This is a genomic window from Pedobacter vanadiisoli (assembly GCF_042684385.1).
Classification (GTDB): domain Bacteria; phylum Bacteroidota; class Bacteroidia; order Sphingobacteriales; family Sphingobacteriaceae; genus Pedobacter; species Pedobacter vanadiisoli.
This window is the reverse complement of sequence record NZ_JBHULL010000011.1, coordinates 57,672-115,342: the sequence shown is the minus strand read 5'-3', so window position 1 is coordinate 115,342 and position 57,671 is coordinate 57,672. Positions and strand designations below refer to the sequence as shown.

General features: G+C 40.0%; 53 protein-coding genes (2 of these 53 cut by a window edge). 27 read left to right on the top strand and 26 right to left on the bottom strand.

What is annotated here, in order from left to right:
* From ACFSR6_RS14925 to ACFSR6_RS14915, 3 genes are all read left to right on the top strand, one after another.
* Positions 1 to 406 carry the 3' portion of a glutathione peroxidase gene (locus ACFSR6_RS14925; protein WP_379080224.1) on the top strand. Its footprint begins 107 nt before the window's first position, so 406 of the gene's 513 nt are visible here — the last part of the coding sequence; its start codon lies beyond the left edge, outside the window; it ends in the stop codon at positions 404 to 406.
* Between the two features lie 7 nt (positions 407 to 413).
* Positions 414 to 1,130: a bacillithiol biosynthesis deacetylase BshB1 gene (bshB1, locus tag ACFSR6_RS14920; protein WP_379080222.1), complete on the top strand. Its 717-nt coding sequence runs from the start codon at positions 414 to 416 to the stop codon at positions 1,128 to 1,130.
* A gap of 196 nt (positions 1,131 to 1,326) precedes the next feature.
* The gene (locus tag ACFSR6_RS14915; protein WP_379080220.1) at positions 1,327 to 2,688 is read left to right on the top strand and encodes an acyl-CoA dehydrogenase family protein; all 1,362 of its coding nucleotides are present in this window, start codon (positions 1,327 to 1,329) and stop codon (positions 2,686 to 2,688) included.
* A gap of 400 nt (positions 2,689 to 3,088) precedes the next feature.
* Here the strand turns inward: ACFSR6_RS14915 and ACFSR6_RS14910 are convergent, their stop codons facing one another.
* Positions 3,089 to 3,490 carry a hypothetical protein gene (locus ACFSR6_RS14910; RefSeq protein ID WP_379080218.1) on the bottom strand — a complete coding sequence of 134 codons (402 nt, stop codon included), beginning with the start codon at positions 3,488 to 3,490 and terminating at the stop codon, positions 3,089 to 3,091.
* Positions 3,491 to 3,492: 2 nt separating this feature from the next.
* A complete protein-coding gene (gene lat, locus ACFSR6_RS14905; RefSeq protein ID WP_379080216.1) occupies positions 3,493 to 4,824 on the bottom strand; it encodes an L-lysine 6-transaminase in 1,332 nt (443 codons plus the stop codon).
* Positions 4,825 to 5,020: 196 nt separating this feature from the next.
* On the opposite strand from lat, the gene ACFSR6_RS14900 reads away from it, so the two are divergent.
* Entirely contained in the window at positions 5,021 to 5,212 is a 192-nt protein-coding gene (locus ACFSR6_RS14900) for a hypothetical protein (protein ID WP_379080214.1), read from the top strand.
* Here ACFSR6_RS14900 and ACFSR6_RS14895 read toward each other — a convergent pair.
* On the bottom strand, positions 5,199 to 6,281 hold the full coding sequence (locus ACFSR6_RS14895) for an alkene reductase (protein WP_379080212.1): 1,083 nt from the start codon (positions 6,279 to 6,281) through the stop codon (positions 5,199 to 5,201). The two genes, ACFSR6_RS14900 and ACFSR6_RS14895, sit on opposite strands and share 14 nt — an antisense overlap.
* 81 nt (positions 6,282 to 6,362) lie before the next feature.
* Here ACFSR6_RS14895 and ACFSR6_RS14890 point away from each other — a divergent pair, with 81 nt between their 5' ends.
* Together ACFSR6_RS14890 and ACFSR6_RS14885 are read left to right on the top strand one after the other, a co-directional pair.
* Positions 6,363 to 7,247 (top strand): AraC family transcriptional regulator, encoded by an 885-nt coding sequence (locus tag ACFSR6_RS14890; protein ID WP_379080210.1) that lies wholly within the window; start codon positions 6,363 to 6,365, stop codon positions 7,245 to 7,247.
* A gap of 174 nt (positions 7,248 to 7,421) precedes the next feature.
* The gene (locus tag ACFSR6_RS14885; protein WP_379080208.1) at positions 7,422 to 7,787 is read left to right on the top strand and encodes a chorismate mutase; all 366 of its coding nucleotides are present in this window, start codon (positions 7,422 to 7,424) and stop codon (positions 7,785 to 7,787) included.
* Between the two features lie 199 nt (positions 7,788 to 7,986).
* Here the strand turns inward: ACFSR6_RS14885 and ACFSR6_RS14880 are convergent, their stop codons facing one another.
* Positions 7,987 to 9,063: an RICIN domain-containing protein gene (locus ACFSR6_RS14880; protein ID WP_379080206.1), complete on the bottom strand. Its 1,077-nt coding sequence runs from the start codon at positions 9,061 to 9,063 to the stop codon at positions 7,987 to 7,989.
* Between the two features lie 780 nt (positions 9,064 to 9,843).
* Positions 9,844 to 10,596: an SDR family NAD(P)-dependent oxidoreductase gene (locus ACFSR6_RS14875; RefSeq protein WP_379080204.1), complete on the bottom strand. Its 753-nt coding sequence runs from the start codon at positions 10,594 to 10,596 to the stop codon at positions 9,844 to 9,846.
* 98 nt (positions 10,597 to 10,694) lie between these two features.
* Here ACFSR6_RS14875 and ACFSR6_RS14870 point away from each other — a divergent pair, with 98 nt between their 5' ends.
* The 3 genes from ACFSR6_RS14870 (at position 10,695) to ACFSR6_RS14860 (ending at position 13,044) form a co-directional block, all read left to right on the top strand.
* Complete coding sequence (locus ACFSR6_RS14870; protein ID WP_379080202.1) at positions 10,695 to 11,060, top strand: winged helix-turn-helix transcriptional regulator; 366 nt, start codon at positions 10,695 to 10,697, stop codon at positions 11,058 to 11,060.
* A gap of 125 nt (positions 11,061 to 11,185) precedes the next feature.
* Positions 11,186 to 11,491 (top strand): GNAT family N-acetyltransferase, encoded by a 306-nt coding sequence (locus ACFSR6_RS14865; protein WP_379080200.1) that lies wholly within the window; start codon positions 11,186 to 11,188, stop codon positions 11,489 to 11,491.
* 137 nt (positions 11,492 to 11,628) lie between these two features.
* Positions 11,629 to 13,044, top strand: coding sequence for an alpha-L-fucosidase (locus tag ACFSR6_RS14860; RefSeq protein ID WP_379080198.1), 1,416 nt, complete (start codon positions 11,629 to 11,631; stop codon positions 13,042 to 13,044).
* 142 nt (positions 13,045 to 13,186) lie between these two features.
* Here ACFSR6_RS14860 and ACFSR6_RS14855 read toward each other — a convergent pair whose 3' ends face one another.
* The 3 genes from ACFSR6_RS14855 to ACFSR6_RS14845 form a co-directional block, all read right to left on the bottom strand.
* Positions 13,187 to 14,032: an SGNH/GDSL hydrolase family protein gene (locus ACFSR6_RS14855; protein WP_379080196.1), complete on the bottom strand. Its 846-nt coding sequence runs from the start codon at positions 14,030 to 14,032 to the stop codon at positions 13,187 to 13,189.
* A gap of 245 nt (positions 14,033 to 14,277) precedes the next feature.
* Positions 14,278 to 15,147 carry a 1-aminocyclopropane-1-carboxylate deaminase/D-cysteine desulfhydrase gene (locus tag ACFSR6_RS14850; protein WP_379080194.1) on the bottom strand — a complete coding sequence of 290 codons (870 nt, stop codon included), beginning with the start codon at positions 15,145 to 15,147 and terminating at the stop codon, positions 14,278 to 14,280.
* A 172-nt stretch (positions 15,148 to 15,319) separates the two neighbouring features.
* A complete protein-coding gene (locus tag ACFSR6_RS14845) occupies positions 15,320 to 16,345 on the bottom strand; it encodes a DUF6588 family protein (RefSeq protein WP_379080192.1) in 1,026 nt (341 codons plus the stop codon).
* Positions 16,346 to 16,447: 102 nt separating this feature from the next.
* Between ACFSR6_RS14845 and ACFSR6_RS14840 the strand changes: the two genes are divergently transcribed.
* Positions 16,448 to 17,476: an RluA family pseudouridine synthase gene (locus ACFSR6_RS14840; RefSeq protein WP_379080317.1), complete on the top strand. Its 1,029-nt coding sequence runs from the start codon at positions 16,448 to 16,450 to the stop codon at positions 17,474 to 17,476.
* A 3-nt stretch (positions 17,477 to 17,479) separates the two neighbouring features.
* Positions 17,480 to 18,319 (top strand): aminotransferase class IV, encoded by an 840-nt coding sequence (locus ACFSR6_RS14835; RefSeq protein WP_379080190.1) that lies wholly within the window; start codon positions 17,480 to 17,482, stop codon positions 18,317 to 18,319.
* Between the two features lie 472 nt (positions 18,320 to 18,791).
* Here ACFSR6_RS14835 and fmt read toward each other — a convergent pair whose 3' ends face one another.
* Positions 18,792 to 19,700, bottom strand: coding sequence for a methionyl-tRNA formyltransferase (gene fmt / locus ACFSR6_RS14830; RefSeq protein WP_379080188.1), 909 nt, complete (start codon positions 19,698 to 19,700; stop codon positions 18,792 to 18,794).
* A gap of 92 nt (positions 19,701 to 19,792) precedes the next feature.
* Between fmt and ACFSR6_RS14825 the strand changes: the two genes are divergently transcribed.
* Both ACFSR6_RS14825 and ACFSR6_RS14820 read left to right on the top strand, forming a co-directional pair.
* Positions 19,793 to 20,836 carry a DNA topoisomerase IB gene (locus ACFSR6_RS14825; RefSeq protein ID WP_379080186.1) on the top strand — a complete coding sequence of 348 codons (1,044 nt, stop codon included), beginning with the start codon at positions 19,793 to 19,795 and terminating at the stop codon, positions 20,834 to 20,836.
* Positions 20,837 to 20,867: 31 nt separating this feature from the next.
* Positions 20,868 to 22,727, top strand: coding sequence for a PAS domain-containing sensor histidine kinase (locus ACFSR6_RS14820; protein ID WP_379080184.1), 1,860 nt, complete (start codon positions 20,868 to 20,870; stop codon positions 22,725 to 22,727).
* A gap of 27 nt (positions 22,728 to 22,754) precedes the next feature.
* Here the strand turns inward: ACFSR6_RS14820 and ACFSR6_RS14815 are convergent, their stop codons facing one another.
* Together ACFSR6_RS14815 and ACFSR6_RS14810 are read right to left on the bottom strand one after the other, a co-directional pair.
* Positions 22,755 to 22,961, bottom strand: a complete 207-nt coding sequence (locus tag ACFSR6_RS14815) for a hypothetical protein (RefSeq protein WP_379080182.1) — start codon at positions 22,959 to 22,961, stop codon at positions 22,755 to 22,757.
* 133 nt (positions 22,962 to 23,094) lie between these two features.
* Complete coding sequence (locus tag ACFSR6_RS14810; RefSeq protein WP_379080180.1) at positions 23,095 to 24,363, bottom strand: exo-beta-N-acetylmuramidase NamZ family protein; 1,269 nt, start codon at positions 24,361 to 24,363, stop codon at positions 23,095 to 23,097.
* Positions 24,364 to 24,510: 147 nt separating this feature from the next.
* On the opposite strand from ACFSR6_RS14810, the gene ACFSR6_RS14805 reads away from it, so the two are divergent.
* Positions 24,511 to 25,764 (top strand): ABC transporter permease, encoded by a 1,254-nt coding sequence (locus ACFSR6_RS14805; RefSeq protein WP_379080178.1) that lies wholly within the window; start codon positions 24,511 to 24,513, stop codon positions 25,762 to 25,764.
* A gap of 55 nt (positions 25,765 to 25,819) precedes the next feature.
* Here the strand turns inward: ACFSR6_RS14805 and ACFSR6_RS14800 are convergent, their stop codons facing one another.
* The 3 genes from ACFSR6_RS14800 to ACFSR6_RS14790 are packed head-to-tail and all read right to left on the bottom strand — an operon-like array spanning position 25,820 to position 27,506.
* Entirely contained in the window at positions 25,820 to 26,221 is a 402-nt protein-coding gene (locus ACFSR6_RS14800; protein WP_379080177.1) for a hypothetical protein, read from the bottom strand.
* 10 nt (positions 26,222 to 26,231) lie between these two features.
* Entirely contained in the window at positions 26,232 to 26,669 is a 438-nt protein-coding gene (locus ACFSR6_RS14795) for a hypothetical protein (protein ID WP_379080175.1), read from the bottom strand.
* Between the two features lie 36 nt (positions 26,670 to 26,705).
* Positions 26,706 to 27,506: a tRNA pseudouridine synthase A gene (locus ACFSR6_RS14790; RefSeq protein WP_379080173.1), complete on the bottom strand. Its 801-nt coding sequence runs from the start codon at positions 27,504 to 27,506 to the stop codon at positions 26,706 to 26,708.
* Positions 27,507 to 27,581: 75 nt separating this feature from the next.
* On the opposite strand from ACFSR6_RS14790, the gene ACFSR6_RS14785 reads away from it, so the two are divergent.
* On the top strand, positions 27,582 to 27,968 hold the full coding sequence (locus tag ACFSR6_RS14785; protein ID WP_379080171.1) for a YchJ family protein: 387 nt from the start codon (positions 27,582 to 27,584) through the stop codon (positions 27,966 to 27,968).
* On the opposite strand, the gene ACFSR6_RS14780 is transcribed toward ACFSR6_RS14785, so the two are convergent.
* From ACFSR6_RS14780 to mnmD, 7 genes are all read right to left on the bottom strand, one after another.
* Positions 27,960 to 29,084, bottom strand: a complete 1,125-nt coding sequence (locus ACFSR6_RS14780) for an ATP-binding protein (RefSeq protein ID WP_379080169.1) — start codon at positions 29,082 to 29,084, stop codon at positions 27,960 to 27,962. The genes ACFSR6_RS14785 and ACFSR6_RS14780 overlap by 9 nt on opposite strands.
* A gap of 75 nt (positions 29,085 to 29,159) precedes the next feature.
* Positions 29,160 to 29,966 carry a nucleoside triphosphate pyrophosphohydrolase gene (mazG, locus tag ACFSR6_RS14775; RefSeq protein ID WP_183759423.1) on the bottom strand — a complete coding sequence of 269 codons (807 nt, stop codon included), beginning with the start codon at positions 29,964 to 29,966 and terminating at the stop codon, positions 29,160 to 29,162.
* A gap of 19 nt (positions 29,967 to 29,985) precedes the next feature.
* The gene (locus ACFSR6_RS14770) at positions 29,986 to 30,435 is read right to left on the bottom strand and encodes a DoxX family protein (RefSeq protein ID WP_379080167.1); all 450 of its coding nucleotides are present in this window, start codon (positions 30,433 to 30,435) and stop codon (positions 29,986 to 29,988) included.
* Between the two features lie 4 nt (positions 30,436 to 30,439).
* Positions 30,440 to 30,736: a hypothetical protein gene (locus ACFSR6_RS14765; protein ID WP_379080165.1), complete on the bottom strand. Its 297-nt coding sequence runs from the start codon at positions 30,734 to 30,736 to the stop codon at positions 30,440 to 30,442.
* 1 nt (position 30,737) lies between these two features.
* Complete coding sequence (locus ACFSR6_RS14760; RefSeq protein WP_379080163.1) at positions 30,738 to 31,847, bottom strand: AI-2E family transporter; 1,110 nt, start codon at positions 31,845 to 31,847, stop codon at positions 30,738 to 30,740.
* A gap of 81 nt (positions 31,848 to 31,928) precedes the next feature.
* Positions 31,929 to 32,876, bottom strand: a complete 948-nt coding sequence (locus ACFSR6_RS14755) for an aldo/keto reductase (protein ID WP_379080161.1) — start codon at positions 32,874 to 32,876, stop codon at positions 31,929 to 31,931.
* Positions 32,877 to 33,127: 251 nt separating this feature from the next.
* On the bottom strand, positions 33,128 to 33,796 hold the full coding sequence (gene mnmD / locus ACFSR6_RS14750; RefSeq protein ID WP_379080159.1) for a tRNA (5-methylaminomethyl-2-thiouridine)(34)-methyltransferase MnmD: 669 nt from the start codon (positions 33,794 to 33,796) through the stop codon (positions 33,128 to 33,130).
* Between the two features lie 130 nt (positions 33,797 to 33,926).
* On the opposite strand from mnmD, the gene ACFSR6_RS14745 reads away from it, so the two are divergent.
* Complete coding sequence (locus ACFSR6_RS14745; RefSeq protein ID WP_379080157.1) at positions 33,927 to 34,265, top strand: MmcQ/YjbR family DNA-binding protein; 339 nt, start codon at positions 33,927 to 33,929, stop codon at positions 34,263 to 34,265.
* A 10-nt stretch (positions 34,266 to 34,275) separates the two neighbouring features.
* On the opposite strand, the gene ACFSR6_RS14740 is transcribed toward ACFSR6_RS14745, so the two are convergent.
* The 3 genes from ACFSR6_RS14740 to ACFSR6_RS14730 form a co-directional block, all read right to left on the bottom strand.
* Positions 34,276 to 34,740 carry a DinB family protein gene (locus tag ACFSR6_RS14740; protein WP_379080155.1) on the bottom strand — a complete coding sequence of 155 codons (465 nt, stop codon included), beginning with the start codon at positions 34,738 to 34,740 and terminating at the stop codon, positions 34,276 to 34,278.
* A gap of 5 nt (positions 34,741 to 34,745) precedes the next feature.
* Positions 34,746 to 35,552, bottom strand: a complete 807-nt coding sequence (locus ACFSR6_RS14735; RefSeq protein WP_379080153.1) for a DUF2625 domain-containing protein — start codon at positions 35,550 to 35,552, stop codon at positions 34,746 to 34,748.
* 269 nt (positions 35,553 to 35,821) lie between these two features.
* Positions 35,822 to 37,855 (bottom strand): M13 family metallopeptidase, encoded by a 2,034-nt coding sequence (locus tag ACFSR6_RS14730; RefSeq protein ID WP_379080152.1) that lies wholly within the window; start codon positions 37,853 to 37,855, stop codon positions 35,822 to 35,824.
* A gap of 362 nt (positions 37,856 to 38,217) precedes the next feature.
* Here ACFSR6_RS14730 and ACFSR6_RS14725 point away from each other — a divergent pair, with 362 nt between their 5' ends.
* The gene (locus ACFSR6_RS14725) at positions 38,218 to 40,206 is read left to right on the top strand and encodes a heavy metal translocating P-type ATPase (RefSeq protein WP_379080150.1); all 1,989 of its coding nucleotides are present in this window, start codon (positions 38,218 to 38,220) and stop codon (positions 40,204 to 40,206) included.
* A 139-nt stretch (positions 40,207 to 40,345) separates the two neighbouring features.
* Positions 40,346 to 40,981: a Uma2 family endonuclease gene (locus ACFSR6_RS14720; protein ID WP_379080148.1), complete on the top strand. Its 636-nt coding sequence runs from the start codon at positions 40,346 to 40,348 to the stop codon at positions 40,979 to 40,981.
* On the opposite strand, the gene ACFSR6_RS14715 is transcribed toward ACFSR6_RS14720, so the two are convergent.
* Positions 40,982 to 41,389, bottom strand: a complete 408-nt coding sequence (locus ACFSR6_RS14715) for a DoxX family protein (RefSeq protein ID WP_379080146.1) — start codon at positions 41,387 to 41,389, stop codon at positions 40,982 to 40,984. It lies immediately after the preceding gene.
* Positions 41,390 to 41,606: 217 nt separating this feature from the next.
* On the opposite strand from ACFSR6_RS14715, the gene ACFSR6_RS14710 reads away from it, so the two are divergent.
* From ACFSR6_RS14710 to ACFSR6_RS14695, 4 genes are all read left to right on the top strand, one after another.
* Positions 41,607 to 44,273, top strand: coding sequence for a valine--tRNA ligase (locus ACFSR6_RS14710; protein WP_379080144.1), 2,667 nt, complete (start codon positions 41,607 to 41,609; stop codon positions 44,271 to 44,273).
* A gap of 642 nt (positions 44,274 to 44,915) precedes the next feature.
* On the top strand, positions 44,916 to 46,271 hold the full coding sequence (locus ACFSR6_RS14705; protein ID WP_379080142.1) for a Gfo/Idh/MocA family protein: 1,356 nt from the start codon (positions 44,916 to 44,918) through the stop codon (positions 46,269 to 46,271).
* A gap of 93 nt (positions 46,272 to 46,364) precedes the next feature.
* Positions 46,365 to 47,729, top strand: a complete 1,365-nt coding sequence (locus ACFSR6_RS14700) for a 3-keto-disaccharide hydrolase (RefSeq protein WP_379080140.1) — start codon at positions 46,365 to 46,367, stop codon at positions 47,727 to 47,729.
* A gap of 321 nt (positions 47,730 to 48,050) precedes the next feature.
* Positions 48,051 to 49,244: a Gfo/Idh/MocA family protein gene (locus ACFSR6_RS14695; RefSeq protein ID WP_379080138.1), complete on the top strand. Its 1,194-nt coding sequence runs from the start codon at positions 48,051 to 48,053 to the stop codon at positions 49,242 to 49,244.
* Positions 49,245 to 49,840: 596 nt separating this feature from the next.
* Here the strand turns inward: ACFSR6_RS14695 and ACFSR6_RS14690 are convergent.
* Entirely contained in the window at positions 49,841 to 50,299 is a 459-nt protein-coding gene (locus ACFSR6_RS14690) for a type I restriction enzyme HsdR N-terminal domain-containing protein (RefSeq protein ID WP_379080136.1), read from the bottom strand.
* A 225-nt stretch (positions 50,300 to 50,524) separates the two neighbouring features.
* Here ACFSR6_RS14690 and holA point away from each other — a divergent pair, with 225 nt between their 5' ends.
* From holA to ACFSR6_RS14665, 5 genes are all read left to right on the top strand, one after another.
* Positions 50,525 to 51,544, top strand: coding sequence for a DNA polymerase III subunit delta (holA, locus tag ACFSR6_RS14685; protein ID WP_379080134.1), 1,020 nt, complete (start codon positions 50,525 to 50,527; stop codon positions 51,542 to 51,544).
* Between the two features lie 138 nt (positions 51,545 to 51,682).
* Positions 51,683 to 53,941: a glycosyl hydrolase family 95 catalytic domain-containing protein gene (locus ACFSR6_RS14680; RefSeq protein ID WP_379080132.1), complete on the top strand. Its 2,259-nt coding sequence runs from the start codon at positions 51,683 to 51,685 to the stop codon at positions 53,939 to 53,941.
* Between the two features lie 517 nt (positions 53,942 to 54,458).
* Complete coding sequence (locus ACFSR6_RS14675; RefSeq protein WP_379080130.1) at positions 54,459 to 55,193, top strand: hypothetical protein; 735 nt, start codon at positions 54,459 to 54,461, stop codon at positions 55,191 to 55,193.
* 7 nt (positions 55,194 to 55,200) lie between these two features.
* Positions 55,201 to 57,234 (top strand): plastocyanin/azurin family copper-binding protein, encoded by a 2,034-nt coding sequence (locus ACFSR6_RS14670; RefSeq protein ID WP_379080128.1) that lies wholly within the window; start codon positions 55,201 to 55,203, stop codon positions 57,232 to 57,234.
* 241 nt (positions 57,235 to 57,475) lie between these two features.
* Positions 57,476 to 57,671 carry the 5' end (the start) of an RNA polymerase sigma factor gene (locus tag ACFSR6_RS14665; RefSeq protein WP_379080126.1) on the top strand. 365 nt of this gene lie beyond the right edge of the window, so the window shows 196 of its 561 coding nt (coding positions 1-196); it begins with the start codon at positions 57,476 to 57,478; its stop codon lies off the right edge, out of view.

The window sequence follows — 57,671 nt, the reverse complement described above, 5'->3', positions numbered from 1 at the left end:
TGCATCAGAATGCGGTTTTACGCCACAGTTAAAAGAATTACAGCAACTTAAAGACGAAATCGACAGCCCAGATTTTGAAATCCTGGGTTTTCCAACCAACGATTTCGGCAAGCAGGAACCTTTAAATGGCTCTGATATTGCATCGTTTTGCGAGATCAACCATGGAGTAAAATTTCCTGTTTTTGATAAGATCATGGTACGGGGACCACAGGCCCATCCGTTATATCAGTTTCTGAGCGATAAGAAACAAAACTCAAAATTGAGTTCCAAACCCCGTTGGAACTTTCATAAATACCTGGTGAACAAAAATGGCGAACTGGTAGATTATTTTTTGCCCTTCACCAAACCATTGAGTTCAAAAATCAAAAAGAAAATTCAGCAATTGCTGAATCAAAATGCCCAATAATTACACAATGAAATTAGATATTTTAGTCATAGCCGTGCATCCTGATGATGCCGAGCTTTGCTGTTCAGGTACCATTTTAAAACATATTGCCCTCGGTAAAAAAGTTGGAATTGTAGATTTAACCCGTGGCGAACTGGGTACACGCGGCACTGCAGAAACCAGGGATGAGGAGGCTGCAGATTCTGCAAGAATTTTGGGCCTGCATGCCCGCGAAAATTTGGGGATGCGCGATGGTTTTTTCCAGAATGATGAATTTCACCGTTTGGAAGTAATTAAAGTGATCAGGAAATATCAGCCAGAAATTATTTTAAGTAACGCCCTGGAAGACCGCCATCCTGACCACGGCAGGGCAGGTGACCTGGTTTACGATTCGGTATTTTTATCCGGTCTGCCAAAAATCGAAACATTGGTTGAGGGCATTAAACAGGAAGCACACCGCCCGAGGTTATTGCTGCAATATATCCAGGACCGGTACTTAAAACCCGATATTATTGTGGATATCACTGAACATATGGATAAAAAAATCGAATCCATTAAAGCGTTTAAAACACAGTTTTACAATCCCGATGTAGAAGGATTACAGACCTATATTTCTTCGCCCGAATTTTTCGAAAGTATGATTGGCCGTGCAAGAGAATTTGGTAAGAGCATTAGTGCAACATTTGGCGAAGGTTTTACTTCGAGGAAGCTGCTGGGGGTTGACAATCTATTTGATTTGAGGTAGGAAAAAACGGTCATTCTGAGCGCAGCGAAGAATCTTTGAGTAGAAAAAAGTAAGCCTGTCATAAAATAATTTTTAGAGCGTTCCGGTATTTCCGTTATACGTTCGATAGGTTGTGGATGCTTCACTACGCTCAGAAATGACATAGTTCGCAGCCAACAAAACCGCCGTTTAATTGTTATGCTCAAAACGAATAATAATGGCGAATATATTTTCATCTCTCAAAAACGCTTACAATCTTTTTAAACATATCGATTTCAATAAGCTGGAAGCTTTATCGAAAAAAGTCGACTTACCTAAAATGGTCGAAACCATCTCAAACCTGGATGATAAACAGATCCAGGGGATGATGAAAATGATGGGCGGATCGCATAAAAAGAAAGAGCTACCCCCAATAGAAGGCGATTTTTACCATTTGGGTGATGAAGCACTTAAAGATGAAGACCGCGAACTTCAGTTAAAAGTACGTGCTTTTTTAGAAAAAGAAGTGAAACCTATTGTAAACCACTATTGGAACAAGGCTGAATTTCCTTTCGAAATTATCCCAAAACTTGCCGAACTCAACATTTGTGGCTTAACCTACAAAGGATATGGTTGCCCCGGAAAATCAAATTTAATGGAAGGTATTTTAGCGATGGAAATGGCCAGGATTGACACTTCCATTTCTACTTTTTTTGGTGTGCAGAGTGGTTTAGCCATGGGATCGATCTATTTATGCGGATCAGAAGAACAAAAACAACAGTGGTTACCGCTGATGCAGCAATTTAAAATTATTGGTGCATTTGGTTTAACTGAGCCTGAAGTAGGCTCGGCTGCTGCCGGAGGGCTAACTACTACCTGCAAAAAAATAAATGGTAAGTGGGTATTAAACGGTCAGAAAAAATGGATCGGTAACGCCACTTTTGCAGATATATTAATTATTTGGGCGCGTGACGAAGATAGCGGCGATGTTAAAGGTTTTATTGTGAAAAAAGATAATCCGGGTTTTGCGGTAGAAAAAATGCAGGATAAAATGGCTTTGCGGATCGTGCAGAACGGGATTATTACTTTAACCAATTGTGAGGTTGATGAAGCCGATCGGTTACAAAATGCAAATTCATTTAAAGATACCGCCAAAGTGTTGCAGATGACGAGGGCCGGGGTAGCCTGGCAAGCAGTAGGTTGTGCCCGCGGAGCATATGAAAATGCGTTAGACTATACACGAAACAGAAAACAGTTTGGTAAACCCATTGCTTCCTTTCAGTTGATCCAAAACCATTTGGTTGAAATGTTGTCGAATTTAACGGCTATGCAAACACTATGCTTTAGATTGTCGCAATTGCAGGATCAGGGACTGTTGAAAGATGAACATGCTTCGTTGGCCAAGGTATTCTGTTCGCTACGTACCCGTGATGTAGTGAGCAAGGCGCGTGAAGTAATGGGTGGGAATGGTATTTTGCTGGAGTACAACGTGGCCCGTTTTGTGGCCGATGCAGAGGCAATTTATTCGTACGAAGGAACAAAAGAAATTAACACACTTATTGTAGGCAGGGCCATAACGGGTTTTTCTGCTTTTGTTTAAGGGGAACTCATAAAGCTTGAACGGGTAGGTGCAATTCGGGAAACTTCGTTAGTTTTGAGCTGGGTAATCAGTAACCTGAGCATAGCTAAAGGCTTAAGTAGTTTGATCATTACTTTTTCTTTCTGTGCGGATACAGACCGGTGCTAGAGTTACTTGTCAGTCTGAGCGTAGTCGAAGACTCCCGCGTTTAATAAGAATTTTTAGGGTTAGGAAACGAATGTCAGTATTTTATAGGAAGCTGCAGTCCTGCCATTTTCTTTTTTTTATTCCTGTTATGCTGTGAGGTGCAAAGCATCTTTTTCATAGGTTACAGGTGTTTCGTGCCTCAGCATAACAAAACATCCAAGGGCATTGCAAGCAAACTCCGATCATAACGGATGCCTTCCTATTTTATCCTCCGTTAATACGGATGTTTATTAAATGCCACCTGGCTCATGGCGCTTTTTTCGTATAAGGCGATACAATCTTTGTTAAAAACCGGATCAAAATTTACTTCACCCGGCTGTAGGTTTTGCGGAACATTTGCATTTTGCATAAAGAAATATACCTTGGTATTGCCATATTTGGTATGGGGCATTAAATTGCCATAATCTTCCATTTCTTTCCACACCGAATCTTTAACCGTTACCACATAAATCCGCTGCACCGGCCCGGTGTTATTGGCATTCCTGTATTTGATAATTTCTTTAAAACCAGCCTTCATATCTTCAACGCCAGGTTGGTTAAAAGTATCTTTAACCATAAAGAAAACCAGAATTAAAACAATTGCCGTAATGGTATAAATAAAAGATTTTCTGCTCATGCCTACAATAAAGGCAATATTTTTTCCATAACCGTCAAGCCTTCGTCAATATGTTTTTGTTCGATGCAAAGCGCCGGACGGAAGCGTATCGTTTTTTCGCCACAGCCTAAAAACATCACATTGTTTTCCAGCCCTTTACTGATAAAGGCATTACGCATATCTTTATTGGGAAAATCGAATGAACATAACAAGCCTCTGCCGCGTACATTACTCATTTTATCGAACCGGTGTGACAGGTTTTCTAAATTATCTTTTAAATAGGCTCCAACTTTGGTTGCGTTGTCGCAAAGCCGATCTTCTTCTACAATCTGTAAAATCTGCGTAGAGCGTATCATATCAACCAGGTTACCACCCCAGGTAGAGTTGATCCGGCTCGGCACTTTAAATACATTGGTTTCGATTTCATCTACTTTGTTTCCAACCAGGATGCCGCATACCTGCATTTTTTTACCAAAAGCAATGATATCTGGTCGGGCTTTTTCACTAAAATGCTGGTGGCACCAGAATTTGCCGGTTAAACCCACGCCTGTTTGTACTTCATCGTAAATTAAAAAAGCTTCATTTTCATCTGCTAAAGCCTTAAGTTGGATCAAAAACTCTTCGCGCAGGTGGTTATCTCCACCTTCTGATTGGATGGGTTCTACAATTATGGCGCAGATATCATCTTTATTTTCTGTAAAAGCTTTTTTAATCTGTGCCAGCGAAGCTTCTTCGGTTGCAATGGCCCGACTTAAATTATCTCCTGAAAGTGGGAATTTAACCTCCGGAACCGGCACCCTTGGCCAATCGAACTTGGCAAACCATTTTGTTTTATCGGGTAGGGTATTGGTTAAGCTTAAAGTATAACCGGTTCTGCCATGAAAAGCCCGCTCGAAGTGTAAAACCTTATAACCTTTTTCGGAGGTATAACCTTTGGCAAAGTTTTTTTGAACTTTCCAGTCCATGGCTACTTTAATAGCATTTTCAACTGCTAAGGCGCCTCCGGCGATAAAAAAGGCATGCGGCAGGTAAGAGGGGATACCAACCCTAGAAAATGTTTCTACAAACTGTGCGTATTGTTGGGTATAAACATCGGAATTGGAAGGATTAGCCAAAGCAGCCAGGAAAAGATTTTTTTTAAAGGCTTCATCATTGATCATTTTAGGATGATTATAGCCTAAAGGAACGGAAGCAAAACAGGTGAAAAAATCAAGTAGGTTCCGGTTATATTTGGAATCGTAGATATAGGCACCATTACTTTTTTCCATATCGTAGGTAAGGTCGAAACCGTCGGCCAAAATGTGTTTCCTTAATGATTCGTTAACGCGATCTGCAGGTACTGTTAATTGGTACATAAAACTGGATTTGGTATATTTCAAATTTAGTTAAATGTGCCTAAAATCAAAATTTAAGCACTTTTTGTACTCCTGCAACAAAAAATAGGTTTAAACTGTTTAAAGTATGATTATGGACAAAATCGGGTTTCGGACTTCACAGATGTGGAAAACTTTTTTGCTTGAATTTCTTTTTAAAACGTCTTAATTAAATCCGATGAGCCTGCTGAAAGCCCCCTTTTCCACTCACTACCCAACGGCTTTGTTGCCTATTTCCATTGCCTATTCCAGGGTGGATCATAAAACGACTTCTTCTTCCGTTCATCGTGCACTGCTTTTTTTATTTCTAAGAGGTATTTATGGAGTAACCAACCTGATTAACCAGGTGTTGCGCTTTAAAGTAATTTAATATAATCTATATAACCCTGGTCTCCACCATGATAAAAAGTAGATTCATCCCAACTTGCTAATGGTAGGCCATGATATATCCGTTCTGCCAGATCAGGATTTGAAATAAATAACCTGCCGAAAGCTACCAAATCCACAAGTTCAGTTTGTAATATTTCTTCAGCGGTTTTTACTGTGAAACCACCTGCCATTATAATCAGGTTTTTGAACCGCCTGCGGGCATCCTGCAAAAAATCCAAGGGAATGGATTGTGCTCCATTAATGACTTCGCTGGAAAAATGAACATAAAGAATATTTATTTTCTGCAATTCGTCCAGAATATATTGGTGTGTTGCAAGTTCTTCGGGATATGGCTTCAAATCATACAAGGCACGAAATGGTGAAAGCCTGACCCCAGTTTTATCTTTACCAATTGCATGAGCAACGCCATGGACAACCTCCAATAAAAATCTGCTTCTGTTTTCAATACTTCCGCCGTACTGGTCTGTCCTGAGGTTGCTATGCGGATTAATAAACTGGTCGATCAGAAAGCCATGTGCGCCATGTATCTCTACTCCATCGAAACCCGCATTTATGGCATTTATTGCAGCTTGTTTAAAAATGTTAACCCAATCAGGTATTTCAGTTGTTTTAATGGCAATCGGTATGGCCATGGGTTGGTATGTGCCATCTGGCAGATGGATAGTCTCTTTCACGCCTATTGCCGAAGGAGCAATCAAAGATTCTTCATTTTGAATAGATGGATGGCCTACGCGCCCGCCGTGAACCAACTGCACAAAAATTTTTCCACCTTTGGCATGAACGGCATCAGTAATTTTTTTCCAGGCTTGTATCTGCTTGTCATTGTAAATAGCAGGCGTATTTAATACTTCGCCTCCGTTGGATGCAACCAGGGTATTATCTGTAATCAATAAGCCGGCACTAGCCCTCTGTGCATAATAGGTGATCATGGATTCTCCGGGTATACCGTCAAGACTTGCCCTCCGCCTGTTCATCGGTGCCATTATTATTCTGTTGCGGAGCGAGAGCGATTGATGAAGAAATGGGGTTAATAATTTTTTCTGTTTCATTATTTTTTATTACAAATCTAAATCCAGGTACACCTTCTCAACAGGAATAAAAGTTGGTTTTCTTTGTATATTTGGAGGTTAATGAAAAGCAAGTATTTATACCGACCTTTTGAATTGCACGTTTCGGATATGGAGCATTGGCAAGAGCGCCCGCTAGTTTATCAATTCTTTGAAATCGTCCAAATCATCGAAGGCGAAGGCACGCGCATTGTCAATGAAAACAAATTTTCGTACCATAAGGGTAGTATCTTTTTATTCACGCCTTTAGATTGCAGGGGTTTTGAAAGTCGTACCCCAACACGGTTTTGTTCGATCCGCTTTTCGGAAGTTTTCCTTGAAAAATATAAAAACAAACAGGAAAAAGAGCAAATTGTAAAATGGCTGAAACAGCTTGAAAATATTTTTACACATCATAACCGTTTTAAGGCATTGTTGATCAGAGATGACGAAGATTGTGATATGGTTTCTATGTTAATTAAAAACATGACTGAAGAATACCATAAGAAGCCTTCTTATTACGAAGAAAACCTGCAACATTTCGTTACACTCATTTTAAATATTTTATCGCGAAATGTACTTCCCGAACCGTCCATAACCAGCCATATAAAGTTTGAAGAACCACTAATTAACAAAATGCTGGTGCATATTCATCAACACATTCACTGCCCGCAAAAACTAAAAATAAAACACCTGGCAGAGCAGTTTCACCTGTCTGCAAGCTACATCGGCGAATATTTTAAGAAAATCACCGGCGACAGCCTGCATTGTTATATTATGCAATACAAAATGAATTTGATTGAGCAACGATTAATTCATAGCGAACATACCATTGAACAAATAGCAGATGAGCTGGGGTTTTCGGATACGAGCCATTTAAGCCGGCAATTTAAAAAAGAAAAAGGAATGACGCCTGCAGGTTTTAGAAAAAGAAATATTGTTGGGGGCATCAGCTTGATTAAAAGTTAAACTATGCCTGTTATCCCTGGTGGTTTGGTAGGCAGTTCAAATTCTGATTTTTCAGCAAAAGTGATTATTCATTTTTTGTAGCGATAAAAACACTCACAGCTGTACTATGCCAATTTCATTACCAGCAATAATGCTCAAACATGTCCGTTTTTATAAATTGAAACCCTTTTAGCTATGAAAAAAAATACTATTTTAATGCTGATCATGACCGTTGCTGCATGTGGCTCAGCTGGAGCACAAGCAGTAGCTGCTAAGCCTCTTACGGTCTTAGAGATCAACAGAAAGATGATTGACTCCCTGGATAGTAAAATTATTGAAACGATAGCACTTAGAGAAAAACTCGTTAAGGAGATCGGAGAATACAAGGCCAAGAATAAAATACCTGCGTTACAAACCGCTCGCTTTCAGGAGGTATTGAATAATGCTGTTAAGGGTGGAATGCAGCAGGGTTTATCTGAGGAATTTGTTACCGAGCTCATGAATGCGATACACCGTGAAAGTCTTAGGATCGAAAGCAAAGCCGCAAATCATTCAAATTAATTTTTCAAATCAAAAATTCAGTTAAAAAAGCCACATCTAAACATATTTTAAATGTGGCTTTTTGTCGGTTTCGAACAAACTGTTTAAAAGAACCTTATTCTAAGGCATCTGTATTAGTGGCGTTAACTGTTCAAAAAACCTTCCCGATATTTAAAATCAAATACCGGGAAAGCCTTATCAAATAGTATCTGTTGCTGCTTTACATCCCGTCTGATCGCATAGCAAAAACTAATTTTACATGTCTGAAGGCATTTGCTTCGCTCCATTCATTATCATAGTTTAAGCCATAAGGCCAAAAATGACCGCCCCCTGTATGTATTGCCGCACTTTGACCATCAAAAATTTTAATGAGTGCAGCGGTATTGGCTCCCAAAAAGTCGCCTGTAGAGGTATTTGATGACCATCCACCGCTTATGCCAACTCCATAGGTATGCGCAATTTCGTGCATTGCCGTACGTACATTCTGGTAACTGGTATTAGCACCAAAACGGATATTGCCATTTGTGCTGCCATCAGCTGTAGGTACACCGGTATTGTATTCTACTGTGAGCGTGCGCGATGGCCAGTTAGCTCCTGCGTTATACCTCGCACAGGCATCATTCATGGCATTGGTAATGCGTGTAACCACATCTGCAGGTACGCCTGTGCTATTAAGTACCCAGCCCAATTGACCATTGGCGTTAACGGTTAGTAAAGACCATTGCTGGCTTTCTGTACCCGAGTAACTCCATTGTTCAACATTGGCGCCATTATCAATTGATTGGTTGGCTACATTAAGGTCTTTACCGCTGTTTCTGTTTACAATACGATAATAACCGTTGCCAAGTGAGGTAAATTGCCACTGCTGATTGGTTGCTCCACTGTAGGTGGATATATTTACGTTAGCTCCATCGGCTGTACCTGCCTGGTCTACCTGAAGCGCTTTGGAGCTATGTACACCAATAATCGAATAGTAGCCACCAGAAAGCAGCGTTAAGTTCCATCTCTGATTGGTTCCACCATTGCTGGCATATTGGGAAACATTTGAACCATCTGCAGTCTGAAATCCGCCAACATCAAGAATTTTCCCGCTTTTGCGGTTCACGATGTAGAAAGTACCGTTTCCTACAGATAAAGGAGTTTCGTTTGGAGGTATCGCACTCAGTTTTCCCTTTATGGAAAGGTCTTTGGTTGGGTCTGGATCCGGGAGGTCGCTTTTTCTGCAGCTGCCGGCAAGTAAAATCAGTCCGAGCATAAAGATGCTGATCAGGCCTGAAGTAAAGGATTTTGTTTTCATAAAGATTAGGTTAAGATGAATGAACACGCATATGTAAATGTTCGTTTGGTTATTTAAAGAGGACATATGCTACCCGTTTATACGGGCCACTCTTTTTTAGTTTGACATGTATTTGTTAAAGTGGTTTTAAATTGTTTTAAAGATCAGGTTTACAGCGATATAAGGCCGATAAGCCTGTTCCGGTGGTTAGGCAGTTTCTGAAGTTTTGTTATGAAGAGACTGAAGTAACAATTTGGCGTTTAGCGGGCTGTAATCAGATCGCTAAACTTGATTGAATGGTTAAATAGAATATGGCTCTTGGCAAAGCCTGATATTCTGTTGATCTTCAATTGGAGAAGAATTTCTAATTGCGAGGGTGATTTGGCGTTTTGCAGCATAATTTAGTTTTCATGATCGGTTAAACGGTTTTTTATCTCGGAGAACTGGTTATCGCATTTTATGCTTATAACCATCAACTATCCTTATGGTGAATAAAGGATAATCAGGATCTATCATATTTTATACTCGGTTAAAACAAATTAAGCACTAAAAAAGTGCTTGTAGTGAGGGGTAATCTAATAAAAATGAGGGGGTAAACTCTTTTTATTTTTGCGATGATGGCCATATTTTAAGTTTTTCATGCCAACCATAATTCTTCTAAATGTCTTTTTTTAAGTTTATTTTTTTCTTCAGTAAATAAACGGCAAAGAAAGGAGGAGTGATTTATAACATTTTTGACCTTAATCTCTCCTCCATCATTCGATATGTTGACCGATTAATTTTTTCTGCCTGTTTTAAGTATCAGAATGCTGAGCGTCTTGCTCCGCCATCTACCACCGAAACCGTTCCTGTTACATATTTGGCACGTGGTGAAACCAGGAAGACAGCCATATTGGCCATATCCTGTACCTCGCCAAAATCTTGCAAAGGTATTTCGCTTTCTGCATATTTCCGACGCTCATCGCCAGGAAAATAGGGGCGGATGTTTTCGGTATCGATAAGTCCGGGTTGCAAGCAGTTTACCCTGATTCCATATTTACCCAACTCACCGGCAAGCTGTTTAGACCACATGGCCACAGCGGCCTTGGCAACAGCCGAAACATTGAGCGAGCGTAACTCGTATGTACTGGTCAAATTGAGTATCACACCCTGCTTCCGGCTTATAAAATGTGGTAACAACGCTTGCGTGAGTAGCCTGGGGCGCTCAAAATCTAAGGCCATAGATCTGGTCCAGGGTTCTTCCGGCCCTGTTGCCTCTACTGGCTGACTTTGCCCCGCATTGTTAATGAGGATGTCGATATGACCAAGTGCCGCTAAAGCTGCGGTGGCAATTTTTTGTGGCGCATCAGGTGTTAGTAAATCCTGTACAAAAACAACAGGCGTAGGGCTTCCTTCTTCAACGATTTCACTGAGCAGGCTATCTAATGCTTGTTGGTTGCGGCCGGTGATCAAAACTTTTACACCTTCTTTTGCCAGTTCTTTTGCTATTGCTCTACCAATTCCTTTAGAGGCTCCGGTTATTAATGCTGTTTTTCCGGTTAAATATAAGTCCATATTTTCTTGTAATTAAAATGACCTTGCAATAATAACCCGCACCATGTATTTTTATAGCATGCACTACCACTTGTATGGTACAAACAAATTTGTAAGTAATGACGGCACGAAAAGAAAATTCGACTTATACCCTCAACGAAAAATTTATAATCGATTGCGATCTGACTTATGCGGCCAATAAAATAGGAGGGAGATGGAAAATTGTCATATTGGATAAACTTGGAACCCGAAAATTGAGGTTCAGCGAACTGAAAAAAGAATTCCCCTATATATCAGAAAGGATGCTGACCTTACAATTGCGTGCATTAGAGCAGGATGAACTGGTTAAAAGAACCGTTTATGCAGAGGTACCGCCGAGGGTAGAATATGAGCTAACTCCCATAGCACTGGAATTTCTTCCCATTTTTTGCCAGTTAAGTGCCTGGGGCAGGAAGAATAAAATGTTAAAGAACAATAGGGCATAAAACTTTAAAATATGATGATTGATGCAAAAAAATCTGCAGATATTAGTTACCTTTAATCGATTTAGCAGGCATTAAATGTTAAAATCAGTTGATACATATTTTAAGATTATATTGGGTTAAGTATTATGGCAGAAGTTAAGTTAAATATCCAAAAGGAAGGACCTAGCGCATTCGAACTTTATGATGAAGGTGAAAAATACGGAGAAATGGTTTTTGATATTCAGGGAGAAAATCTAACCGTTTATCATACCGAAATTGATCCTGAAAAAGAAGGTAAAGGTTATGCAAAACTATTACTTGATGCAATGGTAGATTATGTGCGCACCCATAAACTAAAGGTAATTCCACTCTGTCCATATGTGCATTTGCAATTCAGACGCCACGAAGAACTTTACGGAGATATCTGGAACAAAGTACGTGAAAACGATTAATCAGGAATAATTATTAAACCGAGTTGGGAAAGTTAAAATGATCAGGTATTTTGATCAGCATATGCTGTGCCATATCGTCAAAGAAGATTAACTTTACCGAAAACCTTTCAAATTCTTAAAACTATATTACGTACAAAATGAAACTCGTAACCATTCAGAAAAACGTTTTAGTAATTGTTTTTATGTTGTTTTCATTCGGAGCTTTTGCACAAAGCATGAATGCTGACGCATCAAAGAAACTAAATGCACTTCAACAGCAATTCGTTGATCTGCGCTTTGGCATGTTTATCCATTATAACATCCCAACTTACGCAAATGCAGATTGGCCTGATCCCGAAGCTTCTCCGAAATTGTTTAACCCCAAAAAGCTCGATGCAAACCAATGGGCTAAAGCGGCAAAATCGGCCAACATGAGCTACGGCTGTTTAACCACTAAACACCACAGCGGATTTTGTATATGGGATACCAAAAGCACCGATTATAATGTGATGAATAGTCCTTACGGAAAAGATGTGGTAAAGCAATTTACCGATGCTTTCCGGGCAAATGGATTAAAAGTAATGCTTTACTATTCTATTTTAGATACACATCATAAATTGAGACCCAACCAGATTACGCCGAAACATATCGATATGATTAAGCAGCAATTAACTGAGCTGTTAACCAAATATGGCAAAATTGAAGCCTTAATTATTGATGGTTGGGATGCACCATGGTCGAGAATCTCTTATGATGATGTGCCTTTCGAAGATATTTACACCTTAATTAAAACGTTGCAGCCCGATTGTTTGGTAATGGATTTAAACGGTGCAAAATACCCGTCAGAAGGGCTTTATTATACTGATATTAAAACTTACGAAATGGGTGCGGGCCAACGAATGCCCAAAGAAAGTAAAGTAATGCCAACGTTAGCCTGTTTGCCCATTAACACCTCTTGGTTTTGGAAAACCGATTTTCCAACCGTTCCGGTAAGAAAGCCTCACGAAATTGTAGATGGCTTAATTAAACCTTTAAATGCTGCAAGCTGTAATTTCATTCTAAATGTAGCACCAAACAGAGATGGTTTAATTGATGATAATGCACTGGCTGCCTTAAAAGAAGTGGGCCAATTATGGAAGAACGAAGGGCCAACCAAAGCACTCCCACCATTGGGTTTGCCGATTATTTCCAGTAACCTAGCCAAAAACCAGGCAAGCAATTCGAGCTGGAGCAACGATATGAACATTATGGATTTTGCAAATGATGATAGCTACAGGACATCCTGGGAATCGAACAGCGCCGTAACAAATCCCTGGTATGAAGTTGATTTTAAGAATGAAAAAGCTATTAATATGATTGTTGTAGCAGAACAAAAAGAAAACATCGACACCTATGCACTTGAATATTGGAATGGTGTGGAATGGAAAAAAGTTTTTGATGGGAAAAATGAAGACCGCATTAAAATTCATCGCTTCGATCGCGTTTGGGCCAGTAAAGTTCGCATCCGTATTACACATGCCAAAGAAACCCCATCAATTGCCGAATTTCAGGTTTTTAATGAACGTAGACCATAAAAGGAGACGATACCTTTGTAATAAGGATTAAATCAACAGAGAACGATTCAGAAAATCTTATTAGGAGGTCCTTCAGCGATGAGGGACCTTATTTATTCATGATCAGTGGTATTAACCTGGTTTACAATATGTTGCTTGGTGCTTACAAAACAGGATAATTTTTCTTAAAAAGCCTTACCAGGTTTTCTGCAATTACCTTATTGCCCTGATCAGAAGGATGCAAACCATCATAAGTCATTTTCACTGCATCTGAGGGATAAGGATAATCATCTTTTTTTGGATTATAGGGAATGGAAGCAGATTCCGGATATTTATAGTTTTGGTATGCTCCTGTTGAAGGGTTTTTCAGTCTTTTAAATTTAACTGCTTTTTCAAGTTTGAGTCTTCGGTTATGATACAAGTCAACCACAGGGAAATTTTCATGTTTGGCTATTTCGATAATGGCATTGGCAAACATTTCTAAAGTCTGCCCGTTTTTTGCCTTATAAGACCCAAACGCATTATTGTTGGCATCGGCTATATATACAAAATCATTGCGCTGTATAGGTGTAATCACTACAATTTTAGCATTCGGGTTTAAACTCCTGATTTTATCGATAATGACGCGATAAGCACCACAGGTAGTGCCTGTTCCGGTGTTGTTAATATAATCGTTTAATGAACCTACCGGAATGCCGGCCCACCAATCGTTTGTGCCCAGAAAAACCGAATATAGGTCTGATTGAACAATGCCCAGCTTGTTGATCTCTTTCGCAATGCCAACCGTTGTCCAGCCATTATGGCCCTGGTTAATATAGCTGATGTTAGGCAAACGGTCTTTAACCCGGTCGAGATAGCCTTTTTTTACGCGGTTACGCGTTTCATTTAAATGATTGTTAAGGTAGGTAATGGAATCGCCTATGGCCGTCCATTTAATTTCTTTTGCAGGGGTAAACGAAAAATTAATAATCAGGATGAATAAAAGTGATTTAAAGGTTTTTTTGTTCATGTCGCGTTAAAAATCATAGTTAATCCACAGGTGAAGATCAGCTATGAATTTAGTAGAAAATTTTAAATTTTTGAAGCAATTGGTCTTTTTAAAACAGATACATGGATTTAGCCTCAAACATCTATTTTTTTGAGGTACTGGTCGATTTTTATCTAAACTTACAGGGTAGTCTTGTATATTTATATGAATTCAGCAATTATTAAAGGTTAAATAATTTAAAGGGAGCAGAAATGCCCCCTTTTTATTTAAAATTTATCTTTCATCCCAAAAAGCCCCATTAATCCTCCGGTATGAATGGCGAGGACCTTTTCATCCTTATCGATAACTCCCTGTTTCTGTAAATCGATAATGGCATAAAACATTTTTGCGGTATAAACAGGATCTGAAAGTAAGCCGGTTTGTGCGGTAAAGTTTTTAATAAAACCGACGAGTTCGGGGGTAGTTTTGGCGTAACCGCCGAAATGATAATCCTGATGTAGTTTCAACTGATCGGAAAATGGGGTGTATTGCTCTATTTCATCTTTAATAAACGAGCCGCCTTTTAACACAGGAATAACATGCAGCTGGGTATTTAATCCTTGTTGCCGAATTCCTTTTAACAATCCTGCAGCAGTTGTACCGGTTCCGGCAGCACAGAAAATATGATCGTATGTTTCGGTTAATTCTTCTATAATTTCTGCACAGCCAATTATTGCTTCCTCTGAAGCTCCACCTTCATCAATAAAATAAGCATAGGTATCATTGGCAAAATGTTGCTCAAACAACCTGTGTTTATCGCGGTAACTTTCACGGTCGGTAAAAATGAGCCTCATCCCAAATAAACTGCATAGCAGTAACATCTCGTTTTTTACTTCTTCACCGCGTACAAAAGCTGTTGATTTTAATCCCGATCGTGATGCCGCGGCAGCAGTAGCCACAAGGTGATTGGAATAAGCGCCACCAAAAGTAACCAGGTGTGTTTTGTGATCTGCTTTGGCCTTCGCTAAAATATATTTGAGCTTGCGCCATTTATTGCCAGAAATATAAGGATCAATAAGATCATCCCTTTTAACAAATAAATTGCTGAAAGGGGTAAACACTATTTTTTGTACCGGACTATATATTTCTTCGAACACGACGTGTAAAAATAAAAAGAGTTTGTATCATAAATTGTAATTCAATTGAATTTGTCATGTTGAGCTTGTCGAAACACCTTGTAAGGCATTTAAAACAGGTCCTTCGACAAGCTCAGGATGACAATCGGTATTAATGATACAACCTCTTAAGCATCAATATATTCGAAAATTATTATTTACCTATGCCGAAGCCAAAGCCTGCATTAACCATACTGTATTTGGCCTGGGTGTACGAACCATAAAATTTAAAAAAGCCAAATTTCAGCTGAAAACCTAAACTTCCCCTTATCCCATCAATATCGGTTTGTTTCACCGAGATCGGATCAACATAGGTTGCATTGCTTCCGCCATCTTCGAATTTATAAGTGCCGAGAGCTTTTAAGTTGGTGTTCGACGTTTGGTAACCAATACTGGCAAAAGGGGTAAAAAACACGATTTTCTTAGAAATGATGGCATCAAAATTTACCCCGTTGAATTTGGCATCAATACGCTGATCAGAGTTTGAGGTATTATTGATGTTCAAAGGCAGATGATATTTGTACTGGGTAAATCCCCCGGCAATTGCGATATCTACAGGCACTAGCTTTTCGGTAGATCCGATAAACAATGGTAATAATTCGACCTTTGCACCGAATCCGATCATCGATAAATTTCCCAAATCGCTGCCTAATTTAATCTTTGGCATTGCCCTTAAGGTAACATCGATGTTTTTGGGTAAGCCCAAAGTAGCCTGTATTTGCGAAGAAGGTACTACATGGAAACCCACGCCCTGTGGCAGGTTGAAGAATTTATTGGTTGGAATTCCACTGCTTGTATAAATCTGCATTTTACCACCTTCGTGGTCATCGCCAAAGGCAGTAGGGCCTATAGATGATGCCCCAGGGGCAGGTTTAATATTGCTTAAGCCCAGTGTATTTACATCGTAGCTTCTGGCCGATTGCGGAACAAAAGCTGCTGAAGCGGAAATACGGACATCAAATTTTAGAAACCCTTTCGATTTGGCGGTGTTCGACCATCCATCGGTTAACCCCAAACCCAAACCTTTGTATAAAGGATCAAAATAGGCATTAACCAGCTTGGTCGCGTCAGCTGGCCCACCAACAAATAGTCCACCAACATCTTGTTGAGCACTTGCTTTTTGAGCCACTACCAATAAAAATAAGGCAACTAAGGCCTTTAAAGCGTAACATTTTTTCATATAAATAAATTAGGATGATTTGATTGTATTAAAGATAGGGTTGTTTTTTCGAAAACGCTAATCATTAAAAAATTCTTGAAGTTAAAAGTTTATTTTTGCAGCATGGAAAATGTGGCCGAATTGCAGGAATCAGAAGAGCAGGAATTATATGAACATTTAAAAATAATTGTTGATAAGGGGCAGTCTCTGTTGCGTATCGATAAATTTTTGATGGTACGTGTAGAAAATGCCTCCCGAAACCGCATTCAAAATGCAATTGATGCAGGAAATGTACTGGTAAACCAAAAGCAGATCAAAGCAAGTTATAAGGTTAAACCTTATGATGAAATATCTATTGTTTTACCTCATCCGCCGCGCGACACTGAAGTTTATCCTGAAGATATCCCACTGGATATTGTTTACGAAGACAGCGATTTGCTTGTGGTAAATAAGCCTGCCGGAATGGTGGTACACCCTGGTTTTAATAATTATACCGGTACGCTGGTTAACGCTTTGGCATTTCATTTCGAGCAGCTGCCCCAGTTGCCGGGTAATGATGGCAGACCAGGATTGGTTCACCGCATTGATAAGGATACCTCTGGTTTATTGTTGATCAGTAAAAATGAAAAATCAATTACACACCTGGCACGTCAGTTTTTCGATCACAGCATTACCCGCAGGTATATTGCTTTGGTTTGGGGCGATATTGAAAACGATGGAACGGTAACCGGTTACATCGGTAGGAGTGCCAAAGACCGCCGTGTAATGGATATTTACGATGATGAAGAAAAAGGCAAATGGTCGGTAACGCATTATAAAGTGCTAAAACGCCTTGGTTATGTAACTTTGATCAGCTGCGAGCTTGAAACCGGCCGTACGCACCAGATCAGGGCACATATGCAACACATTGGCCACCCGCTTTTTAACGATGCCATGTACGGGGGCGATAAGATTTTAAAAGGAACCACGTTTAATAAATATAAACAGTTTGTAGATAATTGTTTCGAGCTGTTGCCCCGTCAGGCTTTACATGCGCAAAGTTTGGGCTTTATTCACCCCACCAATAAAGAGTATATGTATTTTGAATCGCCATTGCCTCCTGATTTTAAAGCTGGCTTAACCAAATGGGAAAATTATATCGCTACATCATAAAATATGCTTCAGGAGTACCTTTTATTTAATGATGAATTTCGGGCGGTAGATTCCCCGATTTTAACTGCTTCCAATAGAAGTTTCAAATTTGGCGATGGATTGTTCGAAAGTATGCGGATGATCAATAATAAACTGCAATTTGCAGACTTACATGCAGATAGGTTAACATCAGGTATGAAGGCGCTCAAAATCGACGGCCATGCTTTGATGGACGATTATTTTCTGCGTCAAAAAACCGCCGATCTTACCAAACGCAATAAATGGAACGGCAATGTCCGCTTTCGCCTTTCGGTTTACAGGGGCGGAGCAGGTGTTTACACGCCCGAAACCAATAAAGCAGGTTATGTTTTAGAAGGCATTCCCTTAAAAGCATCTGCCTATGAGTTGAACAGCAAAGGTTTAATCATTGATGTTTTTGATGAAATGACCAAACCCGTTAATAAGCTCTCAAATTTTAAAACAGCCAATGCGCTGCTTTATGTAATGGCCGGGCTTTTTAAAAGCCAGAACCGCCTGGATGAAGCGATGATCCTGAACCAACACGGTTTCCTTTGCGAAAGCATCAGTGCCAATGTTTTTGTAGTGTATAACAAACAGATTTATACCCCTTCACTCGCTGAGGGTTGTATTGGAGGTGTAATGCGTACAGCCATTATGCAGTTATGTAAAATGAACAACATCTCTTTAATCGAAGCACAGATCAACCCCGAGATTTTAAAAGAAGCCGAAGAAGTTTTCATTACCAATGCCACGCAAGGTATTCAATGGGTAATGGGCTACGGCAGGAAACGCTACTTTAACGAGGTATCGAAGTTTTTGATTGAGAAACTGAATGCTATTTAGTTTATTTGCCATTAGTTATTAGTTCATTGGGATTTAGTTGCCTGATTTGATTGGCTATTCCAAAATGCCAAGATTCAGATAGGAAGCGTGGCGGAACAGAGGCCCATAGTTTAAGCCTCCTTTTTTTAGGAAAGCAAAGCTAGTGGTGCTTCGGTTGCGGTAATCCCGCCCTTTGCTTAATCCCGATAAAATTACTTCATAAGATAAACCGTTCTTAATCGGGGTAACGCTGCCGGTCGGGTTTATTTAACAATGAACAGTTATCCCAAAAACAACGCTAAAGCGGTTAATTGTTGTCAGTTCCCGGCTATTATTTACTATGAATCGTTTGCCGCCGAATGTAACGATGAATTCCTTGCCGATAAGCACCTGGTAAATTGCATTGTAAAGATCCTTCATTACATTCAGGATGACATATAATCCATTGTAACTTATTCAACTTCGGACTCCAGACTAATGACTTCAGACTAGCCTACAACCGCATTCCCCTTAGAAAATCTTCAATCAACATACGCTTTTTGCCTTCGTATTGAATGTCTAACAGCTTAATGAAACCATCTTTAGCGGCAAATTTTAAATAAGTTTTACCGTCGGTTAAAAAATCTCCTGCTGTAATGTCCGGCGTTTTGTCTTCTATTTCGGCTTTAAATACTTTTAAAGTCTTATCCTTTAATAGGGTAAAAGCGGTTGGGTAAGGGCTTAACCCACGGATTAAATTATAAATGGTTTGCGCCTGATTATTCCAGTTAATTTTACAATCTTCTTTAAAGATCTTTGGTGCATGTTTTAAGTCAGCTTTTTGCGGCTGAGGCTGCTCCTTCACTTCACCAGCCTCAATAGCACGAACGGTTTTAACCAAAAGTTTAGCACCAACAACCATCAGTTTATCGTGCAGATCGCCAGCTGTTTCATCAGCAGCAATGGCAACACTGTCGCTCATAATGATATTGCCTGTATCAATTTCCTCTTTAAGGAAAAAGGTAGTTACACCACTTTCTTTTTCGCCGTTTATAATGGCATGATTAATCGGAGCTGCACCGCGGTATTGTGGCAATAACGAACCATGTAAGTTAATGGTACCCCTGGCAGGCATGCTCCAAACCACTACTGGCAGCATCCTAAAGGCTACTACCACCTGCAGATCGGCCTGATAAGATCTGAGTTCTTCAATAAATTCAGGGTTTTTTAATTTTTCCGGTTGTAAAACGGGGATCCCTTTTTCCAGCGCATATTTTTTTATTGCACTTTCATTTAGCTTCTGGCCTCGGCCGGCAGGTTTATCGGGAGCAGTAACTACTGCAACTATTTCGAAATTGGCTTGCACCAGCGCATCTAAAGAAGCCACGGCAAAATCGGGGGTACCCATAAAAACTATTTTCATAAAGAAAGTGTTGTGTTTCTAAAAATAACGTGGATACCCACGCTAAAGTTTTGCAAAATAACTAAAAATAAACCCATACTTATAGGCAAAAAATGGTACAAGGCAAAGATGTTGTTAAAGCTAGTGGATTGGTGTACGTAAACGATGGCATGCCTGGGATTTACCGAAAAGGCAAGCCTGGTAAATTTTATTACGAAGATAAAAATGGAGATAAAATTACCGATGAAAAGCACCTCGACCGGATCAAAGCCCTGGTTATTCCGCCTGCATGGCAAAACGTATGGATTGCCAATAAACCCAATGCTTATTTGCAGGTTACAGGTATTGATGCAGCTGGCAGAAAACAATATAAATACCATCCAAAATGGACCAGCCGCCGTTCCGAAGACAAATATTTCCGCCTGCTTGAATTTGGCAAAGCCCTGCCCAAAGCGCGTAAAAACCTGCAGAAAGACCTGCGCCGAAAAGATTTTGACGAACGTAAGGTATTGGCCATTTCGGTTGATGTACTCCAGAAAACACTGATCCGTGTGGGCAACGAAAGCTATAAGCAATTATATGGCTCTTTTGGCTTAACTACCCTTAGAAATAAGCATGTAAAAATAAACGGTAATAAAATTATCATGGATTTTGTAGGTAAAAAAGGAGTTCAGCAAAAAGTAGAATTAAATGACCGGTCGCTCGCAAAGTTGATCAAGAAATGCAAGGATATACCGGGGCAGGAACTTTTTCAGTTTTACACCAATGGCAACGAACACAAAAGCATCGATTCGGGTAAAATAAATGCCTACATTAAAGAAATTACGGGCGATGATTTTACGGCAAAAGATTTCAGGACCTGGGGAGGCACGCTCGAAGCCCTGCGGCAGTTTGCCCAGTGCCAGACTAACGAAAATGCCGGTTTAAACAGTAAAAAAGCAATTGTTGCAGTTTTAGACTGCGTTGCCAAAAAATTGGGTAATACCCGTGCAGTATGTAAAAGTTCGTACGTTTACCCGCTTTTGCTCACAGCTTACGAGAACAATCAACTGGAAAAATACCTGAAGAAGATGAACAATAATTCGCTTAAAGGAAAAGTGAATTTGGAGCACAACGAAAAAGTTTTATTATCTTTTTTAAAATCGGGTAGTAAGTAAAAAAGCAATTATATTTGTTTTTTTAACTTTTATGCAAATTAACCTCGACGATTCAACCAATATTTTTAACACGCTTATAGAAGAGTCTCCAATGCCCATTGCACTCTATATTGGCGAAGATATGGTTATTCAGGTGGCCAATAAGGCTATGCTTAAAGCCTGGGGAAGAGATGCATCGGTAATAGGTAAAAAATTGGCGCTGGCCCTGCCAGAGTTAAAAGGTCAGCCCTTTCTGAATATCCTTAAACAGGTAAGAAATACTGCCGTGGCTTACGAAGCCAAAGAAGATAAGGTCGTACTTTTAAATGATAATGTACTCCAAACCTTCTATTTCGATTTTATTTATAAACCGCTAATGGATACCGACGGAAAGGTTTGGGGCATTTTAAATAATGCCACCGACGTAACCGAACTGGTAAAAGCCAAGTTTAAAGTAGAGCAAAGTGAGGCCCTGTTCAGGCAAATGATCTACGATGCGCCTGTGGCCATAGGAATTTTGAGGGGCAGAGATTTCATTATAGAAGATGCCAACGACGATTTATTAAAGATTTGGGGAAAAACCAAAGCTGTAATCGGGTTAAAACTTTTAGACGGATTGCCTGAAATTATTGATCAGCCTTTTCCTGAACTTTTACTTCAGGTTTATGATAGTGGAGTCGCCCATTTTGGTTACGAAACCATGGCCAGATTGGAGCGGGATGGGGTTTTGGGCGATTTTTATTTCAACTTTGTTTACGATCCGATTTTTGGCCAGGATGGCCAGGTTTCTGGTATTATGGTGGTTGCCAACGAAATTACTTTACAGGTTATTTCAAAAATGGAAGCGGCTAAAAGCGAACAACGTTTTCGTAGTGTACTCCATGATATACCCATAGCCACCGCTTATTATGAAACTGAAAATATTATCATCAAACTGGCCAATGATGAAATGCTGCGTTTTTGGAGTAAGGATAAAAGTGTGATCGGTAAAACCGTTGAGGAGGCTATACCTGATTTAAACCTACAGCCGTTGATCGGTATTTTAAAAGAAGTGTACCGCACCGGAATTGCCTATCATGCCGATCAGGAAGAAGTTCGTTTAATGGTTGGGGATCAGGAAGAAAAGCGTTGGTTTAACTTTACGTACAAGCCGCTTAAAGATTCGAATGGTGAAGTATACGCCATTATTCATGCTGCAATGGATGTTACCAGGCAAGTACAGTTACAACAGCAGAAAGACGAATTTTTGGGGATTGCCAGCCACGAATTAAAAACACCGGTAACCAGTATTAAAGCTTATGCCCAGGTGCTCGAACGCATGATCAGAAATGAAGGTGATGAGAAAAAGGCAAATATGGTTCGTAAAATGGATGGGCAGTTAAACCGGCTAACCGGACTGATCGGTGATTTATTGGATGTTACTAAAATTCAATCGGGCAAAATGACTTTTAACCCCGTAGAATTTGATTTTGATGCGGCGGTTGAAGAAATTACAGGAGAAATGCAGCACATCAGTTCTAAACACAGAATTATTTGCGATTTAACCAGCAGGGCGGTTGTTTATGCCGATAAAGAGCGTATTGGCCAGGTAATAACCAATTTCCTGTCTAATGCAATTAAATACTCAACCGATGCTGATGAGGTAGATGTAGCAACATTTACCCATAATGACGAAGTTATTTTAAGCGTTAAGGATTATGGCATCGGGATTTCTGAGGATATGCAACACCTGGTGTTTGATCAGTTTTACCGCGTAGGCGGCAATTTACAACACACTTATCCCGGTTTAGGCTTAGGACTCTACATTTCGGCCGAAATTATTAAAAGTGAGGGTGGCAGAATCTGGGTAGAAAGTACCGCCGGACAGGGCGCCACGTTTTTCTTTGCGTTAAAAATAAGATCGTTCAGATAATACACTTGCTGCCTCCTGACAAATTATTTACGCTTTTGGGGCTTTCTTTATCGGGTGTACTGGTTGCTCTTCGTTTTCACGCTGTTTAGCCGGATTATTCGTCCTGACAGGCTTATTGGGTAAACTGTCGTTTTCTTTTCTTACTGTTTTGTGGTCAATAGGCTCCCTCCCTTTAGGTACTTCCTGCTGGTAGTTACTCCCTGGTTTATCGCTTTTAATTTTCGGACCGCTCATAGCTAAAATGATTGAATTTTGAATGGTACAATGCTTATTAATTATAGATAATAACAAACCTCAATCTGTTAAGTTTGAAAATATTGCAAAGGCCATTCAATCATTTAGTCATTCAATCCCTCTTATTTAATAATTAATCGTAAAGCAAATATTTCTTACGCATAGCTTTATACCTGCTCAGGCCTGGTTCCCAGCTAGCCCTAATTTCAGCTTCACTTTTTCCATCAATTACCTGCTGCCTGAAATCGGCCACACCCACCAATCTTTCAATTGTACCCATTTCTTTGCTCAATTTGCTGTTGAAGAAATCCTCTTTCCGTGGTGATGCATTGTACAATTCAATTAACCAGCTGATGTTAACCTGTTTTGATTTAACCAGTTTGGAGGTATCGTAATTTCTCAGATCCAGTCCATAACACACCTGATCCTGAAATAATGGCGTTTCTGACATACCCTTTATACTTTTTGGTGTAAAACTGAAATCGAATTTTCCTTTAAGGTAGGGGGCACCAATTATGGTGAAAGGGAACATGGTACCACGGCCATGGTTTAAATAAGTGCCTTCGAACAAACAGGTTGAGGGGTAAAGCAGAATGGCCTGCTGTGTGTTTAGGTTTGGAGAAGGTTTAACCGGTAAAGTGTAGGGCATATCGTGGCTATAATTCGCATTTTTGATAATGGTGATCTTACATTTTACCTTATCTTTTAACCAGCCTTCGCCGTTTAGCATCTGTGCATATTCGCCAACGGTTAAACCATGCGCAATTGGAATGGGCTGTATACCAATACCCGATTTAAATTTAGGATCTAAAATTGGCCCGTCAATCAGATAGCCGTTCGGGTTAGGACGGTCTAAAATCAACAGCGGTTTATTATTTACCGCACAGGCTTCCATTACATGCTGTAAGGTATTAATGTAAGTATAAAAACGGACACCAACATCCTGAATATCAAAAACCATAATATCAATATCGGCCAAATCTTCGGCTGTAGGTGTACTATGCTTGCCATAAAGTGAAATGGCCTTAATGCCCGTTTTGGTATCTACATCGTCATTAACTGTAACACCTGCACTTGCATTTCCCCTGAAACCATGTTCAGGGCCAAATATCTTCTGAATTTTAATGCCCCGCGCTAAAAGGCTATCAACAGAGGTTTGTCCACCTATAACCGATGTTGGGTTAACCACCATACCCACACGTTTTCCTTTCAGTAAAGGAAGGTATTTTTCGGTCTGCTCGGCACCGGTTTTAATTGCAGATGGTAATTTTGCAGTTTTAATCATCAGTTTTCTGTTTTCAGGACTTTTTTTCCCGAGCTCCCCCTGTTCAGGTGGTTTGGACTGTCCGCAGGCCGATAAGGCGACTAAACTAATTAAAGCAAAGCTGATGTAATTTTTCATTTCAGTATTATTTTAACCTCCTTGCATTATAACAAAACAATTTACGGCCTATTGCAATTATGGTATGGGTTGTTTTCCTGTTATAACTTAACGATTCAAGTTTAAAGTTGGTTATTTATTTTCGAAAATGCCATTTTTAAAAAGGAATTGAGCATTTTTGTTACTTACAAATTGATTAAATTGAATTTCGAATATTTCATAGCCGGGCGGATAGCCATTAAATCTGAGCGCACCTTTTCAAAACTCATCGTCCGCATCGCAATAGCAGGTGTGATGCTGAGTCTGGCTGTTATGATTCTTTCTATAGCCATTATTAAAGGCTTTAAAACTGAAATCAGGGATAAAGTAAGGGGATATTTAGGCGATATACAGATTACCCGTTACGATCTGAACAATTCATTTGAGCATTCGCCATTTGTATTTGATGAAGAAACAAAAAAAATGCTCAAAAACGATCCCGACATTGAATATTATTATCCTTTTGCCACCAAACCCGCCATCCTTTCGGCCAATAACGAAATTGAGGGCATTAATTTTAAAGGAATAGACAAAAATTACAGGTGGGATTATATTAAAAAGCACCTGATCAGCGGAACCATCATCAATTTTTCTGACAGTACGGTAGCCATGCAGGAACTGCTGATATCGAATTATACAGCTAATCGTTTAAAACTCAAAACAGGCGATGATTTTATCATGTATTTTGTTCAAAACCAGTTACGGCCACGTAAATTTAAAATTGTAGGTATTTATGATATTGGTGTAGAAGATATTGATAAGGGCTTTGTGCTGGGCAACCTGAACATCATTAAACGCCTGAACAATTGGGATGCTAACGAAATTGGAGGTGTCGAAATCAGGATTAAGGATTTTAACAGGCTTAAGCCCAGTGCCGATAATATTTATGAAAAGCTTCCGCGTAATCTGCGCTCGTATTCTATTGAAGAAAATTTTCCTAATATCTTTACCTGGTTGGGCCTTCTTGATGTAAATACAAAAGTACTTTTAATCCTGATGCTCATTGTAGCCGTAATTAATATGATTACTGCCTTATTGATCATGATTTTAGAAAAAACAAATATGATCGGTATGCTCAAGTCTTTTGGGGCCGGTAACTGGAGCATTATGAAAATTTTCCTTTACAATGCAGCTTATTTAATTGGTATTGGCTTATTACTTGGGAATATTCTTGGTTTGGGACTTGGTTTTTTACAACAAACCACCCACATTTTTAAACTTAACCAGGCTTCTTATTTTTTAGCTTATGCACCAATAGAATTTCATTTTATCGATGTATTATTGCTTAATATTGTTACAATAGTAGTGTGTTTAACAGTTTTGATTGTTCCTTCACTATTAATCAGCAAGGTTTCTCCGCTAAAGGCCATCCGGTTTAAATAAGGAAAAAACTTGGGACACCGGACAGATCATTTCCGATGCCCAAGCAAACCTAAACTTAAGTTCTTGTTAACTCAATCTTCACCGTTTGTGTAATATCACCTTTCTGAAGCTGGGGATAGGGGGTAACGTCGATTAATTTCATCGAATAAGTTATACCGTTAATTTTAACCTTTGCTGCACTTTCTAATGTGCCACAAACTCCTTTGCATAAGGTAATTTCCTGGTCAATATTATCGGCTGTTAATTTGAAATGTGCCCGTACGCCTCCGGCGCTAATGCAATCAGCATTAATGGGGCACCGGCTATCGTTGATTGATTTTAATAGTAATGTAGATGTACCAATTGATTTTGAGGTGTTGATTTTAAAATCATAATTCGTGGTTATGCTTTCAGATGTCTTCTCACATCCAAAAGCAAACACAGATAATACTATAAAGAAGGAAATTAAATTTTTCATGGCAGAGGGATTAATTGCTCCTTTTTAAAATATACTCATAATCAATGGTGGCATAAGAAGCAGAAGAAAAACCTGCCTTTGTACTCAATCTTTTTCTAAGCGTTAAATCAACTCCGCTGCTTCTAATGTCGTATTCGCCGTTTAAAATCATATTCCAATCAAAATCTGCTGTCCAAACACCGTCATCAGTAAAATATCCGATCTTGTTTTTAAACGTGTAAGTTCCTTTGCCTCCAAATGGTTTTAAATTGGCATTGGGTGTAATATTGAATTCTCCGTCCTTTAACGAAATTGAAATCGGTTGGGTTACCGGTACAGATTTCGTACTATTGGTAATTACCAGTACTCCTGTATAGTTACCCTCTGTTAAAACATCAACATTTGTTGGCTTTTTACAGCCGAAAGAAAAGCCTAAAACAAATAAAGGGAGGTAGATTTTAACTTTCATACCCCTTAAACGGAGTTCAGCATCAAAACGCTACAGTTAAACTGAAATCCACTCTACCCCCTGCATACTATGGATAAAATCTGTTCTTGGTTCCAGGTTAAGGTAGGGGTAGGTTACTTTTGAGAGGTAAAGCCCCGTTGGATGCGCCGGATCCAGGGTTTTCGGCGTCTGGAGGTTAATGAGCAGGCTTTCAAATGCATCGACACTTAATTCACCTTTACCAACCTTTAAAATTTTGCCCATCAATATGCGGATCATCTTACTCAAAAAGCGGTTACTCGCAATATGAAAACGGATCCGGTCGCCTTTGCTGTTTACAAATAAATCGGCTTCCATCACATTGCAGATGGTATGCTCGTATTTATTTGGCTGTGTGCAAAAAGCCCGGTAATCTTTGTATTTCGGCAATAAATTTACCGCGCTTTTCATTTTATGCAGATCGAGCGCGGGTTCCAGGTAAAAAGAACTTTGGTTGCTTAAAAAAGGATCTTTATAGGTATGGATAAAATAATCGTATTTCCGCTGTACAGCATCGAACCGGGCATGGGGCAGGCCTTCCATTTTAATGATGTCAAAAACGGCAATGTTTTGTGGCAGCGCCTTATTTAAACGGAAAAGCAGATCGAAATCGAATTCCATTTCGATATCAGCATGAAAAAAAAACTGGCTGGCATGTACATGGGCATCCGTTCTTCCGCATCCGATAACCGGGATTGGTTGCTTAAAAACCTGCTGAAGTACTTTTTCAATAACATCTTGCACACTAATGGCGCCTGGTTGTTTTTGCCAGCCATTATAATGCTGACCCTGATAAGCGATGTGGAAGAAGTATCTCATTGTTTTCGGTGCAATTTTACATAAATTTTAGCAGCAGGAACATTAAATCATACTTTTGTACAGTAAATTTTAATCATGAATTTAATAAACTGTCCCTGCGGAAGCGGAATGGCTTTTCAGCACTGTTGCCAGCCTTATCATTTAAAAGCGAAAACAGCACCAACCGCCGAAGCACTAATGCGGTCGCGTTATTCAGCTTTTGTAGTGGCTGATGCCGATTATCTTTACGAAACTACCCATAGCAGTAAAAGAAAAAACCATTCCAAAAATGCTTATCTGAACATTGCTAAAAACACAAAATGGTTAAAGCTCGAAATTGTTTTTTCGACTTTTGACCAGGTAGAGTTTAAAGCCTATTACCTGAATAAAAAGTTCCAAACGGAAGTACTGCACGAAAAATCAAATTTCAGGCTGGAAGATGGGAAATGGTATTACGTAGATGGTGATTTTTATTTAGGATAAAAATTCGTTGAGGTTATCCGGTGTAATGACCTTGGTTTCTACACCATCATAAGCAGCCAAAAATGTTTTTGGAAATCTTGCCTTAGTTTTGGGATTCCACTTGATTTCGTAAGCATTCATTAAACCGTTTCTTTCTTCGATATAATCTATTTCCTGCTGCGCATGTGTGCGCCAAAAGTACTGGTTACAGTTAACCTGGTTATAAGCGAGAAATTTAACCCTTTCACTGATCACGAAGTTTTCCCAGAGTGCTCCTATATCTTGTCTTAACATAGCCGGACTGAATTGATTAATCACTGCATTTCTGATGCCATTGTCGTAGAAATATATTTTTCGGCTCTTCTTTAGTTCATTTCTTAAATTCCTGCTTAATGATCCTAGTCTGAATACGATAAACGCTTTTTCAAGCAGATCGATATATTTTTCAGTGGTTTGGTTATCCAGGCCGGCTAACTGCCCTAATTCGTTATATGATATTTCATTTCCAACCTGAAAAGCCAATGCCTGGACTAATTTTTCCATTTTATCAGGCTTTTGTATTTTCTCCCAGGTGAGGAGGTCTTTATACAGATAACTATCCGATAATTGTTTCAGGCGTATCTCTTCTTCGCCAGGATTGTTAACAATTTCTGGATAGTATCCATAAACAAGGCGTTGGTTTAATAATCTTTTTTCGGTAAGTAAGCCATGTTCTTCTATCATTTCTCCGAACGAAAACGGAAAGAGATTGTATTCCCATTTTCTGCCGGTAAGTGGCTCATTAATATGATTGGCCAATTCAAAGGCTGAAGAACCTGTAGCAATTACTTTTACATCTTTAAGCTGATCGATAATCAACTTGATCGATAAGCCTATATTATCAATTCTTTGCGCTTCATCAATAACTAACGTTTTTGATTTTCCCAAAAGAGAACGCAATAGTGTAGCGGTGGTATTGGAAAGTATGGTTCTGATATCGGCATCATCGCCGTTCCACCACATTACTGGTTGAGCAAATTTAGAAGATAACTGTTGCAAAAGTGTACTCTTTCCAACTTGTCGTGGGCCTAAAAGGATGATTGCTTTTTCATCTTTCAGGTGTTTTTGGATAGAATTGGATATTGCTCTGGAAATCATATTCGCAAATTTAATATAAATTTTGCGATTCCATTCGCAAATTTAATATAAATTTTGCGATTTTACTCCTTTTAGCTATAATTTCTTTGCTTCGTTCCAATATACATCCATCTCTGCAAGTGTCATATCTGCCAAAGCTTTTCCGTTTTCTTTTGCCTTGGTTTCGAGGTATTGAAAACGTTTGATAAATTTTTTATTGGTTTTTTCTAAGGCATTTTCCGGATTGATATTGATGAAACGGGCATAATTGATCAGTGAAAAAAGTACATCGCCGAATTCTGATTCAGCCTTTTCTAAATCAATTGCGGTATGATCCAAAACATTAAATTCAGTTTTAAATTCCTGCAGTTCCTCTTCTACTTTTTCCCACACCTGGTTTTTATCCTCCCAATCGAAACCTACTCCACGGGCTTTTTCCTGAATGCGCGCAGCTTTTACCAAAGCCGGTAATGAAGAGGGTACACCTGCCAGCACCGATTTATTGCCTTCTTTCAGTTTAATCTGCTCCCAGTTGCGTTTTACATCTTCCTCGTTCTGCACCTCAATATCACCGTAAATATGCGGATGGCGGTTTACCAGTTTATCGCAAACACCGTTTAAAACATCGGTAATGTTAAAATCGTTGGTTTCAGAAGCAATTTTCGAATAAAAAACCAGGTGCATCATTACATCGCCGAGTTCCTTTTTAATTTCATCTAAATCGCCCTCTAAAATGGCATCGCTCAACTCATAAGTTTCTTCTATGGTTAAGTGGCGTAAGGTTTGCATGGTCTGTTTTTTATCCCATGGACATTGCGAACGCAAAGTGTCTAACACCGTAATTAAGCGGGTAAAAGCATCGGCAGGATTATTTGCTGTAGCAGGAATCGGGTTGTTGGGCATGTCTTATTATTGAGCTAAATTATCGGATGCTAAAATACCAAACCCAGGCGATTAAGAAAAACTGAAACGGTACCCTGAACCATAAATATTTTGGCCCAGGCCCTGGTTTGTACAGATTTTCGTAATTGATGCGGTTTTTTGCTGCATAAATATTGGCGGGTAAAATGGCCAGGTAGAATATAATTAACCCAATTCCGGTGTAATAACGGGCGCTGTCTATGGCTAAACCTATGGCAAATAAAATTTCCAATACCCCGGTAAAAAGCACAATTTCTACTTTTTTAGGGATAACTAATGGAATCATAGCCGCCATGCTTGTTTTAAATTTAAAATGTCCGATGGCGGTAAAAAGCAACATAACAGACATGGCAATATTGCCTGCAAAAATATTTCCTTTATCAAATGTGGTATGACTGCCAAATGCCAATAGTGCCACGTACACAAAGAGCAATACAAATAAAGGTTTCATTAAATCATTTTATCAGGTTAAATGCAATTAAAATAGTGGCTATGAACAATATCACCAAGCCCGACAAAAAGATAATATCTGCCGCTTTTTCGAGCCGCTGGCTAGCAGTTTGTTGCCTTCTCATGGAGATAAAGGATAAGATGCAACTGGTCATAAAAAACATTACGGCAGCCACGGCAAACTCATCGATCAGGGAGCCGTCGGTAAGTGCAAGCTTTTTTAAGGAAGTAAGTACAATAAAGCATATTCCCAGTAAGTTCGCCGAAGTGCTTAAAATATGTGGTGATCTATTTTCGGCCATCTTAGTCTTTTTCTTCTAATTTAATCTTTTTAGTGATCCGGTAAACACGCCTCTTTTTGTCGGGCTTATGCTCTTCGCCCATTAAAATACCCCAGGGTTTTAAGTTGTCTACTCTATCGAAAATTATTTTTAATATCGCCAGGTAAGGAATACATAAGAACATGCCCGATATTCCCCAGATCATTTCGCCAACTACAATACCGATAAAAGCAAATAATGCATTTATTTTTACTTTCGAGCCCACTACTAATGGCATCAGTATATTTCCGTCTATGGCATGTACACCAACAAAAGCAATCAAAACCAAAAGCACTTTGCCAGCACCCGCTGTAGCGAAAGTGATCAGGCAGCTTATTAACAGGGCAAAGAATATTCCCAAATAAGGCACTACGTTAAAAATACCTGCTACCAGGCCCAGCAGAACTGCATATTTAACACCTAATAAACTCAGTACGGTAATCATTAGTACGGTAACAATCAACATTTGTAGGAACAAACCGATGATGTATTTCTTAATGATATATTGGATCTGACTTACAATCTCAGAAACTTTTTCTTTGTGTTCTTCACTAAAAACCGAAGTTAAAAAAGTAAATAAAACCCTGCGATAGTTTAATATAAAGAAAGTGAATAGCAGCGTGAAACCTAAAAACAATAAGGTAGAAGATAGCGTAGATAAGGTGGTAGCTACAATTGCAGCACTGGTAGCCAAAGCTTTTTCTGTACTATCATTTAAATAATCGAGCTGTTTTTGAGAGTTTATGCCAAAAGTATGCGAAATCCATTTCTGGAGTTCGTGATAAGACACATTGGCTTTTTCTTTAAGTAAGGGCCAATCTGCCCATAAATCGCTCAGTTGATTGCCAAAAAAGTAAATAATGCCACTAATTACAGCAATCATTAAAATTACTGAAACCAGGGTAGCCAAACCCCTTTTAAATTTTAGCCTGCGCTCTAAAAAATTACCTACAGGAAGTAATAAGATGGCCATTAAAAAAGAGAAAAGCAGGGGAGCCAATAAAGACTGGCCTAAAATGGCAATGTACGTTAAACTGATTAAACAGAAGAGGACCAAAGCCAATTTGGGTAGAAATGATAATTTGTTTTTCATATAGTTAAAAATCCTGTTTAATACAAAATGCCCGAGTAATTTGTTTGATTATTCGGGCATTTAAATATAAGGGATTATTCTTTAATTTCTACTTGCCTGGTCTAAAAGTGAAATGTCTTCGGGCAATAATTTCAGGTTTGCAGCATCGGTGAACGATTTTAATTGATTTAAATCGGTAACACTTGCAATTGGTGCCGTAATAGAAGGATGATCAATCAACCAGGCCAATGCTACCGACGCAGGCGCTACATGATGTTTATCTGCAACCTGGTCCAATGCATCTAAAATCCTGAAACCGCGCTCGTTCAGGAATTTTTTAATGCCTCCGCCTCTCTGACTTTTCTTTAAATCATCTTCACTGCGGTATTTTCCGGTTAAAAAGCCACTGGCTAAAGAATAATAGGTAACTACAGCCAAACCATGGTCAAGGCATATTTTTTCGTGCTCCTGTTCAAATTCTTCTCTGTTGTAAAGGTTATAACCTGGCTGGTAAACCTCATAACGTGGCAAGCCGTGTTCGGTAGAATAATGGAGCGACTCTTTTAAGCGATCGGCAGAAAAATTCGAAGCACCGATCCAGCGTACTTTCCCGGCTTTGATCAGCGTTTCATAAGCACTTAACGTTTCTTCAACTGGGGTGCTTTCATCATCGAAATGCGAAAAATAAAGGTCGATATAATCAGTTTGTAATCTCGATAAAGAGTGTTCTACCTCATTGATGATGTAATCTTTTTTGAGCGATTTGCCCTGGCCCATATCGGAACCAACTTTTGTAGCAATAATTACATCGTGGCGTTTGTTTTGTTTTTTTAGCCAATTACCAATAATTGTTTCCGATTCACCTCCTTTGTTTCCGGGTACCCAGCGCGAATATACATCGGCGGTATCAATAAAATTGAATCCGTTTTCTACAAATTGGTTTAATATTTCAAATGATTTTCGTTCATCGATTGTCCAGCCAAAAACATTTCCCCCAAATACAATAGGTGCTATATCTAAATCGGTTTTTCCTAAGGTTCTTTTTTCCATGATATGAATGTTAATGATATTTTAACAAAATCTGGGATGCTGTTGTTTTTGCAAGAGATCGAATTATATTAAAATGAGATGAGTGTGTTTTTCGGAAAGCAATCTACTATTCCACCTTATTGTTAATCCTGTTTTCCGCTGTAGCTCCGTAGAAAAAACGGAGGCTGCCGCTGCACCCAGGTTTAAATACTTAGGCCGTTTCTACTATTTACGTTTTTCTGCAAATTGCCTAAAAAAACTTTCTTCAATTTCTAACCTTCTGCCTTGATCGCTCTCAACATTTCTCTTTTTCCTGGCGCGCCGGGTAATTTTTCAATGGTAAATCCGCAGGCTTTCACTGCTCTTTTCAATTTTCCGGTAATGGCATAGGTTACAAAAGTACCACCTGGTTTTAAGAAGCTGCAGGCATGTGCTATAATCTCATCGCTCCACATTTCGGGTTGGTGCTGAACAGAAAAAGCATCGTAATAAATAATGTCGAATTTTTGGTCGTTTTGGTATTCGGCTAGGGTTGTATGCCGGATTTCCAGGGTGCAATGCGGCGTTAGCTTTTGGGGTGCTTTTAAAGCATTATTGTAATTGGTAATAAAACCAGACCAGATTACTTCAGGAACATAAGCCGAATAGGCTGTTTGTTCAATTAATTCGCTGCTAAGCGGAAAAGCTTCTATACTGGTGTAGTGAAGGTTAATATTGTTTGCCTCGCAATGTTCGAAGCTTAAAATAAAATTTAATCCGGTTCCAAAACCAACTTCTAAAACTGAAATTTCAGCTTGATGAGCTGCGGTAAATTTCAAACCAGCCTCAATAAATACATGTTTGCTTTCTTGCAGGGCGCCATGTTTACTATGGTAGTGTTCGCCAATGGTTTCGTTATAAAGTGTATTGGAACCATCGGCAGTAAGTGTTACGATATTCATGGGCTGGAACTTAAATATTTCAACAGCAAAACTAGCATTTTCTTTTAAGCTTTATCCTTTGGTCTTTCAGCTTTGGTCTTTTCTCTTTAACCTTTTGTTATTAGCTTTGTGTGATCCTAAACCCCTAAAAATGGATATTGAATCTTTCAGAGAATATTGTTTGAGTTTGCCAGGTACCACAGAAGGTATGAAATGGGACCATTTGTGTTTCATGGTGGAGGAAAAAATTTATGTCATCATTGCTATTGATGAGGGTAACAGCTTTTCGATCAAATGTAACCCCGATGAATTTGAAGAACTGGCAGCCCGTGATGGTATTGCGCAGGCTTATCATATGGCCAAAAGACAGTGGATCCAGGTAGAAAATTTAGAGGTGTTAAATGACCATGAGCTAAAAAGACGGGTGGCCGAATCGAGGGCAATGGTTTTAGCTAAACTCCCTAAAAAGATACAGGCAAAATATGCTTAAGTTTTTCGGGTTATACCAATTTCTTTAAAGCCATAATATAACCGATGTGCATCCCTTCATGAAAAGGAACAAAGTTTACCGCATCTTCTATTGAATTGAGTTTCATGCCATAGCGTTTATCCCACGGATCAAAGGAGACAAAAATTCCATTGGTGTAATCTGTCGCCAAACGGTCTATACTATTTAAAAGGACATCGAAAATTAAAATGATTTCTTCTTTTTCGATAAATTTAACCGGCTTTGTTCCGCTTAAAAATGGACTGAAATATTTGTCTTCAACGGTTACCGGTAAACCTGATCTTATATAACAAAGGTTTTGCTGTGCTGCGGTAAGGTGCGCAATATTCCAGATGATATTATTACTAAAACCCGTTGGGACTTTGTTTAATTGTTCTGTGCTTAAATTTTTTACAAGTTCTAAAATGAATGCCCTGGTCTTTTTTATCTGGACGATGGTGGCTAATGTATCAGGCATCGGGATTATTGTTTGGGTTCATCCTTTTTTACCTCTTGTTCATTTTTCAACTCCTTCGATTTCATGATGTTGAATTTGTACATTTCTTCAATGCCAACCAGTTTTCGGGTACATTTTTCAATATCGGTACCTTCCTGCCACAAATAGGGGCGGAAACTATAAGTTTTATTTCCATCTAAATTACCGATAAACTTATCCCATGAACTCCAGCGCAGGCCTTTGTAAAATTTAGAAAGGTCGCTGTCGAAACAGAAAATAAGAAATTCGCCATAACCTGCGCCCAATGGTTGCCAGGTTAAGCTGTTCGGTTCAAGATAATACACGTTTTTGATGTCTTTGCCCAAACCGCCATAATTAATGGCAAAGAAACCACCAACAGCATCATCGGCAATTAAAAGGTAAGGTAAATTATCGCCGTATTCTTCAAGCGTTTTTCCTTTGTTCCATTCTGCAACATTACGGTTCAGTTTTTCGCTACCCGAACCTAAAATCCTGATCCAGCCATTATCAACCAAAATACCCCCTGTATTATAAATTACTGACCCTAATGTAGCATAAGTGGTCGTTTGTGTATGATACAGGACCTCTTTTGCCTTAGCCGAATCTACCGGCAATACTTCAACCTTGTTTTTGGCAGAGTCGATCCATTTCTTTACCAATGGCCAGGCAGGATCAGTTTTATTAATTAATTTCTCAATACTGATCAATTTATTTTCCTGAGAAAAACCTGTTAAGGAGAATAAAGTTAAACCTAAGATAAGGAGGAAGGTGGTTGGGTTTTTCATTGACAGGATTACTAATGTTTTTTTCAAAGATAGAATGATAATTAAGAATTGCAGAAAGGAGTTAGATTAATTTTTAATTGGTTTAAATGTTGGTTCGTGGGTACACGAACCAGGGCCCGGGAATTGAATTGATAATTCGGCTGGTGTCAGATGGTAACATCCTACGCCACGCCTAAAAAAAACGTCCCGAAAATGATCGGGACGCTTGTCATATAAGGGTGGTAATAAATAATTGATTTGAAACTATCGAGTGTAAAAGCCTTAAAACCTTCACCTTCAGGCCTTCCACCTCAAAACTACCACATTCTAATTCTGTCTTCTGGTTTTTTATATAATTTATCGCCAGGCTTAACATCAAAAGCTTTGTACCATGCATCCATATTTACAGGTGCACCAATGGTACGGTACGGACCCGGAGAGTGTGGATCGGTTTTAATCAATTGTGCAGCGCTTTCTGGTAAAATATTACCTCTCCAAACCTGTGCCCAGGCTAAGAAGAAACGCTGATCAGGTGTAAAACCATCAATTTTTTCATTGCTCTGACCTTGTTTAGTCATTTTGAAAGCAGTATAAGCGGCATTTAAACCGCCTAAATCGCCGATGTTTTCGCCCATCGTCAATTTTCCGATCACATGAATGGTATCCAGTACGGTATAAGCATCAAACTGCTCGCCCAAAGCTTTGGTTTTAGCGTCAAATTTGGCTTTGTCTTCAGCTGTCCACCAGTTTTTTAAGTTACCGGCAGCATCATACTGGCTTCCGCTATCGTCAAAACCATGGCTCATTTCGTGGCCGATTACGGCACCAATACCACCATAATTAACGGCATCGTCGGCATTTGGGTCGAAGAAAGGGAATTGTAAAATTCCGGCAGGGAAAACAATTTCATTCAAGGTTGGGCTGTAATATGCATTAACAGTTGGAGGTGTCATGCCAAAACGTTTACGGTCAACGGGTTTGCCCAACTGATCAACCATTTCATTATAACTCCAAACACTTGCATTACGTAAGTTTTGGAAATAAGTGCCTTTATTAATGACTAAACCATCATAATTTTTCCATTTTTCAGGATAACCCACTTTCGGTGTAAATGCATGTAATTTTGCCAGTGCTTTTTGCTTGGTTTCAGGACTCATCCACTCTAAACCGTTAATCCTGATTTCGAAAGCCTTACGCAGGTTCACAATCATCTGGTTCATGCGTTCTTTAGCCTCGGGTTTGAAATATTTGGCCACGTAAAGCTGACCAAGTAATTCGCCAATGGTGCCATCAGTTAATGATGACATGCGCTGCCAGCGTGGAGTTTGTACCTTTTGGCCGGTTTGTGCCTGTGTAAAGGCAAAACTTGCCTTAACAAAAGGAGAGCTTAAATTTGATGCAGAACCTTTTAAAACATTCCATTCTAGATAAGTTTTCCAATCTTCAACCGGAACTGATTTCAGCATGCCGTCTAAACTCGCCATAAATTTAGGCGAAGAAACCAAAACCGTATCCTGGTTTTTGATTTTGAATTTAGGTAGATAGGTGGTCCAGTTAATATCCGGTGTTTTTTTGTTTAGTTCAGCAACGGTAAGTTTGTTGTAAGTAGCGTAAGGATCGCGCATTTCTAAACGGCTCATCTGCGCTTCTGCAAACTGTTTTTCGATTTTGTAAACGGTTGCTGCTTTTTGTTTGGCTTCTTCAGGAGAACTTCCCGTTAAGGTAAACAAGGTAACCATATAGGTATTATATGCCTCGCGGATTTTAATGCTACGGGCGTCATCTTTCAGGTAATAATCACGATCGGGTAGGGTTGTACCGCCCTGACCAATGTTAACCATGTATTTATTTACGTTTTTGCGGTCCTGGCCAACACTCAAACCAAACATTCCCCCGCCTAAACCATTGGTTCTCATATAAGCCAGCTGATCTAAAACACCCGGAATATCTTTAATCAGTTTTATTTTGGCCAGATCAGCCTTTATTGGCGTATAACCTAATTTTTCGATGGTTGCACTATCCATTGCAGCCGTGTAAAAATCGCCTACCCTGCGTTTTACGGAACCGGCAGGCGCAGATTTGTCTGCAGCGGCTTCTTCAACCAAAGATTTTACTGCATTGATATTGAAATCGCGAAGCTCATTAAATGAACCCCAACGTGTTTCTTTGGCAGGAACAGGATTATTTTTTACCCACGTACCACTCGCGTAGGTATAGAAATCATCACCTGGCTTAACGGATAAATCCATATTTGCAGGATCGATAAACTTTTTTGTTTGTGCATTTGCAGAAAAGCCAGCAGCGACTATACCCAGTGCCGCAAAATATCTTTTCAAATTTTGGTATTTCATTCGCTTAATAAGTTAGTATTGTACTGCGAAATTTATGAAATACAAATCAATACTAAAGTAATATATTAAGAATATTACTTGTTAAACCAGTAGTAGATTTTTGCTAAGCCGAGCCGTCTCATCAATTCAGATGCCGAAAATGGAATTTTTATAGATTTCATGATTTTTAAATCTTTTATACAGTATTAACATTTTTTAACAAATTTTATTGTGCGCTTGTAAAAATTATTGCTATTAAGAATGATTCGGGATAAACTGTTTAATTTTCTATAAATTTGAACATGCTTATCCGAAACCCGATGATGCAAAATCTGCTGGATTTGTAAATAATGGATAAGCCATGTTTTAGCATACGATATATAATGAGTCACTCGCACGATAACGAAGATAGCTGTTGCAATAGTAAAGCGCATTCTGCACAAAAACATCATCATGATCACGGGCATTCGCACGAGGATGGCGATGATCATGACCACGATCACGGTGGTGATCCATCATCCTTTAAAACATACCTGCCTGCCATTGTTACCTTGGCAATGCTGCTGATCGGGATTGCCTTTGATAATCTTTTTAACGTTCCGGCATTTCAGATCATCAGGCCATATTGGTACATTGTAGCGTATTTGCCGGTAGGCATTCCGGTTTTAAAAGAAGTTTGGGAAACCTTTAAGGCAAAAGATTTTTTTACAGAGTTTTCGCTAATGTCTGTCGCCACCATTGGCGCTTTTGCAATTGAACAATACCCCGAAGGCGTAACGGTAATGCTTTTTTATACCATTGGTGAGCTGTTTCAGATGGCAGCCGTAAACCGGGCAAAACGGAACATCAAAGCCCTGCTTGATGTACGTGCCGATGTGGCCCATGTACTCCGTAATGGGAAATATGAGACCGTTAACCCGGAAAGTGTTGAAATCGGCGAAACCATTCAGGTTAAAGCAGGAGAAAAAATCCCTTTAGACGGCGAACTGATCAGCGATAAAAGCAGCTTTAATACTGCAGCTTTGACGGGTGAAAGTAAACCCCGTACCCTGACTAAAGGCGAGCTTATTTTAGCCGGAATGCTCAATTTGGATAAGGTAATTGAAGTAAAAGTAACCAAGGCTTTTGCTGATAGTGCCCTGTCGCGTATATTGGAAATGGTTCAAAATGCCACTACCCGCAAAGCCAAAACCGAACTTTTTATCCGCAAGTTTGCGAAAATATATACACCTATTGTTTTCTTTCTGGCATTAGCACTGGTTACTGTTCCGATTTTGGTTTTAGGTAATGACTACCATTTTCAGACCTGGTTATACCGTTCACTGGTTTTCCTGGTAATATCCTGCCCCTGCGCACTGGTAATTTCTATTCCATTGGGTTATTTTGGCGGAATTGGTGCTGCCTCGGCAAATGGAATCCTGTTTAAAGGTTCTAATTTTCTGGATCTCATTACCAAACTCGATACCGTGGTGATGGATAAGACAGGTACCTTAACCAAGGGTGTTTTTAGTGTGCAACAGGTAGAAAGCAGCATAGATGAACAGGAATTTTTGAATCTGTTAACTGCTGTAGAGGCAAAATCAACACATCCCATTGCAAAGGCCATTGTAGCGCATGCTGGTGAAAAGGAAATCCATCCGGCAGAAAACATCGAAGAGATAGCCGGTATGGGGTTAAAGGGATGGGTAAATGGTAAAGAGGTTTTAGCCGGTAATGTTAAACTGCTCGAAAAATTTAACATTGGTTTTGAGGCTAAAATCAAAAATATTGAGGAGAGCATTGTTGTGGTAGCCGTTGATCAACAGTATGTAGGTTACGTATTAATTGCCGACGAAGCAAAAGAAGATGCTGCGGAGGCCGTTAAACAATTGCATGAAAATGGAATAAAACAAGTAGTGATGTTGAGCGGCGATAAGACCGCTATTGTTAAAAAAGTTGCCTTAGCATTGGGTATCGACGCTTATTATGGCGATTTGCTGCCCGAAGATAAAGTAGCCAGGCTGGAAGAAATTAAAAAAGATCAGGCAAGGGTTGTTGCTTTTGTAGGCGATGGTATAAATGATACCCCTGTTTTGGCCATGAGCGATATTGGAATTGCGATGGGTGCCATGGGAAGCGATGCTGCGATTGAAACTGCAGATGTGGTGATACAAACCGACCAGCCATCAAAAATTGCTACAGCGATTAAAATTGGTAAGGCTACAAGGAGCGTGGTGATCCAGAATATTGTACTGGCCTTTGCTGTAAAAGCCATTGTTTTAATTTTAGGTGCCGGAGGTATAGCAACCATGTGGGAAGCTGTTTTCGCTGATGTTGGTGTAGCACTCCTCGCTATTTTAAATGCGGTGAGGATACAGAAGATGAAGTTTTAGTACATTTATATTTTTACCATTAAGAAAATTAAGATAGTTAAGGAATTGCTTAAAACGTAATGTCCTTAATTTCTTAATGGTATTAAGATATGTTGAAAAACAGAAAGGCCTGTTACTATAAAAATTAGTATATTCGTTTATGTCTGAACCTGTTCCATATCCGATTTTAAACGATGATGAGCCTGTCAGGCAGTTTAATGAACTTGATGCATCATTAACGTATAGTTATGCTAACTATTTAAACTGGCTTTTTCCTGAAAGGGTGGAGCTAATTAAAGGTAAGATCTTTAAAATGAGCCCTGCACCATCAAGGGTGCACCAGGAGGTTGTCGGTAATGTTTTCTTGAAACTCGGTAATTTTCTGAACGGTAAACCGTGTAAAGTTTATTCTGCTCCCTTTGATGTACGTTTTCCTAAAAAGAGTAAAGCCGATAAAGATGTGTATACGGTTTTGCAACCGGATATCTGCGTAATTTGTGATAAAAGTAAACTCGATGACCGGGGTTGCATAGGGGCTCCAGATATTGTGGTCGAGATTTTATCGCCTGGTAACACCAAAATGGAGTTGCTGCATAAATACCGCATTTACGAGGAGTTTGGCGTAAAAGAATACTGGGTGGTAAGCCAAAGCGATCAAAGTATACTCATTTATACCCTCGATGAATCGGGTAAATTTCAGCCTTCCAAAATATTTACACTCAGTGAGCAGATCACCTCTTCGGTTTTACCCGGTTTTGAGCTCTTTTTAAATGATGTTTTTGAAGATTTACCTTAATTAAGGTTCCTGTTCGGGATGGCCTGCTTTGTTCAGAAATACAATTGCCATTAATATCCCAATCAGTACAAAATTATATTCCATACCGTTTCTTCCGCCACCCACCACAAACCAGCCTTCTTTAAAGTGCACCATGATAATGCCCATCACTAAAATAAATATGCTGGCAAAACAGGCCAGGCGGATGTATCGGTTAAAAATCAGCAATATTGCACAAAGCACATGCGAGAGTTTAACGCTCCAGGCAATGGCCACACCAAAAGGATCAAAACCTATCTTATTCAGGTATAAATTTCCGAAATCGTTAATACCGCCATCAAACATGCCCAATATACTGTGTGATAATAACACAATGGCCATAACCAAACGTAAAATGGCATAGCCAATGTTGAAATTTTTAGTGCTCATGTTAATGGTATAGCGTTTTAGCAAGGGCTCGGTAGTGCAACTAAATTACAAAAAGCATGGCTAAACCAAAAATAGAATTCGGTTGCGGTTTGTAAAAAAAAACGAAAATGCACATCATCCCCGGATAAACTAAAATGATGTTTTGCTGCTTTAGTCTTTCCGTTTTCCACTTTGGTCTTTCAGCTTAATTAGCTATTTTTGAACTTTTAATACATTCATGAGCATATCCACCAAGTACAATCCTGCAGAAACAGAAGATAAATGGTATAGCTATTGGCTATCTAAAAAGTTTTTCCACTCAGAACCTGATGAACGCGAACCTTACACCATCGTAATTCCGCCGCCAAACGTCACAGGAGTACTGCACATGGGGCATATGCTCAACAATACCATTCAGGACGTATTGATCCGTAAGGCCCGTATGCAAGGCAAAAATGCATGTTGGGTACCTGGAACTGACCACGCCTCGATTGCCACTGAAGCAAAGGTGGTGGCGATGCTAAAAGAACAGGGCATTAATAAAAAAGACCTTTCGCGCGAAGAGTTTTTGAAATACGCCTGGGAGTGGAAAGAGAAATATGGTGGTATTATTTTAGAACAATTAAAGAAACTGGGAGCAAGCTGCGATTGGGACCGTACCCGTTTTACCATGGAAGATGATCTTTCTGAAGCGGTGATCGATTCGTTTATCCACCTGTATAAAAAAGGCTGGATTTATCGTGGTATCCGTATGGTAAACTGGGACCCTGCCGGTAAAACCGCCGTTTCTGATGAAGAGGTAATCCGTAAAGAGGTTAATCAGAAGTTATACTATATAAAATACCTGATTTCTGGTACAACAGACCAGTTTTTAACAATTGCAACCACGCGCCCGGAAACCATTATGGCCGATGCCGCCATTTGTATTAACCCGAACGATGAGCGTTTTACACATTTAAAAGGCAAAAAGGTTTTCGTGCCTTTGGTTAACCACGAAATTCCGGTTATTGAAGATGAATATGTAGATATCGAATTTGGAACAGGTTGTTTAAAAGTTACACCAGCACATGATTTGAACGATTATGAGCTGGGTATTAAGCATAATTTGCCTGTTACCGATATCTTAAACGAAGACGGAACTTTAAATGAACTGGCGGTTATTTTAGTGGGCGAAGACAGGTTTGTTGCCCGTAAAAAAATTGCCAAAATGTTGGAAGAAGCCGGTCATTTAGATAAAGTGGAAGACTACAAATCGCAGGTTGGTTTTTCTGAGCGTACCGATGCCGCTATCGAACCAAAGCTTTCTATGCAATGGTTTGTAAAAATGAAAGAAATGGCACAGCCCGCGCTGGATGATGTATTGAACGGGGAGGTAAACCTGATCCCTAATAAATTTGAAAATACCTATCGCCATTGGATGGAGAATGTTCGCGATTGGAACATCAGCCGTCAGCTATGGTGGGGACAACGAATTCCAGCCTGGTATGATGATAAAGGAAATTGGGTAGTTGCCAAAACCAAAGATGAAGCCTTAGAAGAATTCTGGAAGAAAAAACATCTGGACGAAAGTTGTTCAGATGCCGAAAAAGCAGGGTTCAAACACCAGCTGGAGCCGTTTTTAAGACAGGATGATGATGTAATGGACACCTGGTTTTCATCATGGTTATGGCCGATTTCGGTTTTTGATGGTTTTAAAAACCCTGAAAATAAAGACATCAATTATTACTATCCAACCAACGATCTGGTTACTGCACCTGAAATTTTATTCTTCTGGGTAGCACGTATGATTATGGCCGGGCACGAGTTTATGGGCAAAAAGCCATTTACCAATGTATACTTAACGGGGATTGTACGCGATAAACTGGGGCGTAAAATGTCTAAATCGCTGGGTAACTCACCTGACCCGATTGGGTTGATTGAAAAATATGGTGCTGATGCCGTTCGTGTGGGCATGTTAATGTCATCGCCTGCCGGTAACGATTTAATGTTTGATGAGGCTTATTGTGAGCAGGGGCGAAATTTTGCCAGTAAAATATGGAATGCCTTCCGTTTGGTAAAAGGATGGGAGGTTGATGAAAAGCTGGCGAATCCGAATACCCAGGCCATTTTGTGGTTCGAAAACCGCTTTAATGAGGCATTGGTAGAAATTGAAGCTAACTTTAAGCAATACAGACTGTCTGAAGCATTAATGATCACTTATAAGTTGGTTTGGGATGATTTCTGTGCCTGGTATTTAGAAATGGTTAAGCCTGCTTACCAACAGCCAATTGATGCGGAAAGTTACCAGGCAACGATTGCCTTCTTCGAAAATATCATTAAGTTATTGCACCCTAATATGCCTTTTATTACGGAAGAACTGTGGCACGATGATCTGTTTGCTGAACGTGGTGAGATGGATTGCTGCATTGTGGCCGAATTCCCGAAAGGCGGAACTTTTGATGAACAATTATTGAAAGATGCAGAGGTAATTAAAAGCGTTGTAGCCGAAATCAGAAATGTAAGGAACCAGAAACAGATTCCTCCTAAAGAAGCGTTGCCTTTAAGTATCAAAATCAATTCTGACCTGGACTATGAAAAATGGTTAAACATTGTTTTCAAACTGGCCAATGTATCAGAAGCTGAAATTGTAAACGATAAAATTGTAGGTGCAACTGCTTTTATGGCAGGTAAAGATGAATTCTTTATCCCGCTAACCGAAAACGTTGATTTAGAGGCAGAGCGCGAACGCTTAAATGCCGATTTAATTTATCTTCAGGGTTTTCTGAAATCAGTTGATTCCAAACTAAGCAACGAACGTTTTGTGCAGAATGCGAAACCAGAAATTGTTGCTAATGAGCGCAATAAAAAAGCCGATGCTGAGGCAAAAATCAAAATTATTGAAGAAAGCTTAGCGGTTTTAGGCTAGTAATAATCTTAAAGCCCCATCAGGTTTTTAAAACCTGATGGGGCTTAATTAAAAAATATGAACGCCATATGTTCGGTGAATTTAATGAAAACTTTTTGAAAGAATTGTTAGACAGGGATACGCTTGTAATTCAGGTAACCAAAAATAATTGGGTTCTGTAAAAAATAAGAGCCTGTTTAAATTTTATTCAACTATTACATATAGCACTTTTTCTGTCACACTGAGCTTGTCGAAGTGCTTTCTTTGTACTAAAAATAGTGGTCTTCGACAGGCTCAGACTGATATAACAATCATTTTTATTGAATTTTAAATAAGCTCTAACCTACAAGGTATATCAGTCTATTATAAATTTAGTTTCTAATGGCTTTTTTATTTAATAGTCGAATAAAATTATTTGATTAAGGATAAATTATTTCAAACGTTTTCCTAGACCTCAGTTAAAATATGTTATTGCTGTAAATACAGGCTACTTGGCTGTTTATTCAAGGTTAATGCAGTTGTAAGTCATTACTTTATTATAATGTTTCGAAAATATTACTTGCTAAAATTTAAGGTTTGTTTTTATTAACCATATTTTAGGTTTTATTAAAATGGTTTGCTTAATAGCGAACCTGTTAACCGATAATCTAACCTAATATCCAAATGGAAAATTCCAGAAGAGAATTTATTAAACAATCGGCAATATTTGCAGCGGCAACATATGCTGGTACCATGGGCATGAGTGCCAAAAGTTATGGCCGTATCATTGGTGCAAATGACAGGGTACGTGTTGGTGTTGTTGGGTTTTCTGATCGTTTTAGAGAAACACTTTTACCTTGTTTTTTGAACCACAACAAGGAGCTGAACTTCGATATTGTAGGCCTTTCCGATCTTTGGAACTACCGTAGAGATTTGGGAATTGCCCATTTAAAAAATAAATTTGGTCATGACATTAAAGCCTGCCGTAACAACGATGAGCTTTATGCCACAAAAGACCTTGATGCCGTGATTATCAGCACTGCCGATTTTCAGCACGCCCTTCACACCATCGAGGCGGTTAAAGCCAATTGTGATGCTTATGTAGAAAAGCCTTTTGCCGAAACCATGGATGATGCCAAAGCGGCATTTAAAGCGGTTAAGGCAAGCAAGCAGATTGTACAAATTGGCTCGCAGAGAAGGAGCGGAGAGAATTATATTAATGCGGCAAAATTTATACAGGATGGAAAATTCGGACCGATCACTGCGGTAGATTTGGTATGGAATGTAAACCAGCCGGGCCGGTGGCGCAGACCAGATTTAGTGGCTAAATTAAAGGAAGAAGATATCGACTGGAAACGTTTCTTGCTTAATAGGCCGGTTGAGCCTTTCGATGCAAGAAAATACCTGGAATACAGGTTGTTCTGGCCCTATTCTTCCGGTATGCCTGGCCAGTGGATGTCGCACCAGATTGATACGGTACATTGGTTTACCAATTTAAAACACCCGCGCAGTGTAGTGGCAAACGGAGGTATTTACACCTGGAAAGATGGCCGCAGAAACTGGGATACGATGGTTGCAGTATTCGATTACGGTAAGCCGGATACTACCGATGGTTTTCAGGTTACCTTTACATCAAGGATGCAGAACAGTGTGGGCGATGTGGGTGAGGTTTATTATTCAAACGGTGGTGAGCTGAACCTGATTACCAATAAAGTATCGCCAAAAGGTGGTTTAAGGGAAAAAGAGGCTGCAGCCATGGGCTTAAAAGCCAATCTGCTGCCCGAATTTGATTTAAGCAAAACCGAAATTAAAACAGCTACAGGAGCCAGTATGGGCGGCGATGGCTTAACCTCTGGCCATATGCGTAACTGGATGGAATGTGTACGTAGTCGTAAAACACCAAATGCCCCTGTTGAAGCAGGTTATTCGCACTCTATCGCCAATATCATGACCAATGCCGCGGTGCGTACAGGTGCAAAAGCAATTTTCGATGAAAACAGGCAGGAAGTCATCGCAAACGGAAAAGTATTTAAATATTAAAAATATCATTATGGCGAGGCGCGAAGCAATCTAGCGAACAAAAAAGATTGCTTCGTCATTCTTCCCCGCAATGACGACAAGAAAAATCAAATCATGTTAAATTTAAAAAAATATAGTATTCTGGCATTTTCGCTAATCACTTTATCAGCCAGTGCCCAAAAAGCAAAGCCTTTATTTGACGGTAAAACGCTTACCGGTTGGAAAGCCGTTGCGGGCGCTGCTCCATATCGTGCCGAAGATGGAATGATTGTTGGAACGATGACCAAGGGCACTCCAAATTCATTCCTGATCACCGAAAAAGAATATGGCGATTTCATTTTAGAGCTGGATGTGAAACTGGAGGGAGAAACCACCAACTCGGGTATACAAACCCGCAGCCATATTAAACCCGAAGGAAATAACGGTAAAGGTTTGGTTTTTGGCAGACAGGTAGAAATAGATCCTACACCACGGGCATGGACCGGCGGAATTTACGATGAAGCCAGAAGGTTATGGCTTTATCCACTGGAACTTAACCCATCAGCAAAACCATTGTATAAAAAGAACGAGTTTAACCATTACCGAATTGAATGTATCGGTAATGAAACTAAAACCTGGGTAAATGGAAACCCTGTTGCTTATGTGATCGATACCTTAGATAAAACCGGATTTATTGGCTTACAGGTTCATGGTATTGGAAATAACCTCGAGAATGATGGTAAAAAAGTTTATTTCAAGAACATCAATATTCAAACAGAAGGGTTAAAAGCCAAAGCATTTCCTAAAGGGGTTTATACGGTTAACCTCACACCGAATACCTTATCTACCTATGAAAAATCGGAAGGGTATAAACTATTATTTGATGGTAAAAGCAATGCGGGATGGATAGGCGCTTATAAAACGGCTTTTCCTGCCAAAGGATGGAAAATTGCCGATGGTATAATCAGCGTAGAACCTTCGGGCGGTGCCGAATCGACCAATGGTGGCGACATTGTAACCAGGGATGAATATGCGGCTTTTGACTTATCGTTCGAATTCAGGCTTACTCCCGGAGCCAACAGCGGTGTAAAATACTTTGTTACCCTGAGCGAAAATAATACCGGTTCGGCCATCGGACTGGAATACCAGGTTTTGGATGATGTATTACATCCGGATGCTAAATTAGGCAGGGATGGAAACCGCACCCTGGCTTCTTTATACGATTTGATTACTGCTAAAAAAGAAGCCCGTTTTCTGCGCCCAATCGGCAGCTGGAACAATGGCCGTGTGGTGGTTTATCCCAATAACAAGGTTGAACACTACTTAAATGGCGTAAAAGTGCTGGAATATACACGTGGTTCTGAGGAGTTTAAAAAATTGGTTGCTATCAGTAAATACAAAGATTGGAAAAACTTTGGCGAAGCACCGAAAGGACATATCCTGCTGCAGGATCATGGCAATAAAGTAGATTTCAGGACGATTAAAATTAAAACTTTATAAGCCTGTTGTTTATTGCTCGAAAATGAGCGTTAGTTTAATATGGCTTCGTGCAGTCCCGCTTTCGCTTATAGTCCTCGCTGCGCTGTGGGCTATTTAGCTCAATCGGGTTTATCATTGGCGTTTGTGCTGTGAAACAAACCCATACGCACTGAAAGAAATTAAATAGCCCCGACATACGCGGAAATACTTTTTGTTGCATTTCCAATCATAAAGCAACTACCTGGAACAAAAAGATTGCAGCATTGGCGGGACTGCCATTTAATAGAAGCATTATCCTGGCGCTCCAGATTATCATTTTAAGAAATAAAATATTAACATATTATGCATCGTCGGTCTTTTGTTAAAACATCAGCTTTAGTAGGTTCTGGTTTACTTTTGGGCAATGAGGGTTTCGCCAATCTGGTAGCTGATGAAATTATTAATGTGGCTATGATTGGTTGCGGCGATCGGGGTAAAGGTGTTTTATCGGTAATTAAATCAATGCCTGCAAAGTATAAAATTAAAGCCTATTGCGATTTGCTCGATTTCAGGCTTAAGGAAACCGAAAAGTATGTTCCTGCTGATGCAAAGCCCATAAAAGATTACCGCAAGGTTTTAGATGATAAAAGTATCGATGCCGTTTTTATTGCTACACCTTTAAGCGAGCATTTCCGCATTGCAAAAGATGCGGTGCTGGCCGGTAAACATGTGTATGTTGAAAAAACCATGACTTATAACATTGCCCAGGCACTCGAACTTAAAAAACTGGTTAAACAGTATCCCAACCAGGTTTTTCAGGTAGGGTATCAATACCGTTATTCGCCGCTGTATTTTAAGGTGAAAGATATGGTTCAAAGCGGTTATTTGGGTAAAGTTAGCCAGATCGATTGTCGCTGGGACCGTAATGGCAATTGGCGCAGGGCTGTGCCGGATCCGGCTTTAGAGCGCAAAATTAACTGGCGCATGTATAAGGAGTATTCTGGCGGACTGGCTGCCGAACTGCTCTCCCACCAGATTGATTTTATCAACTGGGCTTTCGAAACGCAACCTGATGAAATTATGGGCTCAGGAGGGATAGATGTTTTTAAGGATGGCCGCGAAACTTATGATAATATACAGGCCATTCTGCGGTATAACAAAAAAGGTATGATCGGCAATTTTGGGGCCACCTGCGGCAATGCACACGATGGTTACCTGTTTAAAATAAAGGGAACCAAAGGTTCGGTTTCTTTACTCACCAACACCGGCTTATTTTATCCCGAAGAAAGTACCAAAAAAGACCTGGGTATTGTAGATGGCGTAACCGGGGCGACAAAAATTGTGGTCAATAAAGATGGCGGGATCCCTATTTTGGAGAAGGCCACCATTGATGGTACAAATTATGCGCTGGATGAATTTTATAAATCAATCACCACCAAAAAGGAGCCTGCATCGAATATCAATACCGGAACACAGGCAGCCATTTGCGTGGCCATGTGTAACGAGGCGATTTATAGCGGCAATAAACAGGTTTGGAAGAGGGAATACAGTACTTAGATCATATTCTCTTTTGTCATTCTGAACGATTGAAGAATCTTCCTATTGGTTGTTGCCTCACCGACCAAGAAAAATATTATTCTACTTTCATTTTTTTGGATACGGATTAAGTTTCGGTTGATGAGACACCAACCGATAGATGAAATTCTGTTCAGTTAGATCTCTCCATTCCGTTGCACTCCAGTCGAGATGACGAAATTTCTGTTTGAATCTTCAATGATTAGTTTGTTCAAAGAACAGTTAAGGTCTTCTATAAGCTAATATTTCTACTCTTTTATTGTTTCTGATCCAATAGCTATCAGGTGCGATGAAAAAGCCAGGATGTTGAGGAGCAAACCTTATTTTTTGGAAAGCAATTGTTTCGACCCGTTTTAAAGTCCGTCCTGCTTTCTGCTTCAATCTTTTTTGCGCCTGGCTGCGCCCGGGGCTAAAAAAAGGATTTCCGCGTCAATCAGGTTTAGACAGCAAGAATAGTGCTGCTGTTGAGGGTTGAATAGCGTGATTCAGAAAATGAGGTTAGCCCTAAGAAAAGAACTAAAATTATTCAATAAAGATCCTTCAATCGTTCAGGATGACAAAATCTGTTAAGTATTAGGTTACAATTCCAAATACTCTGGTATTTCCTGTACGAAATTAAAGCGGCCTTTTTCTACATCCATCCTGGCGTAAACATGCTGCAAACCATTGGTTAGTACCATCCACCTGGCCTGGTGTATCGAATTGTACCGCGATGCCTGATCGAAAACCGATGGTGTAATCTTAACCTTTGGTGCTTTACATTCAATCAACATCAGCTTTTCGCCGGCCGTATTGTAAACCAGGATATCGCTGCGTTTTTGTAACTGGTTTAACACTAAACCGCCTTCAATCTGAATCAGGCTGCGGGGGAATTTCTTTTCTAAAATGAGATTCTGTATAAAATGCTGACGAACCCACTCTTCGGGTGTAAGCACCAGGTGTTTCTTCCTCAACTCATCGAAAATAAACACCACATCATTTTTTTTGGTGATTTTAAACGGATACGGAGGAAGGTTGAGTGGGGTAGGGGTAAACATCTCAGTTGGCAGTTATCAGTTGGTGGTTTTCAGTTGACAGTAAGCAGCTAATAGTGTAGCAGCATCAAAGTTAGTTAATTTTGGATTATGCTAAAGTCTGCTATCTCAAATCTAACGTCTCAGATCTCACGTCTAACCTCTCACATCTCAAATCTAACTCATCACACCCCTTAATTTATAAACATTTACCAAAATCCTTAAACCTAAATTGTAATTTTACCAGCCATGACTGCTGCCGAAATTATCAAAGATATTAAAGCCCGAAAATTCAAACCTGTGTATTTACTGCACGGCGAAGAATCATATTATATCGATCAGGTAACTGATTATATCGAAGATAAGTTATTAAACGATGCCGAAAAAGGTTTCAACCAGACTGTTTTATATGGCAAAGATACCGATATGGCTACAGTTTTAGGCGCTGCAAAGCGTTATCCGATGATGTCTGATTACCAGGTGGTGATTGTTAAAGAAGCGCAGGATTTAAAGTGGGGCAAGGAAGACAGTTCTAAAGAAGGCGAATTTGTGCTCAATTATTTCGAAAAACCTTTACCCAGTACCATTTTGGTGCTTGCCTATAAGTATGCCAATTTCGATAAGCGTAAAAAGGTTTACAAAGCGATAAGCAAAAGCGGGTTAATTTTTCAGTCAGATCCGGTGCGCGATTATAAGCTGGTACCCTGGATCGAAGAATTTGTTAAGGAAAAAGGGTATAAGATCGATCAGCAGGCATCAGCTCTAATGGCCGAATATTTGGGTACTGATTTATCCAAAATTGCCAACGAGATCGAAAAATTAATGCTCAACGTTTCAAAAGAGGTTACCATTAATACCGATCTGGTTCAGAAAAACATCGGCATCAGTAAAGAATATAACGTTTTCGAACTGCAGAAAGCACTCGCCATCCGCGATGTGTTAAAATGTAATAAAATTATCAATTATTTCGCCAGCAATCCCAAGGCCAATCCAACCGTAATGGTTTTGGCCAATTTAGGTGGTTATTTTACTAAACTTCTCAAATACCATTATATCCCGAACAAGGCCGACGCGGCATCAGCGTTGGGCGTGCCCCCATTCTTTATTAAAGATTACGAGGTAGCGGCCCGGAATTACAATACCGGTAAGGTTTTTCAGGTAATTGGCTTATTGCGCGAATACGATTTAAAAAGCAAAGGATTGGATAGCACCGGGAACGTTGATGATGGCGAATTGCTGAAAGAACTTGTTTTTAAGATTATACATTAATCTTTTATTCACAAAAAACAATTTTTATCAGTCATCAAACGTTTGCGTAATTTTTAGGCGATTTTATTGTAATTAAATAGCTGTATTTTAGGGATTGATACATTAAACACAAATGCTAATCAATTCTAAAAGAACCAAATGAAAACCAAAACCGCTATTTTTTTACTGCTGCTCTGCTCTTTTTTTGCGGGCTACGCACAACAGTTAAAACCTTACAATCTTTCTTTTCCCAAACTTGCCGATAGGTGGGACGAAGCCATGCCCTTAGGCAATGGTATGCTGGGTGCATTAATCTGGCAAAAAAACAATAAACTCCGCCTTTCTTTAGACCGTGCCGATTTATGGGATGAACGCAAAGCCATGGATATTTCGAAATTTAATTTCAAATGGGTTGAAGAGCAGGTACATAACAATAATTATGCTGCAGTGCAAAAATTAGGTGATGAGCCTTATGATCGTAGTCCTTATCCCACTAAGCTGCCTGCTGCGGCACTTGAATTTGACCTCGCTAAACTGGGTAAGGTAGTTGCCAACGATCTTGATATCGAAACCGCTTTAAATACGGTTAAATTCGATAACGGAACCGTTTTTAACTGTTATATCCATGCGGTTAAACAAGAAGGTTATTTTAGCTTTGAAAATCTTAAATCTGTTGCAGCTTTACCGGCTTTAATTGTACATAATTATGCAAATGGACAAATTGAAAAAGGAGACAACAGTCACGCAGGAGAAGGTTTGCAGAAACTGGGCTACCAAAAGGGAACCGTTACCCATACTGCAAATGGTATCCGTTATCATCAGCCTACTTATCAAGGTCATTATTATGAAGTATTGGTTCAATGGAAAAAGCTGCCGGATGGAAATATAATCGGCTCGTGGACCATTAGCAGCGACCGGGCAGCAAGTTTATCGCCCATTTCGGCAACAACCAAAGAACCCACAGGTTGGTTTGAACATACAGCCTGGTGGAAAAACTTCTGGAGCAAATCGAGCATTTCGGTACCTGATGCATTAATCCAGAAACAATATTATCTTGAAATGTATAAACTGGGCAGTGTAGCCAGAAAAGGTGCACCTGCCATTACTTTACAAGCTGTTTGGACCGCTGATAACGGAAGTTTACCTCCCTGGAAAGGCGATTTTCATAACGACCTGAATACCCAATTAAGCTACTGGCCAACTTACACTGGTAACCACCTGGCAGAGGGCGCTACTTTTACCGATTGGCTTTGGAAAATCAGAGACCGCAACCTGGGCTATACCAAACAGTATTTTGGTGTAGCCGGACTGAATGTGCCAGGGGTGGTAACCTTAAACGGCGATCCGATGGGCGGGTGGATCCAGTACTCGCTTTCGCCAACCGTTGGCGCCTGGGCTTCGCAGCATTTTTACTGGCAGTGGAAGTACAGTATGGACGATACTTTCTTGAAAACAAGGGCTTATCCTTATATTCACGATGTAGCAACTTACCTGGAAAACATTACCCGCTTAAAAGATGGTGTACGCAAATTGCCGCTAAGCTCCAGTCCGGAGTATAACGATAACAGCATTAAAGCCTGGTTTTTAGAATGGACCAATTTCGATTTATCCCTTACCAGGTTTCTGTTTAATGCAGCGGCCGAGGTGAGCCAGGCCAATGGTAAGGAAGAAGAGCGTAAGCACTGGTTAACTATTTTGGGCCAATTGCCTGATTATGAAGTAAACGAAACGGGCTTTACCATTGCACCGGGTGCCAATTTAACCAGTTCGCACCGTCACATGTCGCAATACATGGCTATTTACCCGCTCGATTTGCTCGATGTGAATAAAGAAAAAGATAAAACAATAATCGAAAACTCATTAAAACGAATAGAAGAAATGGGTACCAGGGCCTGGTGCGGTTATTCTTTTAGCTGGATGGCTTCTTTATATGCCAGGGCTTACCAGGCAGATAAAGCCGTAAAACAATTGGAAATTTTTGCTTCAAATTTCTGTTCGCCAAACAGCTTTCATTTAAATGGCGATCAAAAAGGCGGCCAGTATTCGGGTTTCACTTATCGCCCGTTTACGCTCGAAGGTAACTTTGCATTTGCCCAGGGGGTGCAGGAACTGCTGGTTCAGAGCCGCAACGGTTACATCCAGGTTTTCCCCGCTGTACCACAAAGCTGGGCCAATGTTTCCTTTAACAGTTTACGCACAGAAGGGGCCTTTTTGGTTAGTGCTGCCAAAGAAAATGGGGTGCCGGTGAAAGTAAAAATCTATGCCGAAAAAGGCGGTATATTGCGCGTTAAACTTCCTTTTAAAACTTATGTTGCTAAAGACCTACCGCCAGGCAGTATAAAAATGGGGACAGACGGGATTACCGAGGTAAAACTGAAAGCAAAGCAGACCGTAATTTTTGAAAATGGTTACGAGTAGTTTTAATTAAGATTTTCCAATTTAGGTATTCTAAAATACAGGAGTACCATCACGAGCCTGTCGAAGGACCTTACGTAATACATGAATGGTATTTCGACAGGCTCAACTTGTCAAATCCATCGCAAATCGTCTTTTCTGGGCTTAATTTATGTATTACATGAATAGGATTGACAGTAGGTTTTAGCGTTTTAGTTCTCCTTCAGAAATGGCCCTGGTGAGAAGGTTTTTCAGCCCTTAAAGCCACCTGTATAGCAAGAATCATTTAGCTAAGGAGCTTGCTTTCCCGAAAGGCCAGGGCAGGCCATTGTTCCTGCCTACAGTTAGGACTTTCCAATACTGCCTCGTCGGTTTATGCTACCGTTTGCATTTTTTTTGATTAAGTTTTAATGTTTTGGTAATTAGTATTTTACATTTCTTATGGATAATTGTTTTACCAGAATTTTTGTAAACCGGGATGCTAATGATATATTTGTTATGCAACCGATTGTTTTGTTGCGCCTTAACCAAATGAATAATTATGATCTATAAACGAATGATGTGCTGCCTCATGCTCCTGATCTGCTGTGCAGCCTATTCCCGGGCCCAAAATGCCAGCCCTTATGTCATCAATGCAACGAACAAACCTTATTTACTGCGAAGTTTCCTGATGTTTGAAGGGAAAAAACGTACCCACGTTATCTCCGTAGGTACACCCGAAAAGGTAAACTATGCCTACGATTTAAAACAGGGCGCTTTGCTGGAGGTGTGGCGTGGCGATTTTATGGACGTGAAAGAAATGTGGCACGACAGGGGAGAACCCCAGCTGGCCAAACCTTTGGGCAACGTTTTACCGCTTTCTGCAGCACCAGCCCTCGCTGTACTGGCTGATAAGGAAGCTGCATGGCCCGATTCTATTGCTTTTGACGACCTCCAAAACCAGGGTTATGTATTGGATAAAAGCAAAATGCCAACATTTTTATATACCGCTAATGGTGCCGAGGTAAGCGATAAAATAAGCGTTTTAAATGGGGGGGGCGCATTAAGCCGTACCATCAGTATCAGCAACGGCAAGCAGCCGCTTTATTGTCGTATTGCCGCCGCAGCCACTATCGAAGCACATAAAAACAATACTTATACCGTAAACAATAAAGCTTATACGGTAACAGTTGCTGAAGGCACAAAAGCTTTTATCAGGAAAACCCAAAGTGGCAAAGAGCTGCTGGTGCAGCTGGCCAATGCTTCCGATTCGTTAACCTATTCGCTAACCTGGTAATCAAGACATGAAAAAATCAACATATTTATTGTCTCTTTTGTTACTGGGCAGTGCACTGGTAACCGTAAAAGCACAAACACAAGCGCAAACAGAGAAACAGATTTATCCGATAGTAACCGTTCCCATCCCGAAAGAAATCGCACTAGAAGTTGGTGGGATGACTTTTTTACCCAATGATGAACTGGCTGTGGCTACCCGAAAAGGCGAGGTGTGGATTATTACCAACCCGTATATGAAAGATGGACAACAACCCAAATACCGTTTGTTTGCGCATGGTATGCACGAAATTTTGGGCTTAAATTACATCAAGGGAGATCTTTACCTTACCCAACGTGCTGAGATTACACGCCTGCGCGACCTGGATGGCGATGGCGAAGCCGACGAATACCGCACCATGTACTCCTGGCCCTTATCGGGCAATTACCATGAATATGCCTATGGACCTATGTTGGATAAAGAGGGCAACATGGTGGTTACACTTAATGTAGGCTGGATCGGTTATGGAGCCAGTTTATCCAAATGGCATGGCTGGATGCTCAAATTTACCCCCGATTTTAAGTTAAAACCTTTTGCAACGGGTTTCCGCTCGCCTGCAGCCATGGCACTGAATGACGATGGTGACATATTTTATGCCGAAAACCAGGGCGACTGGGTAGGCTCGGGCAGCATTACCCACGTAGAAGAAGGTGATTTTGTTGGTAATCCTGCCGGACTGGTATGGGCAGGTGAGCCAGGTTCTCCGGTTAAACTGCGTAAAAGTGATATTCCTGATACCGGCGAGCCCGAATTCGAAGTAGCCAAAAGGGTACCGGGATTAAAAACCCCATCGGTGTGGATTCCGCATTCAATTATGGGCAACTCCACATCCGGCATCCTGAATTATACGGCTAATGGCAATATGGGGCCATTTAAAGGGCAGCTTTTTGTAGGCGACCAATCGCAGAGTAACATCAACAGGGTGTTTTTAGAGAAAGTTAAAGGGGTATACCAGGGCGTGGTTTTCCCTTTCCGCCGTGGATTTTCTTCCGGTATCCTCCGGATGAACTGGGGCTCCGATGGCAGTATGCTGGTGGGGATGACCTCAAGAGGATGGTCATCTACAGGCAAAGCCGAATACGGGCTGCAGCGTTTAACCTGGTCGGGTATTGTGCCATTTGAAGTGCAAACGGTAAAGGCCCAGCCTGATGGTTTCGAACTGGAGTTTACCATGCCGGTTGATGAAAAAACCGCGCGGGATGCCGGTGCCTATCAACTCTCTACTTTTACCTATAAATATCACCACATTTACGGCAGTCCGGTGATCAATAAATCGGCACGCTGCATTAAAGCCATTGTAGTGTCCCCTGATCATAAACGGGTACGGTTGGTGCTGGATAGCTTAAAAGAAGGTTACATCCACGAAATTAAAATGGAAGGATTACTTTCCGGGAACGACAAGAACCCTTTGTTGCACAATTACGGCTATTATACCCTAAACAAGATCCCTGATGGCGAAAAGCTGGCATTAACTGCTGAAAATAAACCTACAGGCAATGCACCGGCCGAACACCATATGGAGGGAATGGAACACCACCAAATGGGCAATATGCCAGCAGCCGGTGGTGCAGTGAAAGGCAATACCGACGCCGCAAAACATGTAATCCAACAACCCGAAAACTGGACAAAAGGGCCTGATAAAACCATTGTACTGGGCACCAAACCAGGTTTAAAATTCGATTTGACCAACATTACCTTAAAGGCAGGCACTAAAGTGAAGTTGACTTTTAAAAATGTGGATGATATGTTGCACAATTTTGTGCTCACTATGCCAGCATCGGGCAATGCGGTAGGTGAAATGGCCTTGAAAATGGGCCTTGACGGCGAAAAATACGACTTTGTGCCTGCCACACCTAAGGTGCTGGCTTACACCTCATTGCTACAACCCGGAAAATCAGATACGATTTATTTCACCGTACCTAAAACACCGGGTGTATATCCTTTTATTTGTACCTATCCGGGCCATTTTATGGTGATGAAAGGCCAGATTAAAGTGATTAAATAATATTCGGGCTAACCCGCATTAATTTTAAGCAGATTGAGCGCTGATTTAAGCGCTTAATCTGCTTTTTTTATACCCATTAATTATGATCCACTTCACTTCGTAAGGAAGATAGAAGTACTAAAAGATTGGAAAGACTATTGAAGAATTTGCAGGTACTTTTTCAGACCGCCAAAAAAATAATTACTAATTTTAGGTGATACCTGGTCAAAAATACCCACATACTATATAAAGCATAGTAATCATGACAGCAACATCCATTAATGAGAAGCCCAGCCCGCGCGAAGCACTTTTTATGAAACTCTACAAAGAAGCCTTTCCTTTGGTTGCAAGGCATGTGAGCAAGATGGGCGGATCGTTTGAGGAAGCAAAAGACATTTTTCAGGATGCACTGGTGGTGTATTATGAGAAAGTACAGGTTCCGGGACTGAAGCTGAAGT

What these genes read in the sequence shown, in the direction of transcription:
- ACFSR6_RS14870 (WP_379080202.1), top strand. Translation starts at nt 10,695, where the DNA reads ATGACGGCACGAAAAGAAAATTCGACTTATACCCTCAACGAAAAATTT.
- ACFSR6_RS14705 (WP_379080142.1), top strand. Translation starts at nt 44,916, where the DNA reads ATGGAAAATTCCAGAAGAGAATTTATTAAACAATCGGCAATATTTGCA.
- ACFSR6_RS14860 (WP_379080198.1), top strand. Translation starts at nt 11,629, where the DNA reads ATGAAACTCGTAACCATTCAGAAAAACGTTTTAGTAATTGTTTTTATG.
- ACFSR6_RS14780 (WP_379080169.1), bottom strand. Translation starts at nt 29,084, where the DNA reads ATGATTTCCAGAGCAATATCCAATTCTATCCAAAAACACCTGAAAGAT.
- ACFSR6_RS14675 (WP_379080130.1), top strand. Translation starts at nt 54,459, where the DNA reads ATGATCTATAAACGAATGATGTGCTGCCTCATGCTCCTGATCTGCTGT.
- ACFSR6_RS14690 (WP_379080136.1), bottom strand. Translation starts at nt 50,299, where the DNA reads ATGTTTACCCCTACCCCACTCAACCTTCCTCCGTATCCGTTTAAAATC.
- ACFSR6_RS14785 (WP_379080171.1), top strand. Translation starts at nt 27,582, where the DNA reads ATGAATTTAATAAACTGTCCCTGCGGAAGCGGAATGGCTTTTCAGCAC.
- ACFSR6_RS14740 (WP_379080155.1), bottom strand. Translation starts at nt 34,740, where the DNA reads ATGCCTGATACATTAGCCACCATCGTCCAGATAAAAAAGACCAGGGCA.
- ACFSR6_RS14710 (WP_379080144.1), top strand. Translation starts at nt 41,607, where the DNA reads ATGAGCATATCCACCAAGTACAATCCTGCAGAAACAGAAGATAAATGG.
- ACFSR6_RS14875 (WP_379080204.1), bottom strand. Translation starts at nt 10,596, where the DNA reads ATGGACTTATATTTAACCGGAAAAACAGCATTAATAACCGGAGCCTCT.
- ACFSR6_RS14885 (WP_379080208.1), top strand. Translation starts at nt 7,422, where the DNA reads ATGAAAAAAAATACTATTTTAATGCTGATCATGACCGTTGCTGCATGT.
- ACFSR6_RS14725 (WP_379080150.1), top strand. Translation starts at nt 38,218, where the DNA reads ATGAGTCACTCGCACGATAACGAAGATAGCTGTTGCAATAGTAAAGCG.
- ACFSR6_RS14800 (WP_379080177.1), bottom strand. Translation starts at nt 26,221, where the DNA reads ATGAAAAATTTAATTTCCTTCTTTATAGTATTATCTGTGTTTGCTTTT.
- ACFSR6_RS14845 (WP_379080192.1), bottom strand. Translation starts at nt 16,345, where the DNA reads ATGAAAAAATGTTACGCTTTAAAGGCCTTAGTTGCCTTATTTTTATTG.
- ACFSR6_RS14730 (WP_379080152.1), bottom strand. Translation starts at nt 37,855, where the DNA reads ATGAAATACCAAAATTTGAAAAGATATTTTGCGGCACTGGGTATAGTC.
- ACFSR6_RS14815 (WP_379080182.1), bottom strand. Translation starts at nt 22,961, where the DNA reads ATGAGCGGTCCGAAAATTAAAAGCGATAAACCAGGGAGTAACTACCAG.
- ACFSR6_RS14855 (WP_379080196.1), bottom strand. Translation starts at nt 14,032, where the DNA reads ATGAACAAAAAAACCTTTAAATCACTTTTATTCATCCTGATTATTAAT.
- ACFSR6_RS14700 (WP_379080140.1), top strand. Translation starts at nt 46,365, where the DNA reads ATGTTAAATTTAAAAAAATATAGTATTCTGGCATTTTCGCTAATCACT.
- mnmD (WP_379080159.1), bottom strand. Translation starts at nt 33,796, where the DNA reads ATGAATATCGTAACACTTACTGCCGATGGTTCCAATACACTTTATAAC.
- ACFSR6_RS14910 (WP_379080218.1), bottom strand. Translation starts at nt 3,490, where the DNA reads ATGAGCAGAAAATCTTTTATTTATACCATTACGGCAATTGTTTTAATT.
- ACFSR6_RS14715 (WP_379080146.1), bottom strand. Translation starts at nt 41,389, where the DNA reads ATGAGCACTAAAAATTTCAACATTGGCTATGCCATTTTACGTTTGGTT.
- ACFSR6_RS14760 (WP_379080163.1), bottom strand. Translation starts at nt 31,847, where the DNA reads ATGAAAAACAAATTATCATTTCTACCCAAATTGGCTTTGGTCCTCTTC.
- bshB1 (WP_379080222.1), top strand. Translation starts at nt 414, where the DNA reads ATGAAATTAGATATTTTAGTCATAGCCGTGCATCCTGATGATGCCGAG.
- ACFSR6_RS14865 (WP_379080200.1), top strand. Translation starts at nt 11,186, where the DNA reads ATGGCAGAAGTTAAGTTAAATATCCAAAAGGAAGGACCTAGCGCATTC.
- ACFSR6_RS14880 (WP_379080206.1), bottom strand. Translation starts at nt 9,063, where the DNA reads ATGAAAACAAAATCCTTTACTTCAGGCCTGATCAGCATCTTTATGCTC.
- ACFSR6_RS14895 (WP_379080212.1), bottom strand. Translation starts at nt 6,281, where the DNA reads ATGAAACAGAAAAAATTATTAACCCCATTTCTTCATCAATCGCTCTCG.
- ACFSR6_RS14915 (WP_379080220.1), top strand. Translation starts at nt 1,327, where the DNA reads ATGGCGAATATATTTTCATCTCTCAAAAACGCTTACAATCTTTTTAAA.
- ACFSR6_RS14720 (WP_379080148.1), top strand. Translation starts at nt 40,346, where the DNA reads ATGTCTGAACCTGTTCCATATCCGATTTTAAACGATGATGAGCCTGTC.
- holA (WP_379080134.1), top strand. Translation starts at nt 50,525, where the DNA reads ATGACTGCTGCCGAAATTATCAAAGATATTAAAGCCCGAAAATTCAAA.
- ACFSR6_RS14790 (WP_379080173.1), bottom strand. Translation starts at nt 27,506, where the DNA reads ATGAGATACTTCTTCCACATCGCTTATCAGGGTCAGCATTATAATGGC.
- ACFSR6_RS14755 (WP_379080161.1), bottom strand. Translation starts at nt 32,876, where the DNA reads ATGGAAAAAAGAACCTTAGGAAAAACCGATTTAGATATAGCACCTATT.
- lat (WP_379080216.1), bottom strand. Translation starts at nt 4,824, where the DNA reads ATGTACCAATTAACAGTACCTGCAGATCGCGTTAACGAATCATTAAGG.
- ACFSR6_RS14835 (WP_379080190.1), top strand. Translation starts at nt 17,480, where the DNA reads ATGCTTCAGGAGTACCTTTTATTTAATGATGAATTTCGGGCGGTAGAT.
- ACFSR6_RS14695 (WP_379080138.1), top strand. Translation starts at nt 48,051, where the DNA reads ATGCATCGTCGGTCTTTTGTTAAAACATCAGCTTTAGTAGGTTCTGGT.
- ACFSR6_RS14770 (WP_379080167.1), bottom strand. Translation starts at nt 30,435, where the DNA reads ATGAAACCTTTATTTGTATTGCTCTTTGTGTACGTGGCACTATTGGCA.
- fmt (WP_379080188.1), bottom strand. Translation starts at nt 19,700, where the DNA reads ATGAAAATAGTTTTTATGGGTACCCCCGATTTTGCCGTGGCTTCTTTA.
- ACFSR6_RS14825 (WP_379080186.1), top strand. Translation starts at nt 19,793, where the DNA reads ATGGTACAAGGCAAAGATGTTGTTAAAGCTAGTGGATTGGTGTACGTA.
- ACFSR6_RS14765 (WP_379080165.1), bottom strand. Translation starts at nt 30,736, where the DNA reads ATGGCCGAAAATAGATCACCACATATTTTAAGCACTTCGGCGAACTTA.
- ACFSR6_RS14795 (WP_379080175.1), bottom strand. Translation starts at nt 26,669, where the DNA reads ATGAAAGTTAAAATCTACCTCCCTTTATTTGTTTTAGGCTTTTCTTTC.
- ACFSR6_RS14745 (WP_379080157.1), top strand. Translation starts at nt 33,927, where the DNA reads ATGGATATTGAATCTTTCAGAGAATATTGTTTGAGTTTGCCAGGTACC.
- ACFSR6_RS14890 (WP_379080210.1), top strand. Translation starts at nt 6,363, where the DNA reads ATGAAAAGCAAGTATTTATACCGACCTTTTGAATTGCACGTTTCGGAT.
- ACFSR6_RS14840 (WP_379080317.1), top strand. Translation starts at nt 16,448, where the DNA reads ATGGAAAATGTGGCCGAATTGCAGGAATCAGAAGAGCAGGAATTATAT.
- ACFSR6_RS14670 (WP_379080128.1), top strand. Translation starts at nt 55,201, where the DNA reads ATGAAAAAATCAACATATTTATTGTCTCTTTTGTTACTGGGCAGTGCA.
- ACFSR6_RS14680 (WP_379080132.1), top strand. Translation starts at nt 51,683, where the DNA reads ATGAAAACCAAAACCGCTATTTTTTTACTGCTGCTCTGCTCTTTTTTT.
- ACFSR6_RS14900 (WP_379080214.1), top strand. Translation starts at nt 5,021, where the DNA reads ATGAGCCTGCTGAAAGCCCCCTTTTCCACTCACTACCCAACGGCTTTG.
- ACFSR6_RS14820 (WP_379080184.1), top strand. Translation starts at nt 20,868, where the DNA reads ATGCAAATTAACCTCGACGATTCAACCAATATTTTTAACACGCTTATA.
- ACFSR6_RS14810 (WP_379080180.1), bottom strand. Translation starts at nt 24,363, where the DNA reads ATGAAAAATTACATCAGCTTTGCTTTAATTAGTTTAGTCGCCTTATCG.
- mazG (WP_183759423.1), bottom strand. Translation starts at nt 29,966, where the DNA reads ATGCCCAACAACCCGATTCCTGCTACAGCAAATAATCCTGCCGATGCT.